The sequence below is a fragment of the Halobacillus seohaensis genome (assembly GCF_042663045.1).
GTDB classification, from domain to species: Bacteria; Bacillota; Bacilli; order Bacillales; family Halobacillaceae; genus Halobacillus_A; species Halobacillus_A seohaensis.
The window spans coordinates 1-45,523 of sequence record NZ_JBHSZV010000029.1 but is presented as its reverse complement, the minus strand read 5'-3'; the positions used below and the strand labels follow the sequence as shown (position 1 = coordinate 45,523).

Genomic DNA, 45,523 nt, shown 5'->3' with positions numbered 1-45,523 from the left:
GGGCATCTGGATCAGTCGACTGTGGAAGGAATTCTTGATGATCATCAACCGTCTCTTTGAGTAAATTGAATGGTTCTTTCACCTTGGGGTAGGCTTGTAAGGTCGGCTTTTGTTCGATGATATCCACGAGTTGTTTCGTGTATTCTATTTCTTCTTCGATCGTATCGTTCTTCGGTTTTTCCGGGAATTCCTCTTTTACGGATTCGTCAATGGAATAGATGACTTTTCGAACATTTTTAGACCGTTGTCGCAAGATCTCTTGAGGCGTCCATTGGTTGTACCTCGCTTTCGAGTGGGTGGCGTCCAAAATAATCGAAGAGGATTGGATAATATTTTTTTCGATGGCAATCTTTATGGTTTTCTCAATTAAAAGATCTAAAAATGTCTCACTTTCTAACCGCTTTCGGCGAAAGTGAGTTAATAAACTGGGATCAATAACGTCGTCTTCAGGAGCCATTTCGAGAAAATATTTGAAGGACATATCAACTCTTGTCCGTTCTACCAAGTCCACATCCGATAGGGTATAAATCGTTTTGAGAAGAAGATATTTGAACATCCGAATGGGATGAATCGCGTTCCGACCATTGTCATGACAGTATTTATCCTTCAGTTCGTCATAGATAAAAGAGAAATCGATAAGGTCGTTGATTTCTCTCAATAAATGATCTTTCGGTATAACTGCATCATACAAACCCGTGTACGCACTTAAATTCATCGATAGCTGACGTTCAATCATCCAATCCCTCACCTTTTATGTAGTCCCTCTATTATACAAGAAACCCCCGTCTTTTTAAAAAAATAAAAAAGACGGGGGTTTCTTGATGAGATTGGACTTTTTCAGTGGCCTCGGCGCAAGCCTGAGGAGGCTCAGCGCACGCCCACGGAAAGCGACTCCTTCCCCGCCGTCCCCTTTCTCCACACAATCATCCTGGAATCGAGTCTTCAACTTTCCCCAATCCGTGCAATTATCAACATTAACGTTGAACATAGCCTTTATAAAAAAATATCACCCCCGGCTTATTCCTATTAGGATTCCGGAAGTGATACTATCAATTAATTGCTTTCGCGGACGCTAAAATAATCTCCAAGCACAAAATATCCTGCTCAAATAATATCTTCCACCATCTTCTCAACAAGCGCCTCTTGATACCCTGCCTTTTGCGTGATCATCAATTGTTTACCTACTTCTACTAAAGTTGGATCTTTTAATGCAGTTACTTTTTTTAACCGATCCTCTGTTAGTTTAACATTCGGACTAGTTTCCATATAATCTTCAGGGGTCATTCGCCATAGTTTCACGTGACCTGGGTGGCGATCAATTAATCGTTGCGCCATGCCTAGACCTTCAGGATCAAAGTCACCTGCATAGTGAATCGTGACATCTTCCGCGACTAACAGATCAATCAATAATAAGGTGGCTAACTTCACTTGACCATGTGTACAAACAAGCGAGGCTTGTGGAACAAGATCCATCAAGCTTGAACAAACCCCGGAATTCTCTACTAACCAGACGTCATGACCTTGTTTCGGGTAGGCTCTTGTCAGGGTAAGCATTTCACGTAAAGTAACATTTCGCACCATATGAATTTTTTCCGCTTCGCTCCATATCTTTTGCTGACCTTCCTTGTCCTCAGCTAATAAGTTAACACTTGTAGCAAAGTTCAAGAGATCATCTCGTAAAATGTTATATTTTTGTAGTAAATCTGTGATCATTTCTTGAGTATCAGGGCTTCGATCTTCCCCATTATAGACACTCAACAAATGAACCCATAACCGACCAAGCTCTGTAGTTAAGTCAAAAGCATGAGGGTTCTTTGCGATTCGTTGACTAAACATCGGTAATCGTTCATATTCTTGTGGCAATCCACGAAACGCCTCATCGAGCAACCCAACTTGAACTCTAAAATGATTTGAAAATTGTGGGTATATCCAATAGGCTCCCGGCTTTTTCTCCAATAAATAGTCAAACCAGAATGCTAATGCTGGATACTCATTTTTTAATGTTTCAAGAAACTCTTTTTCCTGAAGATCTTTCTGTTGTTTGACTTCCTTATTCGAAACAAGGGATTCATCAAAATACTCTTCTAGCAACTCTTTCAAACCTATATCATCAAAACGTGTATGGGCAAGCTGTCGCTCAAATTGTAAAAGAGTAAGCGTTTTTTTCTGTAAAAGTTCCTCAGTACTCATTCCCATAAATAAAGCAATTGCATCTAATTCTTTGCTAGTTAACTTGTCCACCTTAATCGATCCACCGACGCGGCCCAGCGACTTATACTTTTTTCGAAACAGCAGAAAAAGGCGATGAAAAGCCCTTTCTGCTGCAAAGTATTGTAAAGCTTCATCCAAATTCGTCATGTTAGATCATCCTTCTACCGGCTCGTTTTCCAATTCTGCTTCATCCTCAGGTAAGGTTAAGTCTAATTTCTCGCCGTCCCAACGATAGTTAATCACCGTAACAAAGTCAGCATTTTGTGGTCGGACTAATTCACTGATCGATAATTCTGAGATTGTATCATAATCGCCCCACAAGACTTGAGAGTTCATCATATAATCAAACCCGAGTTTCTCGACGATTTCAAACATTTCCCGAATGTTATTTTCATCGACACCGGCGAAAGCTTCATCAAGCGTAATAATGTAAGGTGCGTGGGCTTCTGCTTCTTGGTACCTCGAATAGCAGGCGGTAAATAAGGGAATGTACATTGCCATTGCTTTTTCTCCCCCACTAAACTTATAAAATGCATGGTTAGTAAGTTCTCTCTTCGGTTCATTCGTACGTCTATAGGATAAGACAAACGAGAACCATTTACGGTAATCGAGTACTTCTTTTAACACTTGAAGTAGTGTATGACCTTCCCCTTTGTCATCAATGAGCTCTTTTGCTTTGTCTATTTTCGAACGGAAATGATGGATGATCTGATCCAAGTCTTCCGTTTTCAACGTTCGCGCATCCCGTTTTAATAGGCTAACGAGATCTTTCGTATCTAACTCTTCCTCACTATCAGCAGTTCGTGGTTTCCACTTAATCGAAAAGGTAAGTCCTGAAGACGAATTACGTGACTCCATCAGTTTGTTCATTTTTTCCGTCCATTTTTCTGCACGTTGAATCCGGCTGCGCAACTTATTACCCACAGATTTGAACAAGATTTCTTCGTAAAGCTCGCGATCTTTTTGGTCAAGCATCCCCTCTTGCCGAACTTGTTCACTCTCAAGCTCAATCTGCACATAAGCTGGGTTCACTTGCTTTCCGAAATAATCTAACTCGACAAAACGTCTTCTTGCCTTTAGCTTCCAATGTTGCAAATGAGGAAGATCATCATCAGCTTCTACTTCGTTCATCCACTCAGGTGTATTTGCTGTTCTCTCATAATCTTTCATCCGGTACTCCATAAGATCGGTTTGTACGAAGTAAAACATTCTTGTGAGCTGTTCAGCTACCTGGCTTGCATCCTTCTCTTTTAAAAGATAACCGTATTCTTTATGGACTTTTTTGGCAAGCTGAAGAATATCAACTTCACTCTGATTGGATAATTCAACAAATCCGTGGTTCCATTCTTGTGAAAAAGTCGCTTCCCATGTTGATCGCAACTGTTGCCAAAGGTCTTTCTTCGCTTGTTGTTGTAATCGTCTGTCTTCGTTATTGTCATACTGATTCCGTTTGGCTGGAAGCAGTTCATTAATTTGAACGAGTTCGCTTCGAATACGGACTAATTCTTTTTGCACGTCTTCAACTTGTTTACGGATATCTTCTGCACCTTGTTGTTCAAGTTGGGCGACGATTTCTTGTAAGTTCATTTCTTTTCGCTTCACATGATCCTCATATTCGTTTACTTCTCCACGTAGCTCATCAACTTCTTGAGCTAGTTCCTCTAAACGATTTTCAAGTCTTACGATGTGATCTTGGTGATGCAAATAAGTTGTATGCATTCCTTCTAGCTCGATCAAATCCTTTTCATAGTGATTCATGACAGTAATTGCTTGCTGGTATGCCTGACGAGTTGTTTCTATATTATAATGACGTGTTTGATTTTCAATAGTCCCTTTAATCGAGCGGAATCCGTCATAAATAGTACGCAGTTCAGCATTAAGTCGCTCTAGTTGCTCATCAAACTGTTTAATTTCAAATCGTTTTTCTTGGATTCTCCGAAAACTCTCCCGTAAGTCTATATCTTTTGGAAAGTTTTCGATCGTTTGCTGTGATTGCTTGATGTTATCATTTATACTCGTAATTGCTGTTTGAATAACCTGTCTTTGATGGTAATATTTTGTCAGTTCTTCTTCTAAACTAGTGATTTTCCGCTCCCGATAACGCTGTCTTGCAGCTCGGCCAATGAATCGTGTATGATCTACAGGAACAGCATGACCTCGCAAGATTCCGAGATGGTAACTTCCGTCTTCTCCAATTGAACTTGTAGCATCGGCATCATCAATCACAATGCTTTGTAAAACTTCTTCAACTAGGTTAACAGGAATATTCCTCCTCGTTTCCTCATCTGGCACCAAATAATCAGCAAGTGTATGTTCCATTAAATGAGGACTAGGTTCAATCACACGATCATGGTCCACGGAAGAATTATCATTCATAATTAAAGCATCAAGCAACCCAGCATCAAGAAGAGCCGCTTCGATTCGAGGCCTAACTTCATCAGGGATGTCAGGACGGAATTCCACAGCTTCATAAAGTGGAAGAAATGCTCGGCCATCCGCCACTAACTGTTCTCGAGATAACTTCGTCTGTTCATGGCGATCAGGTTCAGGATCCTTTTTATCTTTCCATTCTTTAACTTCTGCTTCTTTATCGGCAATATCTTGTGTGACACCATCTAAATCATGCTCGTATTTCGAAAGTTGTTTTCGTTGTTCTTGCTCAAAACGAAATTGAGACTGGCGATACGGCTGTTGTATTTCTGTATATTCTGTAGGTTCATATAAGTTTAAGATGGAACGAGCCGTTTGCTGCAATTGTTCACCATCAATTACAAAGTGCGAGTTGGCTTCGACCCAGGCATGGATCTCATTCAACTTCGCTTGCTTGTCCTCTTCAAACAAATTTGACCAATCTTGTTCTTCATGCTTGGCTTTATCTCTGTTTCTTTGTAAATCAGCAATGTCATTGTTTTTGGATTCGTATTGTTGTTTTAAGTACTCATAGCGTTCTAAGCTTTTTTCAATTTCTCCTAGCTTATCAAAATGTTGATTGGCTTGCTTTTTCCACATATCAAATTGAAAAGCACCCGATCGGTGACGTTGGTAGTCCTGCTCATTTAAATCATGATCAATAAACGAACTTTCTTCCGCGTCATTACGTAGGTTCAGGATATGATCATCAATTAACTCCAACTGTTCTCGAACAGTTTCTTCCGCTTCGTCTTGCTCCTGTTTAATATTTAGTTCGCGCTGACGTCGATGAGAAAGCTTATCGTCTCTTTCCTTCCATGTCTGCCGCATTCCTTTTAGTGCTTGTTCTACTTCTTGGCGTTCCTGTTCCAAATTCCAAACTTTATGGGAACGCAACCGCTCTTCCTTCTGCTCAAAGGTGTCCTGTTGCTGATCAAGTCCTTGCTTTTGTTTCTCTAGTGACTTAATTTCATATGCTAGCTTTTGCTGATCTTGTACTTGTTCTTCGTACGCCGATTGTTCTCTTTTCGCTTTACGATCAGCTTTAACAAACTCCTCTGCTTGATCAGCAAGTTGCCGCTCATTATACGTTTGATACGCTTGGTTTAATTTTTTTAAAGCTTCTAGCTCACGGTTTAATTGTTCAATTTGTTGCTTCGTTTGATCCATATGCTCAATCGTGTCCGATAAATGACGAAGGTCTTCATCAGACAAAGGAGGCAAGGCAGCTTCTAAAATTTCATAAATCACCGTCGGCTTGAAGTCCTTTGACAATTTAGGACTCCTCAACTGAATCAATAATTTAATGAGGTCCTCATAAGCTTCTGTTGTTTCAAAACCGAAGACGTATTTATTAACGAGATTCATATATTCCTTTTGACTTTGAACAACTGAACCACCGTCCGCGATTCTGTTCTCAAGTTCAATTCTGGAAAAAGGGATCTTCTGTTTCTCCCCAGCGTTCCATTCTTCCTTATACAGTGAAAAATCCTCGCCAATTCTGCGATTATCCGTGATGACAAATCCCCAAAACTTCATTGCTTTATGACGTTTCGCCTGCAAGCCAATCCCTGTCGTTAAATACTGATTCGTATCTTCTCGCTTGTATTCAATAAAAAGGTAGCCGGTCCGCTCATCTCGATCAGCAATTTCTTTTTCACCTAACAAGTAGTCCTCCATCCGTCTAGCTTTAGAACCAAATGGATCAAGTCGATCAGGAGATTTCCGTCCATCAAGTAATACAGGTAGAAAGCTTTGCATAGTCACTGATTTACCTGACCCATTACTTCCTCGTAATAACAGTTTTCCATTGGAGAAGTCGAAAGTCTCCTCATCGTAATACCAAAAATTCAGTAACCCCGCTCGATTCATCTTCCATTTATTTGTTTTCTGCATCCTTGTGCCTCCTCTCTAAGTTATATTCTTGAGGGAAATCCCCCGTCATTCGACCAAGTGCTGATTGAAGGACGATCATTTCCGTTTCATCTTCAATGTAACCAAATTCCCACTCTTTAAATAGTTGCAATAACTCTTTACTAATTGTTGCTATTGTGCCTTCACGGTAAGCCTTACTCCATCCGTGTCCATACGCGGCTTTTACATCTTCGACCATACGCTGGAACTCTACACTCGTTAACTTTAACTCCCCTTGTGAGTTAAGTTCGAACTCGTGCATTCGTTCTCTTAGAAAAGAAGAAAAATGTAGCACAACATCCGAAATAGCCTTTTGATCGGGAAATAATGTGTGAAGCTGTTTTTTCTCGTCCATCACTAGCATCGCAGCATTTTTGAACAATTCTAAACGATATGGCGTATGCTCCTCCAAGTCGTCCCTTAACCGATTACGAAACTTTCTAATATAAGCGAAATCAGGATCATCATCTCCTTGACGATAGACAACAGGCGAGAATAAAAGCTTGCGGTACACCCGTTTTCTTCGCTGATCAACCTCTTGTTGCTTCCATTCACTAGCTAAAATCTCTTCTGCTGAATTATATTGAAATAAATCATCAGGATAGGAACGCATAAAATAACGCGCATAAACGGTCACCTCATAGAGCACTTCATATCCTTCATTCGTAGCAAAAAGGTCAATCTCACCATCAACTGTTTTCAAAATTCCGGTACGCACTAGCTTTCTCATAGCACGAACAAGTGACTTACGATGGTTGTAATTCGTCCAATCGAGAGGGAATTCGCCTGGATACATATCTTGGATGTCTTCACATATATCAGATAATAGGAATTGATCATCGACTGATCGATTCTCAGTAAAAGCTAACCCACAGCAAAAAATACCATAGTCCATCGGCTCGAGGAATTCTTGAATGCCCATCCAAGCCTTCGGTTCAACCGAAATTTTTTCCAACTTAATAAAGTGTTGATGGATAATTAAATCAAATCCGAACTTCTCCATCACGTAACGCTTCAACTGATGCTCCCGTTCACGTATCCTGCGATAATAACCAGGCTCCTCTGAACGAAGAATCCAAAATTGTTCAAACAAGACACTTAACGCCTCTTGTGCTTTTTCATCAAACACTTTGACTTCCATTCAAGTCCCTTCCTTCAAATTTAATGTGAAACCGCATCCTTTTGGTCAGTTATTAAGGCATAAACCGATACACAACCTTTGGCATTTCTAGCGACCCATCCTCAGCATGAAGAGTGATCCGCTCATCATCTACCAGGTCAACCTTAACTTTGCGGCCAATTTCAGTTTTGATCGTTCGGTCCTTCCGTGCCATTGCTTTTCCAAGCCACGTTAATAAGACTTTGCGAATATGCGTCTCAACCACGGGTAAATCAGCTGTACGTATTTCTGATTCATCAATGTATTTTTCTATGAGCAGATGCTCCATTTGACGCTGTTTCAAATGTTCATTTCGTAACTTTTCCTTTTTCTTATCATTGCTCTTCATAGCGCCTGCTTTTGTTTTTTCTGTATATCCTCTTATTCTCGGTTTCGTTTGGTGTTTCATTGGAGCTTCTTCCCAAATATCTGTATAAATATCATCCGTCGGTACATGGTCAATATGAAAATGACGAGTATGGAATACACCAAAAACGATCGACGACAACTTGTGTGCTTCATCAAGCGATCCTATCCCATCAAACCACTCAGCTAAATACAGGTAATCCTTTTTCCGACTGTGGAAATGTTGGTGACGCTCACCAAGTCGCTGAACTACTCGTGTAATTCGGCGAATCGATTCATTTGTTCTAGCCTCCAACATCTCATATTCACTCTCACCTTGATTATGACCTAGAAACCACACCTCTAGACTTCGCCATTTTTCGAGTTGATCAATAACTTTGTCCTCAAAAGACTGCTTCTCAAAGCGGAACGTCTGCTCCTGGTGATGAACGACTTTATTTACGAAACCTGTCAACTTTTCATCATTAATACGTCCTAGCAATTCTTGAATTTGAACAGCTGTTTGTTGTAAGGCGATGATAAAATCGCGTAAATAAGTTGTAAACTGATCTTTATAAACTAGAAAAGCCTCAGTTTGCATCTATTCCTCTACTTCTTCACTATTTAAATAGGCTAGATAATCCGACGTGTTCTGCGTAATGGTTCGAAAATATGTGAATACATCATCCCACTTCTGCGCACACTCTTCAGCCTTCTCATCTTCTTGTGCTTCAAGTGTTTTTTCAATAGTAAGGAGCGTTTGGTACAATCTTTCAAACTGTGTTTTCTCTAGGGAACCACCGAAAGTCTCCCCCATTCCTTCAAGCTGTTGTAACATACGTTCAAACTCTACCGTATATGGCGTACATTGATAGCGAAAACGCTTTTTCTTGAACTCCTCAACCGTCCGAACTTTGCCAACTTCTTGCCGTGCCATAAGATTATTCCATTTAACTAAAGCACCTAGATCAATGTGTAACTGTTCCTCAGAAAAATCTCTGAACTCATCAAACTCCCTTAAGTAAGCGAGAATTTCCTCAGGAAACAGGAACTCACGCATTCGTTCGTGCTGTATATAAAAATAGCGCAAAATGGCTCGATAACTCCACGCGCGATCTGCTGTTAAATAGGAAGCTTCGGTCACTTTTTTAAAAGGGGCCATGTCTACACTCCTCGTTACTCTGTTCTATTAATATTGTATAGTTTTATAGGGAAAGGTGTCTATTAAAAGAAGATATGAAAGAAAGATAACGACCCTATTATAAAAAATAACACTTTAAACAAAAACCTACTTTATAACAATCTTTAGATTAAATGAAAAAATATAAACTTTAAGGTAAGCGTGATCGCGGTTATATTCATTTTCTTGCGGACATATACACACTTTAAATGAAGTTGTTTTTTCTTCTCTTCACCCAAAGCACTAAAGGGTGATCGGACTGAACATGTGATGAACTTCACTTATTAAGTGTTAATTTTTATATACAATATGTATATAAAAATTTGGAGGAATGAATATGAATAGTAGAGATTTCCATGAGAATCCCTTTATCGTCATTTGGGAATTAACAAGAGCGTGCGAACTACACTGTCTACATTGTCGAGCTGAGGCCCAATATCACCGCCATCCTCTTGAACTAGACTTTGAGGAAGGCAAACAATTAATCGACTCCATTTGCGAAATGGATCATCCTATGCTTGTTTTTACAGGCGGAGATCCACTAATGAGACCTGACGTTTATGACATCGCCTCCTATGCGATTCAAAAGGGATTGCGTGTATCTATGACTCCTAGTGCTACTCCTAACGTTACAAAAGAAGAGATTCAAAAAGCGAAGGATATAGGATTGGCTCGATGGGCCTTCAGCCTGGATGGCCCTACCGCAGCTATTCATGATCACTTTCGAGGAACTACTGGGTCGTTTGATTTAACTATGAATGCGATTGACCATCTTCACGACTTAGAATTACCTTTACAAATTAATACTGTCGTCTCAAGATATAACTATAATGTACTAGAAGAGATGGCTGAGCTTGTGGAATCTTTAAATTGTGTATTGTGGAGTGTTTTCTTTTTAGTTCCGACAGGACGAGGAAAAGCTTCTGCTATGATTTCCCCTGCTGAACACGAAAGGGTTTTTCGCTGGTTAAACCAATTAAGTCATCAGGTTCCTTTTGATGTTAAAACAACGGCAGCCCAACATTACCGACGTGTAGTGATTGCTGACAAAATGCGAAATAATAAAGAAAAAACACAACACATCCAATATCAAGATGCATTGAATGCAGGTAAAACCGCTGCGTTCGACGGGCTTGGCCGAGCACCTAAAGGGGTAAATGACGGCAATGGGTTCGTTTTTATTTCTCACCTTGGCGATGTTTATCCGAGTGGACTGCTGCCGATAAAGGCAGGAAATATAAGAACAGAATCTCTTGCCGATATCTATCGTCATTCATCCATTTTCAAAGAGTTACGGAATCCTGACCTTTTTAAAGGAAAATGTGGAGTTTGTGAATTCAGACACGTTTGCGGTGGTTCACGATCTAGAGCCTACGCCCTTACAGGTGACTACCTAGAGAGTGAACCCGCATGTGTTTATATACCAAAAAGTATGAGAAAGAAAGCGAAGTGAATACTTTGAAAAAAACCCCTATCATTCAGGAAAATTTAAAAAAAGTGCCCTTGTTCAAAGAACTTTCTGATGATGAGATCGATCATATTGCTAACATTTCATCCGCAAGAGTTTACAATGCCCGTTCTTTTGTCTTCATGCAAGATGAACCATTGGACAGAGTCTTTTTCATTGAATCTGGTAAAGTGAAAATATATAAAACAGATATCCATGGCAAAGAACAGATTGTTTCCGTGCTAGAATCCGGAGAAATGTTTCCACATGCGGGGTTCTTTCGTGGCGGCCTAAATCCAGCAAATGCCGAGATCATGCAGAAATCCCGTTTGATTTGTGTTCCTATCCACTCATTTGAACAAATTCTAGTTAATCAGCCTGAGTTATGCGTAAAGCTATTTAGAGTATTAGGAAGTAAGATCATCGACCTCCAAGACCGATTAGAGGAACAAATTTTACACAATACCTTCGAACAAGTGATTATGTTGTTAATTAGGTTAACTCGTACCAATGGTCAGCCCTATGGAAATGATGATTTTAAGTTGACTAGCACATTTACTAACCAGGAACTAGCCAATATGATCGGCACTTCAAGAGAAACCGTTAGCCGCACATTGACTCAATTGAGAAAAAAAGATGTGCTTAAAGTATCAGAAGAAGGCTGTTTCATTATCAATCAAGAGAAGCTGGAAGAGGAAATGATTCTATAAAGTTAATTATTTCATAGTAAAGCTGTGCATTATATCACTAATTGAAGAACATATTCCTGCTATTATAAAGACACACCAACACATGGAGGGATATTGCATGGTACAAACATTTAATGAACAGTCTATTGTCAGTGATATTGTCACACAATTTCCTAAGTCTAGTGACCTTTTCAAGTCCTATCGGATCGATTTTTGCTGTGGCGGTAATCGCCCGCTCAGTGAAGCTATAGAAAAAAGGGATCTCTCTAAAAAGGAAGTTTTACAACGTTTAAATGATTTATACGAAGAAAATGAATCACTAAACCAAATGCAAATCAATTGGGACACAGCTTCTTCTTCTGAATTGATTGATCACATTGTTCAGAAACATCATCGTTATTTACAGGAAGAACTACCGAATCTTAGCCCTTATGTAACAAAAGTCATGAAAGTCCACGGTGGCAACCAACCTCATCTGAAGGACATTCATAAGCTCTTTAATGAACTTAAAATGGATCTAGAACAACACACTTTGAAAGAAGAAAATGAGAACTTCCCATTGATTATGCAATATGAGGAAAAGCCAAGTGAAGAGCAGCTTCAAACCATTGCAACTGCATTAACTAATCTCGAGGATGAGCATAGTCATGCAGGAGAGATTTTAAGAAAACTCCGCGAGATTACTAACGACTATTCCCCACCCGAAGGCGCGTGCGGCACATACCGTCTCGTGTACAATCGATTAGAAGAACTTGAAGCGGAAACGTTCCAACACATTCATTTGGAAAACAATATTCTTTTCCCAAGATATTTGGCTTAATCAAAACCCCCAGCCTTCCTCTATCATAGGAAAGCTGGGGGTTTTGATAATACTCAAGAAGAAGACATAATCATGCATGGCATCTTCCACAAGAGCTGGGGAACCCTATGCTCAAAAAACTTCAATTTTAAAAAACAACGATTATCATTGTAGCAAACAGGATCATCAGATAATTTATGGAATATAAAAACATCCAATGTGCCCACTTTAAATCATCATTAACAAAAAATCCCTTTATGGCAAGCATTAGCCAACCAATAGAAAGTAAAGTTGCAATGGTGAAGAATTCCCAACCTAATGAAGGGATTAATAACGGTAATGGAATTAAACAAACAATATAAACAAGCATTTGTCTTTTGGTATATTCAAATCCACAGATCACAGGAACCATAGCAACTTTTGCTGCTTTATATTCATCATGTTTTTTTATAGCTATTGCATACGTATGGGGAATTTGCCAAATAAACAAAATAACAAACAAAACAATCGGTACAATATGGAATGCTGATTGGATCGATGCCCAGCCAATTAAAGGGGTGACTGCACCCGAAACACTACCGATCATCGTGTTAACGGTATATCTTCTTTTGGACCACATCGTATAAAGCACGACATATGTGAACCATCCAACTGCTGCATAAATAGCTGCTTCGACTGTTGTAAATAGGAGAATAATTAAACCGAGAATACTTAGAGCAATGCCCATCATAAATACAAGTCTAAGTGAGATATTACCAGTAACTGTCGGTCGAAGCTTTGTTCGTTCCATAACGGCATCTATATCGCTATCATACCAATTATTAAGTAGTAAGGCACCAGCCATAATTAAAGTACTACCTATGATCGTTAATACAAAAACACCCCAATATTCTTTGAAAGAAGCTTCCATATAGAAAAGGGATAGCCAGAAACCAGTAAATACAGGTAAAACATTAGAAACTAACACAATCACTTTAAAAAGAGACTTAAAATCAGAGAATGTATTAGGACTACTATCTGCATTTGTATTTACTTGTAAACTCTTCTCCAATTAAATCACCTCAATCATTGTTGGATAGATGCTAAAATGCATTATGTCTTCTTATATTTTAGCATAACTGAACGGCTCGGTAGTGGGTGTCTTAAAAAGGAAGAAGGATATGTACGTCAAGGAAAAGATTAAGTGGATGTGATGCGGATGGAGAAAATCAAAGTAAACTTGCTAAATGGAAATCACTATCTAGAGGAATATAGATGTCATGTCTTTTTCGTTTTACGCAACGTAAAAATTCAATCCCCCTCCCTCACCGATGCACCTGACAATAAATCTGGGTCACATGACACCGGTGATTTCGGTTGGCCTATACATATGTTCAAGTTGAAATACTACCTTAAATGCTGCTATTCAACCGTCAAAGTTGACACCATATCTGCATGACCAGTACCACAAACTACACTGCACTTGATAGTGTATTCACCAGGTTCAAGTGTTGCTGTAGCTGAACCTTCGTTATTAATACTTACATCAGCCCCTTCAATTTCAATTCCGTGCATTCCTTCTTCGTTTGTAAGATTAAACGTTATTTCGCCGGCAGGAGCCGTAAAGTTTTCCTCATTAAATTCCCAGTTGCTTGCAACAATATCAACCGTTGCCCCTGTTGCTTCTTGTGTATCTCCCCCGTCTACTTCTTCGTCTCCGCCTCCGCATGCTGCTAAAACAAGAATAAGAGCAGTGAACATTAAAGCAAAAATTCCTTTTTTCATTAAAATAACCCCCTATTTGGTTTCTTCTTACACTTTTAATTGTAAAGCATCCCACAACTATTTTCTGTGAAAAAAATCACTACCCGAAAATATTTATTCAAATTCGGACTGATCAACATAATATAACTGAAAAAGGTAGATCACCATACATATCGAAAGAGCCAATGATCCAAAGCCAACTGTTTTCTGTTCTACCATAAGATAGTTATTACATAGTTGTTCATCTGCTCCAATATATAACCATGTCATCATAATAAATACAAGAGTAATAAATACATAGACAATATTTTTTCCAATGGAACTTAGTTTGCTCCAACTGTCACGTAGAGGTACTCCAGCTAAAAAAGGTAGACTGATAAACTTAAACACCTCTACCGCCTGTACTGTTAATGTTTCATCCATAACTCTTGGGATCATCCAATAACTCCAGATAATAGCGAATAGAAGAAGGCCAGGAACACCATTACCATTCCATTTCTTAAAAAATTCAGGAAACCGTATTTGAAAAAAACGAGTCATGAGGAAACCCGATATAACCAACAAAGGCATTTGCATGTGCATATGAACAATCATTATGGATTCTAATAAACTAGCAACAGGAGGGAGAATCAAGAAAATATATAACACTAAACCATAGACTGATTGTTTCATGATTCGCCACCCTCATTTTCAAGAATCGTAATAATTGTTTTGGCAGCTTCCTCGATCTTAGTAAAATCCATTACTTCTAACAGATGACCTTTTCCTATCAAATAAAAGGCTGTGTTATGTTGGAAATTCCCATCCCCATCTCGAATCACGACAACACCAAGTTCTTTTAATAATACATCTAATTCCTTTTGATCCTTAACTCGTGCCATTCTCCACGTTTCACCATCACTGCCAAAATATGTCCGGTACTTTGCTAACGTATCGGAATCGTCTCTCGTTGGATCAAAACTTATACTAAGAAAAACAATATCTTCACCCAAATATTTACTTGGTATTAAATCATAGACTTTAGCCATATTCAGTTCTAATTGCGGACATACCGTTTTGCAGTTGGTATACATAAACGTTAGAAAAACATATTTATCTTCAGCAAATTCACTGAAAGTATAGGTTCGTTCCTTACTGTCTTGCAGTGTTACTGGAGGAACCTCAGGCTTGTTTTTCATTAGTTGATACGTTCTCGCCCCCTCCGAGGTAAATGCTCGGAATCCGTCAGTACTTATATAGAACAGCACAGTTCCAAACAACACAACAAGAATCATAGCAAAAGTAGTACGACGATTTTGGATCATAATGATCACTTCCTTAAAGAAATCAGAGGTAATCGAATTTAATAGATTACCTCTTCACATAAATTACCATGTCCTAATAGGTGGTGATCCTGGAGGTGCATTAAAAACAAAGTCCATAATTGGCACGACATAGGCCATGGAAACAACCATGAGTAGTAACACAATCCAAAGACCCCAACGCTCGGTCCACATCGGTGCTAGTTCCGCATCATCCTCCGGTTCAGCAACTGGATATTCCGTTTCTCCTTTTGGCGCAAAGAACATCATGTTAAACACGGCATAAACCTGAATAATCACACCGATTAGCAGCAACGTTGCCCCTGCCCCCATGACATACTCATAAGGAATCCAGCTTAAAGCTGTTGGATGGTCCCCATATGTCGTAAACGAAGTTCTTCTTGGATCACCTAGTAACCCTACCAAATGCTGCGAACCCGCCATCAGTATCATCCCAACGGTCCAAATAATCGTTTGAATTACACCTATTTTATTCATTCGTGGTGTGAGCTGGCGCTTTGATAAATACGGAATTAACCAATAACAAATACCGAAAAACGTCATAACAACCGACATACCTACCGTCACATGAAAATGACCAACTACCCACATCGTGTTATGAACTACTTGATTCAACTGATTACTCGTATTAACAATGCCCCCTGCTCCCCCAGGAATAAAAGCAATCATTGCAATCATAGGAGCTAAAAACCGAACATCACCCCACGGAAGTTTCTTAAACCAGCCTAGTAAACCTTTGCCCCCCAGTTTTCTCCCTGCACGTTCGAAAACAGCAAACATAGCAAAAGCAGTCATTAACGAAGGGACAGCTATTGCTAGACTCATAAATACATGTAAAAATTTAACTGACAGTGAGATTCCCGGATCTACAATTTGGTGGTGAAACCCACCAGGAATATTTAAAATAACCAGCAATATAACCACAAGCTTAATTAATTTTTCATTAAAATGTCTTCCCCCGATAATTTTTGGTACGATGACATACCATGCAGAAATAGCTACAAGATACCAAATATTCACTAACGCATGACCAAACCACCAAAATAACGTACGCCCCACCATAACGTTTGTCGTTTCCACTAAGCCCATAGACCAAGGAATCAGTGTTAAAACTTCTATAGTTACTCCGACACTTGCAAAAAACCATAATACGAACACACCCATCGCGAAAAATGCTAATAACGGTGTTGGTTGACCTGGATGTAATTTTCTCCAGTGACGGTAATTAATAAAAACCCCAAAACTACAAGCCCAAATTCCTAAAACAAGAAAGACTAATCCAACATAAAATAACGGATGCGCTGCTAAAGGTGGATAAAATGTGTATAACACGGATGCTTCGTTCAATACGATCATTGTGGCAACCATTATGGTCCCGAATACCATAAGACCAAAACCAATCCAAGACAGTTTTCGAACTTTCGGCAGCAGCCCTCCAAATGAATGAGAAAGGTTGGCATATTGATAGCCGATTGTAAAAGTAGTTGAAAAAACGAGTAGTAATAAAATTCCGTGAGCCGTTAACACTTGATAATAATTAAACCAAGTCGGTAGTTCTAAAAGTCCTGAACGCTCTAATCCTTGCAACAAACCTAAAACTCCACCAATAAGAAGCGCCACAAACGCTACTGATAAATAAGATAACGAAACCTTAGCGTCTTCTTTATTTACACCTAGTGCACTTGACTGTTGACGAATCGTTTCTCTTACTGCATCCATTAATGCTCCCCCCTTACTTCACAGTAATTGTTGTAGACATCATCTGATGACCTATCCCACAATATTCATTACATAACACTAGAAACTCACCTGGCTCATTGAACGTGTGTGTGATTTTCTGAATATGTCCAGGCATGACCATAGCATTTATATTTGTCCCAGCAATTTGAAATCCATGAGATACATCTGGTGATGCCATTGTAAAAGTTACTTCTGCTCCTACAGGTAGCTCAATATCACTTGGCGTAAATTGAAACGCCTGCAATATCATGACCACTTCATATTTGTTATCGCCCATTTCCTTAACACCAGGTTCATCAAAGGGAGCAGTTTCTTTTACCTTTTGAGGATCAATGGTTTCCTTATGACTTGGCGGTCCCATACCCATGGCAAACGTCTGATATCCAATAATTAACATAAATGCAATTAAAAGTCCGACGCTCAACGTCATCCAAATCTCTTCCAACCGATGCATATTTCTCCTCTCCCCTACACTCTTGACATATAGAGCCAAAATACGGATACCCACATAATTACGATTACTGCTCCTACAACCCCTACCGAAATCAACGTTCCCCTAAGTGAGTTCTCATCCTCGATTTTCTTTTGTTTGACGGTCTGCGTTTTACTTGATAATTGCCGCTCAGCCATCATCATCGCTCCTTTCGCGATCAATTTATCCTACAACTTCATTTTATATAGAAGGAATGGAAAGCGAAGTGAGGAGTATCACTAATGTACGTTTTTACATTTATCTTTTTACATAAGAAACCGGCATCTTCCTATAAAGAAGATACCGGTTTCTTGGGGAAAAGTTTCTCTTTTAAGTTAGATCTGAAGTCATGGATGCGATGATCTTGATATTGGGATCAGTTCTCTCCTACTCATCATTCTTTTACTGCTCTATACGGCAGAAGGCGCTGACCCCAACTTTTGGCCAGATCACTATATAAAGATGACTCTCTTTGCATTATTGCATTTTTATCGGTTATAACCCGTTTTATAAATAATTGTTCCCGTTCTATTGTGGATTGTTCCATAACAAAGATAGATTGTTCCCGTTCTCGTGCGAATTGTTCCTTATCGCAAAAAAATTGTTCCCTAACGTTAAATTTGATGAGAATTCCCTCCTCTCAAGTTTCGCCAGCGATTCATCCTACAATGTCATTTTATAATAGAGTTTTGATGTATTTGGCATTTAATCCATGTATGAAATGACAGTATGTTTTTTGTATATGAAGCTTGTTAAAGTAAGCCCCAGATTGCGGAATAAAGGAATGGCGGTTCCGTTGCTTTTCACCGGAGAATGGGGGATGGGAAACCACTCGCTTTCCGCGGGGAAGACGGCAAGCCTCCTCGAGCTCTGCGGGGTCTCGCCAGTCTATCCTTTCCCGCTGGAGTCTCGCAGTTTCCCATCACCCATGACTATGAAGAGTGGAACGGAACCCCTTATGAAGATTAGTGGTGCTGTGAGAATATTGCCATTGAAATGATCCACTCAGGACATCAAATTGACCTGTAATGTAAATTTGGAAACGATCTTTACAAGGAGAGGTGGTGAGGGTTAGGCATACACGTCAGGTGAGCCTCCTAGCTACTGTTTATGGACTGAAATTATTACCAGTTTTTATTAACTTATCTTAGTGGCTCAATTGATATAACAGATACCTCATACTTTAACAGTAACAGTAGAACGGTTTCGATTTCGATCGCAACATACGGCAAGGGGCGTTGGGGAAGGGGGAGACTCCTGTGGGATACGCGGGTTAGATGAGACCCCGCAAGGCGCCAGCCTGAGGAGGCTCAGCGCACGCCCACGGAAAGCGACTCCTTCCCCACGCCCCTTTCTCCACACCATGATCTTGGAATCGAGTCCTCAACAATACTGCCCTTATATGAAAAAAAGCTAAAAAAGATCCGACTATTTTCAAAAAATAGCGGATCTGACTTATCAGAGAAGGATAAGGGTGGCGATTGACCACAGTCCTTTTTATCCTCTATATTTTATAGTTAATCCTTTTAAGAAATTCCTCGCGTACCGATCACCGCACTCCTTATAATTCTTGTGCCCTTCTTTTCTTAATAACGCACTTAATTCTCCTTTTGTTATCGTGACACCTGCTTCTTCTAAAATATCTATTATATCCTCACTCGTTAATGTTAGTGCTATCTTCACTTTTTTCAGCAAAACGTTATTAACACTTGAATGATTCTTTATAGACCTGTCTGGTTTATTCGGTTGTCCAGGTTTAGGGTCTTGTTGTCCTCTTTTAAAAATAATCATGCCATTTAAAAATGAGTCTAACATACTATTCGTACACTTTATATTATCTTCATTTTCAGCTACATCAAAATCATAGTCATCTTCATCATCGTAACTGTTCTCTGATTTTGTGAGCACCTTTAATACTTCTTCTTTAGTTAGGTCAACGCCTCCAAGTTTAAATATCTCTATCATATCGCTATCTTTAATATCCAGTGCATATCTTAGTCTAATTAATATATCATTATTATCCATTTATAAACCTCCAGTAATATTTCCTAATAGTAACACAGCATCAGTTAACCTACCAATGCTTCTTAACAAAGGCCATCAGCGCCTTTCATTCGTGAAGATAATCGTATATCTTCTGATCAATATTTTGTTCAATCATCATATTCATACGAACAACAGGGAGCTCTTTCGTTTTATCCTTCATAGTCGTCTCTTCTACAGTGTTTTTGTCTGGAAGAGCTTTCCCTAAATAATAAAAGTCACTACCTTCTCCATCATCTTTTTTGACGAACAAATGAATGTCGTTCTGACGTTCTCTTGCTTCAATAATCTCTTGCACTTCATTAGAATTAATCGTTCTGTTACTTCTCGTATACCATTTCAAAATTTCTGGATTTATGAATTGATCTTCATAATTAATACTAGACTCGACATCATCTTTTTTATGATAAGTAATGAAAATAGGACACGTTTGATGTTTCGGCTTGTATCCATATACCGTCGACCCTTCATCGTTATCCCAATTCAACAGCTTGCAAGCATCTTTTCTAGAGTATTTCTGATATGGTGTTAGCGGCAGGTCACTTGAGTATTGTTCGTTCTTTATGTAGGACACGTGTATTATATCCCTTACTAGTGTTCTGAACCAGCCATTATCCGATAATTTCTTTTTCAATCTTGGATTCCATTCAAATTCTCTGTATTCATTCAACTCTATAATAGGTGAACTTCCATACTTCTTAGTGTCATTCGATGTAAAAAAGCTTAATTTAAAAATCCGTTCTACCGAGCGAAGGGTATGTTCATCTGTGCGACAATTTTTTTGTTGAAGTTTTTCCTTAAATGATTCGTATGAAACTTTTTCATTTTCCATTAATAAATCCAAAAGCACAACTTCATGCTCCCGCTTTCCATTTAGTATTTCCAGAGAAAACATGGTTAACACCTGCTGTTCGTATTTACTTAAGGGCTCTATTTCTTCCTTCATGGCTATCAAAAACTCATGGTAATTGTCCTTTTTATCTACTAGGACACGCGGATCAATCGAGTGATTCTTATGGAAATCAGCTAAAAGAGGAACACGTCCAATCCTGTTTTTCAACTCTTTATACGCATCTCTCAACACCTTCATATGTGTTAGCTTCGCTGTTTTTATGGCATCATAAATTCTTTGTTTGGCTACCTCTTCGAAATTGACAGTGGATGTTCCTTGGATATAACTTGTATCAATCATTCGTCTGCGGATATTATCTTTATTTTGCGTGTAATCCCCTGACAATGCTATCGGAATCAAATAGTTATTTTCATAATTTCCAATAAAATCGATGACTGTTACGTAATTCTTCGTATCATGCTTCCTCAATCCTCTTCCAAGTTGCTGAATAAACACGATACTCGACTTTGTTTGTCTCAACATAACTACTTGATTAATACAAGGAATATCAATACCTTCATTAAATATATCGACCGTTAGTATGTAATCTAATGCTCCATTTTCTAGGCGAAGTACTTGCTCACGACGTATTTCCTGAGAATCCTCACCTGTTAAGGCCACTGTGCTAAAACCTCTTTCATTCATTTGTTGCGAAAGTTTCCTCGCTTCTTGTTTGGAACTACAAAAAATCAAACCAGAGACTCGTTCTCCTGAATACCCATAGTAATCGATTTTTTCAATCACTCGATCGACTCGCTCTCCAGCCGTTAAATGTGTAAATAGATCTGTACGCTCCAACTCTTCACCTTCGACAATCAAATCTGTAACACCAACGTAGTGAAACGGGGTTAGCATATCTTCCTCCAAAGCTTCCTGCAAACGAATTTCATAGGCAACGTTATAATCAAACAGCTCGAATAAATTGAAACCATCTGTACGTTCGGGAGTGGCTGTCATCCCTAGTAAGAATTCAGGCTTAAAGTATTCAATTATCTGTAAATAAGACATTGATCCTGCTTTATGAACCTCATCAATCAATATGTAATCAAACTCTTCTGGATCAAAGGACTGCATCACTTCGGGTTTAGACATCATCTGAACCGTTGCAAATAAATACTTTGAATCCGTTTCTTTTACGGATCCAGATAAAATTCCAAAATCCGATTCTTCCCCACCTAACACTCTATGAAAATCTTGCTTAGCTTTTTGTAAAATTTGTTCCCGGTGAACGACGAAAAGCATCCGTTTTGGTCGGACACTACGAACACCAAAAGCCGATAAGTAAGTCTTTCCCGTACCCGTAGCAGAAACAATCAATGCTCTATTTTCCTCAGCCTGACGGACACTTTCAATTCCTTTTAATGCAGCTTTCTGCATTTTGTTAGGATAGATAGCCAGAGAATCCTTTAACCTGTTACCTTTGTACTCTCCAGGAAATTCAGCCACTTGGGAAAAATGTGGGTGCACATACTCTTCTTCATAAAGATCAATCCAATGTTCAGTCAGCGGTTGGGCGTTCCCCCACATTTCCTCGAACTGATCGTGAAAGTGATGAATGATCTCCCCATTTTCATGAGAAGTCAATTTCAGATTCCACTCATAGTTCACTTTCAAAGCATTGGCCGTCAAATTTGAACTTCCAACGATCAGTGAATAAAATGTATCATGATGAAAAATGTACCCTTTTGAATGGAAGCCTTCAACATCTGCAATACGGACATCTACGTTTTTTATTTTGAGAAGCTCTCGAAAAACTTTTGGTTTATTGAACATTTGAAAAGTTGAAGTAAGGATTTTGCCACGTATTCCTCGCTCATACAAATCTAACAGATGAGATTTCAAGGTAGCTAAGCCACTTTCTGTAATGAAAGCCACTGAAAACATGAAAGACTGGCAGGATTTCAGCTCATCGACCAACGTCGTCAGCACATCCTGACGCTTGCTTGCCTGATTAACTAGAAGTTCTGGTCGAAAGCGACTCGACTGGCTATGGTTGCGATCAATAAAGCCCTTTTGGAATGAATGCTGCATTTGCTCGATGATATTTTCCATGAATAGCCTGCCCTTCTTAAGATTAATACTTCATCCAATAATGTGTGCAGTAAAATCAATATACATAAGTGCACCTTCCCAATTCCTGTCTTTTTCTAAACTCACCCATCGGAAAGCACTCTATTAGAATCAGTCCAAATCACATATAATCAATCCCATTTTCTTCACACCATTCTTTTGCTATTCGCTTGTACTCGCTGTCACGAAAGTCATACCATTCCTCATCCATTCCCCACTGTTCAAGAAGGGTACGAAAACGTCGAAAAGCACCACGACCACTAATGGCACGTAACATCTCTTGCCGCTTCTCGCCATCTTTGATTGATAGTGAAAATCCTTCTATCATGGCATATTCTTCAACCTTATCTTTTTTCGGCACACGAACAAACCGCAGTTCATCGCCTATTACCTTATCAGCCCAACTCCGTTCTACCTGCTGCCAATCTGGCAAGTGATCGTAAGGTTCCCCCTCTTCCGCGTCTTGATAAGCTTCTTCGCTGAATTCTATAAAGTCATAAGTTTTTTTATCTAAAAAAGTCATCCATTCTTCTGGCTGGATATCGATTTGTTCTGCGATTTCCTCTAAGTCTATTTTCATAATAAATCCTTCCTTTACCGATTATGTATATAATGAAAACTGATGAGCTAAGGTCAATGATTCACGTCCTTGACTCCTTTACTATCGCATAAATGGTACTAAAATTAAAATCAGATGGATCACCATCTGATTACATCCCGATTAAGAGACTTACTCTATTAGGACGTGTAAAAGAGCCTTATGTTAAAATAAAAAATAGGATCATATCCGACCAGCTTAGGAGTGAACGATCGATGGACAAAAAAGATATTGCCAGTATTCGTAGACAATTTAAAGTGGACAATGACTTACTGAAAATCACTGACATTTTCAACGTATATATCATGAAGGAAACGACGGACATTTATCATCACCAGAGCCAGCCGTTTGAAATGCTTGAGAGAGACCAGCAAGAGCTTTTTATAAATAATTTCAAAAAATTACTAACAGGCCAACTGGATGAAAAATTATTTGAACTAAAATTTAAACAAGACGCAGAAAACCACACAAACCTCATTCTTCATAAAGGATTGCTAAGCAGCGAAGTCGAGGAATGGAAGGAACAAATGCTACAGATAACAGAAAAAATGATCAAAGACCATCCGTATGAAAAGGATGTGGTCATCACTTTCATTCGCGCAGACTATCTGAAGCCAATGAAACCCCGTAATGAAGAAGCGGAGCAAAGTGAACGGGACACCGTTTACTCCAACCCCTTTATTCTTTGCAGCATCAACCAGACACAAGAGCCTAAAAAGGAAATACAGTTCGACTATGTTGAGAAAGAATTCAAGTACAATATTCAGGTCGATCCCGTCATTGATCTCAAGAACCCGATGACAGGATTTCTCTTTCCCTCCATCACAGATGGCGCATCAGACGTGAACCGCGTTCTCTACGCAGCGGGCAAAGCCAATGAGCCTGACTACCGGTTTATTGAAGACGTTTTAAACGGAGAAGAGTTCATGACAGCAAAAGAGGACAAATCAGTTTTTGAGGAAGTAATCAAGGACGTCCTAGGAGACCAGCTCAATCCTTCAACTCTAGCGAGTGTCTATGGAGAAATCAACCGTGTTGTCGAGGAAAATGAAGAGGAAGAAACACCAAAGCTAGACTACAAGGACGTGGAACGTGTTTTAAATTACAGCGGTGAAAAAACTGATTCCGAAAAAGTTAAAACCGCTTTTCAAAAAGTTACCGATGACGAAACATACGAGATGAAAGCAAGCAACATCGTTCCCAAATACAAATCAAAATCCATTAAAATCAGCACGAAAATAGCCAACATCTCGATCAGCCCACAGGACCTGCAATACGTAAAGCAAGTTAACTATAAGGGCAAACGTTGTATTATGATTGAAGTGGAAGAGGATGCTGAGATTGACGGTTTTAAGATGCTTCCAGAAGCTTTTGGTGAGTAAAACTTCGTTGACCTTTTTTTCTATTAGTATAGATACGCATAAAAAAGGCTGATGGAGGATTCCTCCATCAGCCTTTTTCACCCCACGAATAAGCAGTGGGACGGTTCTGGCGCTTCCTAGATGAATCATTAAACCCGTCCAGCGCAACTTAAAAAGAGCATCACACTTGATAAGTGTGATGCTCTTTTTAAAATATTACTATTGTTGAACTTACACGTCGCGGCGTTCTTTAATGCTGTAGTTTGTATGAGCAACAACAGTTTTTTCGAATTCTAAATTGCGCTCGTTGAAATCACCCATAATGGTCATGTCGCAAACAACGGAGTTTTGTAATTTAGAAGAAGTTACGACGGCTTCAAACTGTTGGCCGTTATTTTCGAAAGTAATGATATCGCCTTCGGTTGCTTTGTCTTCTTCTTTTACTTTCTGTTCCTCTTCTGTGCTTTTCTTTTGAAACGCGGCATCAACTAAACTTTTACGTATATTTTCATCAGACATGAGAAATTCCCCTCCCTAGTGAATGTAATGTAGTTTGCTTTCGTTTGTGTCAGGATTCAGGCCAAGGCTTTCCTTAACTATACCCTTAAACAAGGGTCCTCATTCTCCTTAGAGCATTACCCATAGCAAGAAGATTAAACTGAATAACTCAATCAACTAAAAACCTCATAATCCCAATACCCAGATACCCATCTAAAGCTTTCCGAATCCTTTCCTCTCTATCTTTTAACAACGAATCATCAAAAGGTTCTTTTCCATCCTTATTTCCACAGTTCTTACATTTGCCATCCAACATCACACCCGTAAAATGATCAAGGATGACAAAGTCTGTGATGGTGACCATGTCTGTACAGTTGGAGCTAAAGACGTTTCCGATCAATTTTTTCCTGAAATCTTCAGGTATCGATAACCACTTTTTGTTCGCTTCCAATCACAGACCCTCCCTTAAAAAAATAGGGGCTTACTTCTCTTTCTTCTCCAGCCACGTGACACACTCAACATGATTCGTCTGCGGAAACATATCAACAGGCTGAACCACTTTCGTTTCATATCCACCATCCTCAAGTACACGCAAATCACGCGCCAAAGTTGAAGGATTACATGAAACATACACAATGCGCTCAAGTTCCATATCGATCATGGCTTTTAGCAATTCCTCATCGCAGCCTTTTCTCGGTGGATCCACGACGATGACGTCCGGGCGCAAGCCTTGGTTGTGCCACCATGGCATCAGTTCTTCTGCTTGTCCGACGTAAAATTCAGCGTTGTCCATGTCGTTTAAGCGGGCATTTTTCTTCGCATCTGTTACGGCTTCAGGTACAATCTCTACACCATAGACCATTTTGGCCTTTTGTGCTAAAAATAGGGAGATTGTGCCGATGCCACAGTAGGCGTCGATAACGGTTTCGCCTCCGCGCAGGTCGGCGTACTCTAGGGCCTGGTCGTAGAGTGTTTTCGTTTGGGTTGGGTTTACTTGGTAAAAGGACTTGGGTGAGATCATGAATTTGACGTCACCGATCGTATCGTAAATGTATTCGTCGCCCCAGAGAACTTTTGTTTCTTTTCCGAGGATGACGTTAGTTCGTTCAGAATTTACGTTGTGCACGATCGATTTCACATTTGGAAAAGCGTCACGGATTTCGTCGATGAGCTTATCTTTTTGTGGAAGTTTTTTCGTTCGTGTCACTAATACGATCATGATATCTTTCGTTGTCTGGCCTGTCCTGACCATAATGTGACGCAAAACACCACGGTGATTTTCTTCGTCGTAGGCATCGATGCCAAGTCCACTCGCGATGCGACGGACTGATTCGACCATGCGATCGTTCATTTCGTCCTGGATCAGACAGGTGTCCATGTCGATGATGTTGTGACTGCGTTTTTGGTAAAATCCTGTCATCAATTGGCCGTCTTCTTTTTGTCCGACTGGGATTTGCACTTTATTACGGTAGCGCCACGGGTCGTCCATACCGATCGTATCGTGTACGGGAACATGGTCAAGGTGGGCGACTTTTTTCATCGCATTTTTAACTTGATTATGCTTCATTTCCAGCTGCATGCTGTAGCTCATGTGCTGCAATTGACAGCCTCCGCACTGATAGTAAACATCGCAAGGCGGCTCTACTCGTTCATCGCTGGCTTTATAAACTTCAATCAGCTTACCGAAACCGAAGTTCTTCTTCACTTTAATCACTTTAACTTGAGCTTGTTCTCCTGGAAGGCCATAGGGTACAAATAAAGGATAACCGTCAACTTTACCAACGCCATCCCCTTCGTGGGTAAGATCTTCAAAAGTTAACTCGATTGTTTGATTTTTTTGTACGGGTGGCTTAGTTTTCGCCATTTTTCATCCGTCCTTTTCATTTCTTAGCTTTTCAAAGTTTATCGTATTTATAACAAAAACGCCACCATTCTAGAAATAACGGGTTGGTTTCCATTACAAAGGATGGCGTTTGAAAGCCCGGGAAATCACTCATTTTCCGGACCTTCTTGCTTTATTTTTCACAAACGGACCCGAATAGTGGACCTTACAGATGCTAATTTAAGAATACACAAAAATCAACGCATAATAATGTGCATTTTTGACACTCGGCTTTATTACAACTTTACTTGGAGTGACGAGCATTATAGCCTTGCTTGGCTAACAGGCCCTTATACAGCAGGCTTTTTGGTGTTATAATCACGCCCTTAGAGGCTTCATGCCGTACTCCCACGGAAAGCACACAAAAAAAGAAGAACGGTAGCATCGTGTTAAGTGAGGCTTTGTTTTATTCTATAGCATAGGTGAAACGCATTCTCCTATGCCGGGGTTCGTTCATTTCCATGTCGAATGGGGTGGCTTTGAAACGACGAGACTCCCGCGGGAGAAGGAGTTAGGCAAGACCCCACAGGGAGTGACAACGACCGAGGAGGCTTGCCAGTCCCCCGCAGGAAAGCGAGTTGTTTCAAAGCCACCCCTATCCCTTTTACGGTAACGAAGCCCACGGATCCTTACCTTACTCCCACGGAAAGAAAGTTATTTCCCCGACCACCTTCTCCTCTATCGATGACGAAACAGCCACATAAAAAAGGAGAACGGTAGCATCGTGTTAGGTGAGGATTTGTTTTATTCTATAGCATAAGTTAGACGCATTCTCCTATGCCACAGGTTCGTTCACTTCCATGTCGAATGGGGGGCTTTGAAACGACGAGACTCCCGCAGGAGAAGGAGTTAGGCAAGACCCCACAGGGAGTGACAACGACCGAGGAGGCTTGCCAGATCCCCCGCAGGAAAGCGAGTTGTTTCAAAGCCACCCCTATCCCTTTTACGGTAACGAACCCCCATCATCTCGGAATGGAGTTTTCCAGATAACTTTCCGTTAACACAACAAGTGATAGAAAAAAGCGACTCCTTCCCCACCGCCTCTTTCTCCACACAATCTCAGAATCGAGGTTTGCGCTTTATTCATCTATAAACCTTGTTCAATCAACAAAAATAAGCAGTCCAATTGATATGCTAATTGGACTGCAAAAAAATTGTTATATAGTCTCTTAACCGAACCCGTGATTCTAGAAACAGCAACGTTTCGCTATTATCACTCATCTTTAGATTCTGTTGAGAATTTATCCTCAGGAACGAAAAACTCAATATGTCGATAAAGATTGACGAACTCTCCTGGCAGTAGACCACCGAATTCGCCATCAATGTTCAGCTGCATTTTTTCTTCCGTATGAACCTTCACGCGACTTGCCGTCGTATGAATGAACTTAGGATGATTAAGGTGATTACCTTGAATCGCCAGCGTCGCTAAACGAACAAACTCGGCAATGTTCATTTTTTCAATGATCATCAAGTCAAAAACGCCGTCATCCATTTTCGCGTTAGGCGCCAACTTCTCTAGGCCGCCGACTGAATTCGTATTTGCAATGAGAAACAGCATAATTTCGCCTTTAAATAGCCTACCATCATACTCTAACTCAACATAAGTAGGTCTTAAAGAAGGCAACATCTCAATCCCTTTTAAGTAGTAAGCGAGTTGACCAATCATCGTTTTTAGCTTACTTGGGACTTCATAGGAAATCTCAGTAATCTTTCCTCCACCTGAGATGTTCATGAAGTATTGATCATTAACTCGTCCAATATCAAGGGGAGTTGTGTAATTAGCTAAAATAACATCTACAGCCTTATGAATATTCCGCGGCACACAAAGAGCTCGGGCAAAATCGTTGGTAGTTCCGACTGGGATGATGCCCAGTTTCGGTCTGTATTCCTGCTCAGCAATACCATTAATGACTTCATTAATCGTGCCATCACCACCTGCTGCAACGACAACATCAAACTTTCGCGCAACAGCAATTTTTGCCGCTTCGGTAGCATCCCCTTCACTCGTGGTTGCGTGGGCGGATGTCTCGTAACCAGATTGCTCGAAGCGCTGCAATATGTCAGGAAGAACTTTCTTAATAACTTCTCTTCCAGAGGTCGGATTATAAATAATTCGAGCACGTTGCATAGTATGACCCCCTCATCCATCATGCTCCAAATCATATCATAGCTCTTTTTCCATCATTTGAAAACAATTTAACTTAGAAAAGCGGTAGCGTCCTTCAGTTAGCAAGTCTAAGTTTGAGCAGGTCGACACGTCTTCCCTGCTTATTATCCATATAAAAGGCACGCACGTGAAAGTGCGTGCCTTTTTAAAATGAATGTATCTGTTAATTCTATCGTTTATCCATCTCTTCTAAGATAATCTTATTAACCATTGGTGGGTTTGCTTGACCTTTGGTTTCTTTCATCACTTGTCCAACAAGGAAACCAAGTGCTTTATCTTTACCATTTTTATAGTCTTCAATCGACTGCAGATTGTTATCAACGATACCTACTACTATGTCACGAAGCTGTCCTTCATCAGAAATTTGTACAAGACCTTTGTCTTTCACGATCTTCTCTGGATCGCCACCTTTTTCTACAAGGTCACTAAACACTTTTTTAGCAATTTTAGATGAAATTGTGCCATCTTCAATTAACTTAGTAAGCTTCGCGAGTCCTTCTGGTGTTAAAGCAAGATCGCTAAGCTCTTTATAATGCTTGTTCATGTGGGCTGACACCTCACCCATCAGCCAGTTCGATGCCTGCTTAATGTCCGCGCCACTTGCTATAGTTTCTTCGAAGAAATCGGACATTTCCTTATTATTCGTTAAAACCATCGCATCATACGCTGGAAGCTTAAGTTCTTCAATATAGCGCTTCTTACGAGCATCGGGAAGCTCAGGAATCTGATTGAAGATACGGTCTTTCCAAGCTTCATCAATATGAAGAGGAACTAGGTCCGGCTCAGGGAAGTAACGATAGTCGTCAGATCCTTCTTTGATACGCATGAGAACCGTTTCCTTCGTCTGCTCATCATAACGACGTGTTTCCTGAGGGATCACTCCACCAGAAAGCAGCACTTTTTCCTGACGAATTTCTTCAAACTCTAGTCCTTTTTGTACATAAGAGAAAGAGTTTAAGTTCTTCAGTTCCGTTTTTGTACCGAATTCCTCTTGACCAATCGGACGAAGAGAAAGGTTGGCGTCACAACGCAAGGAACCTTCTTCCATCTTACAATCAGATACACCAGTATATTGGATGATGTTTTTTAGTGCCTCTAAGTAAGCATATGCTTCTTTTGGTGTACGAATGTCTGGCTCTGAGACAATCTCAACTAGCGGCGTACCTTGACGATTATAGTCAACAAGTGAATAGCCATCATCACTGTGAGTCAGCTTCCCAGCATCCTCCTCCATATGCAGACGAGTAATACCAATACGTTTCTTCACACCATCGACTTCAATATCAATATAACCATTTTCACCAATCGGCTGATCAAACTGAGAAATTTGGTAAGCTTTCGGATTATCCGGGTAAAAATAGTTTTTACGGTCGAACTTTGTATTTGTCGCAATATCACAATTCAACGCCATGGACGCCTTCATTGCGAAATTAACAGCTTCCTCGTTCAAGACAGGAAGAACCCCTGGATAACCGAGGTCAATCGGATTTACATTCGTATTCGGCTCATCCCCAAACATGTTCGGAGAAGGACTGAAAATTTTCGATTCGGTTTTTAATTCTACGTGGACCTCAAGTCCAATTACTGTTTCAAAATTCATGTGCGCGCACCTCCAAGGGACGGGCGTTGTTTGTGGAAGTCTGTCGCCTGTTCAAAGGCATGGGCTGTACGATAAACGCTATTCTCATCGAAGTGTCGACCGATAATTTGCAGGCCGATTGGCAATCCATCGGAGGAGAAGCCACATGGTACAGAGATTCCCGGTACACCAGCAAGGTTCACTGGAATCGTTAAAATATCATTAGCATACATTGTTAATGGATCATCAATTTGATCACCGACTTTAAACGCTGGTGTCGGAGTTGTTGGTCCAACGATAACGTCATAATCTTCAAATACTTTTTCAAAGTCGTTTTTAATTAATGTGCGTACTTGCTGGGCCTTTTTATAATAGGCATCGTAATAACCAGAGCTTAGTGCAAAGGTTCCTAGCATAATACGACGCTTCACTTCTTCACCGAAGCCTTCGGAACGTGAGCGTTTATACATATCGAGCATCGTTTCAGGGTTCTCCGCACGTTTTCCGTATCGTACGCCGTCAAAACGGGCCAGGTTGGCAGAAGCCTCAGATGATGAGATTAGATAGTATGTTGACACAGCATACTTGGAGTGTGGCAAGGATACTTCGTCCCAAGTCGCTCCTAGTTCTTCATACTGTTTCAGTGCGGCCTGAACGGCCTCTTTCACTTCTGGTGCTACACCTTCGCCGAGATACTCTTTTGGTACGGCAATTTTCAACCCTTTTACATCACCTGTAAGGGCCTCAGTATAGCTTGGTACGTCAACATTGGCTGATGTTGAGTCCATGTTGTCGTAACCTGCGATTGTTTCTAGTAGATACGCATTGTCTTCAACGGATCGGGTAATGGGTCCGATTTGATCTAGTGAAGAGGCAAATGCGATTAATCCGAAACGAGATACGCGTCCGTAAGTAGGTTTCAAACCAACGACGCCACAGAAGGCGGCTGGTTGACGAATAGAACCACCTGTGTCAGAACCTAAGGAGAATGGAACTTCGCCAGCTGCAACAGACGCAGCTGATCCTCCGCTGGATCCTCCTGGTACGTAATCGGTATTCCATGGATTACGAGTTGCATAGTAGCTTGAGTTCTCGTTTGAAGATCCCATCGCAAATTCATCCATGTTTAGCTTGCCTATTGTCACAGATTTCGCTTCATTCAACTTATTGACAACAGTCGCATCATAGAGAGGATCCTCAAAGTTATCAAGGAACTGACTGCCTGCCGTTGTACGCAAGCCTTTTGTTACGATGTTATCTTTAACGCCTATTGGTAAGCCAAATAGTTTGGCTGCATCGTCGCCACGTGTTTCATCTAATTCAGCCGCTTGTTTTAAGGCTGCTTCTTTATTTAACGTAAGGAAGGCTTTGACTTGGTCGTCCACTTCTTCAATACGATTATAGGATTCGTTAACAAGATCAGTTACGGTAATTTCTTTACTATGTAGCTTGTCTTTCAGCTCTTGTAAAGAATGTTCAAACAAAGACATATGGGTCCCTCCCTATTCTAGAACAGATGGCACTTTGAATTGTCCATCCTGTTGATCTGGTGCGTTTTTTAATGCGTCTTCTTTTTCAATCCATTTCTTTGGTTCATCTTTACGCATCACATTTTGCAAATCAAGAACGTGCGTAGTCGGCTCAACGCCTTCAGTATCCAGTTCATTCAATTGCTCGGCATAGGTAATAATATCATCGAGCTGTTTCGTGAACAGGTTAGCCTCTTCTTCTTTAATAGAAAGACGGGCCAAGTTTGCCACGTGCTTTACTTCATCCTTACTAATACGGGACATATGGTTACCTCCATTCAATCTCACATAATATATAATCATACCAAATTTCTATTTTGATTCGCAACGTACAGCTTTACACCCTATCTATCATAACATAAAGGGAAAATTCATTCAGGGATCTTTTTTCCCTTTATGTTAGTTGATCTTATCAGGTGTTTACATGCCGTTGTCCTCGTCTCCTGACATTGCGTCCCTCTATATAGAGAGTGGATTTACAAAATACCCATCTGTGCTAAAAGGCAGGCGGCAAATCCCTTTTACAATCAAAAAATAACCCCCGACTAGAGTCGGAGGTTATTCCTCTTTTACCAAATTGATTAGCGACGAGCCGCTTCTTCGAATTCAGCAACAATTTCATCAGACGGTGGAGTACCCATCTTACTTACAACAACCGCAACAATTAGGTTAAATAAGAAACCTGGTACGATTTCGTAAAGATCGAAAATTCCACCTTGTAACATATCAGCCCATACAACTACCGTTACCGCACCAACGATCATACCTGCGAGTGCACCGTTACGGGTAATATTCTTCCAGAACAAGGAAAGAATAATTGTTGGTCCGAATGCAGCACCGAACCCTGCCCATGCATAAGATACAAGGCCAAGTACTGTACTGTCTGGATTTCCAGCAAGCAATAAGGCAATTAAGGCAATTAGGGCAACAGCAAAACGACCGATCCAAACTAGTTCTCGCTCAGAAGCATTTTTACGGAAGATCGCTTTATAGAAATCTTCAGCCAATGCAGAAGAAGATACTAGTAACTGGGAGTCGATTGTACTCATAATCGCAGAAAGAATTGCTGCTAGTAAGATACCAGCAATCACTGGGTGGAATAGAATTTGAGAGAATACGATGAAGATCTTCTCACCATCAGCTAATGCCTGAAAACCGCCTTCACTAGTTAGCTGAGCACCAACAGCGCTTAAGCCATCTACGTCCTGAGTAGCGATGAATGCTAAACCAAATAAACCTGTGAAAATAGCTCCGTATAAACCGATGATCATCCAACCCATTCCGATTAGACGAGCTTTCGGTACATCTTTTGGAGATCTTAGTGCCATAAAACGCACGAGAATGTGCGGCTGACCAAAGTAACCAAGACCCCATGCAAGAGAAGATATGATAGAGATTGCTCCAACACCTTGTACCATGCTTAAGTGATCTGGACTAATTGCGCCAACTGCGTCAATAGCAGAACTCCAACCGCCTAGCTCAGAAATCGCAACAATTGGTACAGCGATTAAAGCTAGGAACATTAAAATACCTTGGATGAAGTCCGTCCAACTTACAGCAAGGAACCCACCTATAAAAGTATAAGAAATGGTTACGATGGCACCAATCCATAAAGCTTGGTTATAGCCTAAGTCAAATGAAGATTCAAATAACTTCGCACCGCCAACCAAACCTGATGAAGTATAAAATGTGAAGAATATCAAAATGACTAATGCAGAAACGACACGTAAGATATGTGAACTATCCCGGAAACGATTCTCTAAGTAGTCAGGAAGAGTAATGGAATCATTAGCGACTTCTGTAAATATACGCAAACGACGAGCCACAAACTGCCAGTTTAAGTAAGCACCAATGGCAAGACCTACAGCAAGCCATGCACTTCCTAAACCTGACACATAAATAGCCCCAGGTAAACCTAGTAGCAACCAACTACTCATGTCCGATGCACCAGCACTAAGTGCGGCTACTCCTGGCCCTAATCGACGGCCACCTAAAACATAATCTGATAAATTACTTGTTAAACGGTATGAGATGAACCCAATGGCCAGCATACCAATTAAATAAACTATAAATGTTATTAAAGTTGCAGTACCCATTTTTTCTTATTCGCTCCTTCCGGTAAATAGTGTAATTATTGATAGTATGAGTAATATAGGCATAGGTACGAAAAGCCAGAACCATGCGCCCCCTGAAAGTGAAAATTGTCCTGCAGCAGTTGCTAATTCAAACACGTTGTCACCTCCAATAACATTTGTTATACACTTCTATGCATTTTTTATATAATTCAGAATACCTGTTCCAACCACATAGAAGTTAAAAAACCTAAACACAGGAATAACTATATCATAATATAATATTCCGAACATTGCAAAAACTATAATAATAACTACTTAATGCATAACTATTCATTATAACATCATATATTCCTCCAAAATCGCTTTATAGACTATATCTATTCATAAAAGTTCATAAAAAAAAGTTTGTCTTTTTTTCACAAGTAGATCATTTAGACTATACAATATATCCTATCCCCCTAATAAAAATCCTCTCCCTACCCTAGCAGAAAGAGGATTTCTGAGACAATGATTTTTAAAGCATTTCTGAAGTCGTTTTTCCTTGCATGTGATGGATCAAATAGTCAGGACCACCTGCTTTGGAATCTGTTCCTGACATATTAAAGCCCCCAAATGGGTGATAGCCTACAATCGCAGCAGTACATCCACGGTTGAAGTAAAGATTTCCTACGTGGAAATCTTCTCGTGCTTGTTCAAGGTGGGATCTATTCTTAGTAAAAACAGCCCCAGTTAAACCGTAATCCGTGTTATTGGCAATATCAATCGCTTCTTCAAATGATGTTGCTTTTGTAAAACCAACTACTGGACCAAAAATTTCCTCTTGCATAAGACGGGCGTCAGGAGCCAAATCTGCGAATACTGTTGGCTCTATAAACCAACCTTTACTATCATCTCCTTTTCCTCCTGCTACTAATTTACCTTCTTCTTTCCCGATATCTATATAACTTAAAATTTTATCATAAGCAGCCTGATCTATCACAGGTCCCATGTACGTATCATGAGCGGATGGATCACCGTACGAAACAGATTCTTTAGTTTTGGTCGCAACTTTAGTTAAGAGTTCATCATAAATATCCTCATGAGCAACGACTCGTGAACAGGCAGAGCACTTTTGCCCAGAAAAACCGAATGCAGAATATGTAATAGCATCTGCAGCTAATTCAAGGTCGGAATCCTTATCAACAACGATCGTATCCTTCCCGCCCATTTCAATAATTGTGCGTTTTAGCCATTTTTGACCTGTATGAACCTTCGCTGCCCGTTCAAAAATTCGTGTTCCAACTTCCCGTGATCCTGTGAAGCTGACAAAACGAGTGCGTGGATGGTCAACTAGATAATCGCCTACTTCTTTACCGCTACCTGGGATGTAGTTAATTACACCAGCTGGCATACCTGCTTCTTCAAGTACTTCCATCAATTTATGAGCAATGATAGGAGTTGAACTTGCAGGTTTGAGTAGAACCGTATTTCCTGAAACCATAGAAGCTACCGCTGTGCCTGCCATAATTGCAAATAAAAAGTTCCAAGGTGAGATAACAACCCCAACACCAAGAGGGATATAATGGAAGCGATTATTTTCGATGGGACGGGAGTTAATTTCTACCCCTTTATCAATCTCAAGGATCTGACGCCCATAGAATTCCATAAAGTCAATTGCCTCAGCTGTATCAGCATCTGCCTCTTTCCAGGGCTTGCCGCCCTCCTTAACGAGGTGTGCAGTGAATTCATGTTTGCGGCGGCGAACAATGGCTGCAGCACGAAACAAAATATCGGCACGAAATGAAGCTTTTGTTTTCCTCCACCAGCTGAAGGTTTCATCAGCAATTTGATGGGCTTTTTCTGCCAAGTCTTGATTTGCTTTTGATACATAACCAATGACTTCCTTTTTATTAGCAGGATTAACGACCTTAATTTTGTCGTCCGTCATAATTCTTTCTCCACCTATAATAAGTGGATAGTCTTTGCCTAGATCTGCTTCTACTAGCTTAATAGAGTCTTCTAGTGCTTTACGGTTTTCTGCTAAACTAAAGTCAGTAAATGGTTCATGTTGATAAGGGACTACCATGATCAACCGCCTCCTATTAATTTGGATCAGACGCCATTTTTTGAAAATTAAAACATTAATCGTTTCCATAGAACATTCTATCCTATGTTTATACTTTGTTCAAATTATTACGGTTCTTTCTTTAAAGATTGTGTTAAATGTATCTGTTGATATTAGTCATGGTGCTATGATTTGGTGGAAATCATCTGTATACCATTCAATTCCTACGTCCTTAACTGTTTATCTTAAAATGCTTAGTTGTCACACGAATTTTCCGTTGGGGTGAATCGTTCCACTGAGCCCACGCTTTATTTCTAACAACGGCACCAGACTTTACTACCTCGTAGGTGACCATAAAAAAAGAGCCTCTGAGGGTTAGTTACTAACTCTCAGAGGCCTACTATCATTCATAAATATGCACATAAGGTTCTTCTTGACCTGGCTCTTTTACTATTAAACTCTCCTGTTGATCCATACTATTAATTTTCACTTCAATCGAGTAGTGATCTTCAAACATTTCCATCACTAAACTGTAAATATATTGAGTGAAGCCAATAACTTCAGTTTGCGAATTGAACTGAATCGGAATGTCTATCTTCACTTCTCGCAATTCATCATCCACATAAAAACCATTAGCAATCATACCAACAAAGTTCGGAAAGTAATCTGATACTTCTGCTCGAAAGTCGGAAAATACTTCAGCGTCGTCAAAATGCTCATCTTCTGCTTCATTAGACGGAAATAAAACATAATCTTCGTTCAGTTCTTCCCAGTCTCCTACAGAATTATCTGAACCGTCAACATATGCTTTTGACAGGAAGTTTCCAGGAGATTCAGCGTTGCTATCTTCCTCTTCGTATATTGCAAATACGATAGGGATGTTCTGGAGTTTTTCCCTTTCTCGGAGTCTCTCCAGAATCGTATTAGCATTTTCCTTCCCTCTTGTTAACAATTCACTTGTTGAGATATCTTCTGAGAAGTCTCGACCTTCTGCTGTAAAGTTATAGGCCGAACGCATAGAAATTCCTATGGTTAATCCTGCCACTTCCACAACATCATCCTCTTTTCGTACAAGATAGTCTTGTTCAACAATGTTTGAAATGTATCGTGGATTCTCACGGAATTCTTCTTTAGAAGCATCTTCTTCATTCAAAGCTGGATTTAGTCCTTCTGGATTTCCCTCTTCACTATATCGAGATAGCCAGCTTAATAATGTATCATACTCGAGAAACTGACCAGGCTGGAAGTAGTAATCACTAGTACTATAGTGATCTTTCGAAAGACGTTGTAATCCACTCTCAAACTCAGCTATATCCAGGCGGTTCCCCATTTGATTCGTTGTCACCCCTTGAGCAGCGGATATTTTTGGACTGCTCTCGGTTAAAATCATTCGATAGTGATTATCTGATATATCATAGTTTGGGATAATCGCTTTTTGGTCTCCCTTTTCATCCGTCGTCTCTCGGACAACTTCGTCGGTATTATCATAGACGGGTGTACACGCGCTGACAATAAGGATCATTGCTAGTAAAAGTGCGTGTAACTTTTTCATGTATTCCACTCCCTACTAGGTTAAAGCTTTCGCAAATTCTTCTTCATTCCAAATTTCTATGCCGATCTTTTCAGCCTTTGTATATTTCGAACCAGCATCCTCACCGGCAATTAATAAGTCGGTATTTTTGCTGACACTTCCCGTGACGTTACCACCGAGTTCTTGCACGATGTTTTTCAATTGTGAGCGGGAATAGTTCTCCATTTTTCCAGTTATAACAATCGTTTTTCCTTTAAAAGCGGAATACACAGGACCAGCATTTTTCCTCGTTCCTGTGTATTCCATAGGAAGCCCTAGCTGCTTTAGATCAGCAATTAACTCCGCAACCTGCGGTTTAGCAAAGTAACGTGCAATTGAGTCAGCCATTTTTTCACCGATTTCTGTTACTTCGGTTAATCGAACAGCATCAGCTTTACTAAGCTCATCTATCGTTTCAAACTCCTGAGCTAATGTATTGGCAGCTTTTGTCCCAACATAACGAATACCAAGACCAAACAGGAGTTTTTCTAAAGAATTTTCTTTGGAAACTTCAATCGCCTTTAGCAGGTTATCCACTGATTTTTCACCCATTCGATCTAACTGCAAGAGCTCGTCACGGTCAAGTTTATATAAATCCGCAATGTTATCGATTAATTTTTCTTGGAAAAGTTGAGCAATTACCTTTTCACCAAGACCATCGATATCCATTGCATTTCTAGACACAAAGTGGATTAACCCTTCCCTTAACTGTGCGTTACAGTTTGGATTGATACACCGAAGTGCAACTTCCTCTTCAAGGCGAACGAGCTTGCTATCACAAGCTGGACAACGTTCTGGCATATAATAAGCTTTTTCTTCACCGCTTCGTTCCTCGGTAACGACACGTACGACTTCCGGAATAATGTCTCCAGCTTTTTTAATCACAACTGTATCGCCAATGCGGATATCTCTCTCACGAATTAAGTCTTCATTGTGTAAAGAAGCACGCTGAACGGTTGTTCCAGCAACTTTCACTGGATCTAACACTGCTGTTGGAGTAACAACACCTGTACGACCTACACTTAACTCAATATCGTTAAGCTTCGTTACTGCCTCTTCAGCAGGAAACTTGTAAGCTGTAGCCCAACGCGGATTTTTAGCGGTAAACCCTAAGGCCTCCTGTTGATCAAGACGATCGACCTTAATAACGATACCGTCAATTTCATAATCTAAATTTGGACGACGTTCGACCCAGCTATGAACATAGTCGATCACATCCTCGATATCGTTACACTTTTTCCATTCAGGATTTGTTTTTAATCCTAATTCCTTCATACGATCCAAACGCTCGCTATGAGCGTTTGATGCCTCGCCCTGCCATTCTCCAACCCCATAAAGAAAGATATCTAAATTACGTTTAGCGGCAATCTTCGGGTCGAGTTGTCGCAAAGATCCAGCTGCAGCATTTCGTGGGTTTGCAAACGGTTCCTCGTCATTTTCTTCACGTACTTCATTCATTTTCAAGAAGGATTTTTTTGGCATAAAAGCTTCGCCGCGAACTTCAATGGTTTCAGGAGAATCCAGACGAAGAGGAATGCTTCTGATGGTCCGCAAGTTTGTTGTTATATCTTCTCCAACCGTGCCATCCCCCCTCGTGGCACCACGCACGAGAACACCATCTTCATAAGTGAGAGATACAGCAAGCCCATCGATCTTCAACTCACACACATACGTAACTTCTTCACCTGTTCCTTCTCGAACACGACGGTCAAAATCGCGTAATTCCTGGTCATCAAAAGCATTTCCGAGACTCAATAAGGGCACATTATGACGTACTTTTTGAAAAGAACTAAGTGGATCCCCTCCGACACGCTGCGAAGGAGAATCAACCGTAACTAGTTCTGGAAACTCTTCTTCAATATCAAGCAATTCTCGCATTTTTTTATCATATTCATAATCGGAGACACTCGGTTGGTCTAACGTATGGTATTCATAATTATATCGATTAACTTCTTCTCTAAGCGATTGCAAACGCTTTTGTGCTTCTTTTTCACTCATTATCCAAACACGTCCTTACACTTTCGTTATCGGGGCAAACCTGGCAAGCAGGCGCTTAATTCCAGTCGGTGCTGGGAAGGCAATATCCAGTTCCATTCCATCCTCTTCTCCTTGCACTTTAACAACCGTACCTTCTCCCCATTTTTTATGTTGAGCTTTATCCCCAGGCTGCCAGGAAATTTTTTCGCCACCTGAAGATGGCTTTTCCGTTTTTTTCGCTGCACGTTTTTTTGGTGCTTGATTAGACTGAGGAATAGCGGCTGATTGGTTCTTTTGATTGGAAAATGGGAGCGGTTCTTTCTCCTGTTTTCCTTCTACGAGCTCTTGTGGAATTTCATGTATGAAGCGACTGATTGGATTCATATTTGTTCGTCCGTACAGTGTGCGCATTTTGGCATGTGATATAAATAATTGACGTTCTGCCCGTGTAATCCCGACGTAAGCTAAGCGACGTTCTTCTTCCATCTCGGTCTCATCGATCAGAGAGCGAGAATGCGGGAACACGTTTTCTTCCATCCCAATTAAAAAGACGACGGGAAATTCAAGTCCTTTGGCTGAATGCAACGTCATTAATGTAACCGTATCATCATTCGCCGGATCATCATTCATCGAATCAATGTCCGCAATTAAAGCCAAATCCGTTAAAAATGATACGAGCGTTTTATCTTCAGCGGTTTCTTCAAAATTCTTCGTAACGGACTTAAATTCTTCGATGTTTTCTAGACGGCTTTGAGCTTCAAGACTTTTCTCATTTTTCAACATATCTTCATAACCTGTCTTCTCAATGACTTCACTTACCATGTCCGTCGCTGATAAAAATTCCTGTTGCTGGGTCCAATTTTTAATCATTTGGTAAAACTGCATAATCGATTTGGCAGCCTTGGCACTGACACCGACAAAGTCAATTTCTGCTGAAGCCTCATAAAGAGAAATATCATGAGTTGTTGCATATGCTTGTAGTTTATCCACGCTTGTTTTTCCTACGCCACGCTTCGGTTCGTTGACCACTCGCTGATAACTTAAATCATCATTCGGGTTCGCAATCAATCGCAAGTAGGCAAGCAAGTCCTTAATTTCTTTTCGATCATAGAACTTGGTGCCACCAATCATTTGATAAGGCACGCCTGCTTTGACAAACGTTTCCTCAATCGTTCGTGACTGGGCATTCGTACGATATAAAATCGCCGCATCTTTATAATGATAACGACCACTGCGAATTAAGTCCTCTATTTGATCTGTGACAAATAAGGCCTCTTCTCGTTCAGTACCTGCCTCTTTGTATTGAATCTTCTCACCGCCATTATTGTCTGTCCAAAGATTCTTCGCCTTTCGACCGGCATTGTTATCAATTACCTTATTTGCCGCGTTCAAAATCAGTTCCGTGGAACGATAATTTTGCTCAAGTAGAATAGTACGAGCACTAGGGTAATCTTTTTCAAACGATAAAATATTGGTAATGTCTGCTCCACGCCAGCCATAAATCGACTGATCCGAGTCACCAACGACACATAGGTTTTGATAGCGACTAGCTAAGTGGTTGACGAGCTGGTACTGAGCATGGTTTGTATCTTGATATTCATCAACATGAATATACTGAAAACGACGCTGATAGTATTCAAGCACCTCCGGAAGGCGTTCAAATAACGTCAGAGTTTGCATAATTAAGTCATCAAAATCAAGCGACTGATTTTTGCGTAACTTTTTCTGGTAGCCTTTATAAATTTGCGCAATTTGTTCCTCATGAAAGTTCGCCGCATCTCGCACATGATCTTCTGGTGTAATTAGTTCATTTTTAGCATTACTGATCGCCCCAATCATGGCACGAGGATCCCATTTTTTCGGATCAAGGTTCAGATCTTTTAATACTTGTTTAATAACGGATAACTGATCACTTGAATCGAGTATGGAAAAATTGCGATCATACCCAATGCGGTCAATATCACGTCGTAATATACGTACACACATCGAGTGGAACGTTGACATCCAAATTTTATCCGCTTCCTGTCCAACTAAAGACTGTACACGTTCTTTCATTTCACGAGCCGCTTTATTCGTAAAAGTAATTGCTAATACGTTTCGAGGAGATACTTCTTTTTCGCGAAGTAAATAGGCAATACGGTGGGTAAGCACACGTGTCTTACCACTCCCAGCACCTGCCATAATAAGTAGTGGTCCTTCGGTTTGCGTAACCGCATTTCGCTGCTGTTCATTAAGTCCTTTAACTAAAGGGTGCATTGCTTGTGTCATAGGGACACCTTCCTTTTAAAAATAGTTACATGCAAGCTTCTACCGTGCGTAACGCAGCTTGTAAGTCTTTATATATGATATTACCGACGACAATAACGTCCGCGTACTTTTTCATTAAATTGGCTTGTTCAATCGACTCAATCCCTCCACCATAAAAGAGCGTCGTCTGGTCGAGCTGTTTTGCGACTTCACGCACTAATTCAGGCTCTCCCCACGTCCCACTATATTCAAGGTAGAAGATCGGCAAATGAAACATATGCTCTGCCATTTTAGCATAGGCCACAACATCTTCCTTTGAAGGCAATTGGCACTGTGCTGCTTCAAAGACTTTGGCCTGCTCATTCAGCACACAATATCCTTCAACAACCATTTGATCCCAATTAATCCAATCCCCATATTCCTTGACGGCTTGATGCTGAATGTCTACTATATATCGTTTATTCATGCTGTTGAAAACAATCGGGATAAAATAACTATCAAACCCCGGCATAATCGCTTCCATTGTAGACACTTCAAGTATACAGGGAATATTGAAAGCTTGTACCCTTTCTAATAAGTCAAATACATTGTCAAACGTAACTCCATCTGTACCACCGATGATAAGGGCATCCGTACCTGATTCACAAAGGGCTGTTAAACATTCTTCTTGTAATGGTTTGTTTGGATCCAGTTTAAAAACATGGTTCCAGTTTTTCACGTTTAACACGGATTGTATTCCTCCATAAACCTTTAGTCCATTCATATATTATAGCAAACTTTCCATGCCCACATGAATTGAAAAAAGAGATTTTCGTAAAGAAATGCGATGGGGGATGATGGTTTGCGAGTGGTTTTCAGTGATTTGGGAGCAAACAGACAGAAATGCGAGCGGAATTTTAATAATTGAGACCGTTACGTCACTAATATGAGAGGAAGGTGGTCAGGGAAACAGCTCGCTGCATTCCTGGGAGACGGTGAGCCTACTCTGGCTTCTACCCCTTACCGCATGTTTCTATCGGAATCGTGTCGTTCTACGTCCCTGTGAAAGTATTAAATATCTGTTATCACTCCAATTGAAGCCTGATCCAACCAAAATGAACATTGCCATCTTTTTGAGCCACTCAGATAAGTTGATAAAAATCGGGTATGATAGTCTATTTATATGAAGTGGCCTATTATGAGACCTTTTTAAAAAACCTCTGTGGTATTATTTTTAAACCATAAACGGAATCTAGAAGCTTATCTGGCTTGTAAGCTTACCACCATCCGAATTAATTTTACAGATCCATAGTACTGGATCTATTAATGGCAGAAGTGGATTATTTCAACGGGAATATTCACACAGCACCCCGATTTTCATAAAAAGGGTTCCGTGCCACTTTTCATAGAGAGAGATTGTGGACGATTACAATTAAACTAACGAAACCGTATTGTTGAAGACTTGAATTCGATATGTTTGTGTGAATATTTGGGGCTGCGGGAAACGGCTCGCTTTCCATGGGGCGGGCGCTGAGCCTCCTCGGACTTCGTCCTGTGGGGTCTCAGCTGTCCCGCTACATCCCATAGCCATTCATGTATCGCAAAAAACAGCTCTACACCACAGTGAATGAAAATGGTTATCGTATGCCTATACTGATTCTACGGCTGGATGAGGAAGGTCGAGACTCCTTGGTGCGTGAGAGCCCTCCCCATAGTCTGACTCCTTCGACCACGGTGCATCACAGACTGTTGCTCCTTTATAGGAAGCACTCATGGTAGATTAACCCTATTCTGGTTGTTGCGCCAGCCTCTACTATTACTTGCCGCAGAAAGGATGTTTTCAATGGATGTAGTCATTGAGAATGCTTGTGGGATGTCCACAAAGATACCATTACTGCTTGTGCCATTACACCGGAAGGAAAGGAGATTAAGACATTTTCAACGAAAACCATCTATCTCATTGAGTTGGTGGACTGGGTTAAGAAACGGAATTGTACCCATGTGGCCATGGAAAGTACAAGTGTCTACTGGAAACCTATTGTTAATCTACTAGAAGCCGAAGACATTGAATTTCTAGTTGTGAACGCTCAACATATTAAAGCTGTTCCTGGCCGTAAAACCGATGTGAAAGATGCCGAATGGATTGCCAAACTTCTTCGACATGGATTGCTTAAAGCGAGTTACATTCCTGATCGAAATCAGCGCGAATTACGTGAACTTGTTCGTTATCGTCGGAGTATTATTGAAGAACGTGCCAGACAACACAATCGAATGCAGAAAGTGTTAGAAGGAGCTAATATCAAGCTTGGGTCTGTTGTTTCTGACGTTTTGGGAGTTTCTGCTCGTGATATGCTTCGTTGCATAGCTGAAGGAAATGATGACCTTGAAGAGTTATCAAACTTAGCGAGAGGCGTTATGAAAAAGAAAAAAGAGGAATTGAAACTCGCGCTTCAAGGATGCATTAAAGACCACCAACGATTCATGATAAAGACCATCCTGGATCATATTGATTTACTTACGGATCAAATTGATAAATTAGACAAAGAGATATCAAAAAGAATGGAAGAATCTCAAGAGGATATCGAACGTTTAGATTCCATTCCTGGCATTGGGAGAAAAGTAGCGGAACAAATGATTGCCGAACTTGGCACAAATATTAAGGAGCAATTTCCTACGGCACCTCAAATGTGTTCTTGGGCAGGGTTAGTCCCCGGAAATAATCAAAGTGCCGGGAAACGGAAGTCTTCAAAAACGTTGAATGGAAACAAATACCTTAAATCATCACTGGTTGAAGCAGCTCATTCTGTTCGAGGATCCAAAAACTACCTTGGCGCTCTTTACCGGCGAACGGCTTCACGTAAAGGTAAAAAGCGCGCAGGAATCGTTGTAGCTCATGCGATGTTACGAATCTCCTACTACCTCTTAACACGAAAGGAAATGTATGTAGATTTAGGAGAAGATTACTTTGATAAACAAAAACAACAATCCATTGTAAAGCACTCATTGCGTAGGTTAGAGGGTTTAGGTTACAACGTGACGATTGAGGAACCAAAGGTATCTTAAAGCCACCCTCCAACTCACTAGCCATTTGTATGAGACGCTCTCATCGAAAAAAAAAGAATGAGCTGCGTCTACTTTAGTATTGCCATTTTTCCATATTATAGAACTTTATTTTCATGGTAGGAGTCTCACCGTTTCCCTCCGCCCTTAACCATATAAGTGTCTCGATACCACTTCAAGAAAAGGCAGCCATTCCTAAGTTTGCATGTAGATAGTCCTTCTGGGAAAGGAACACATCGAATGGTGGGGGGCTTGGGAATCTCACCGTTTCCTAGCCACCCCTTCTTTGCTTTTAATGAACGGCCCTACTGCCATAAGTCGTCTTCTGTGTTCGCTACACCATATGGAACAAGTGTGCCAGTTGCAAACTCCCATCTATGAATAGCCTACAATTTGAAGAACCAATTACTGAGGTTTCCGTCTGCCTCACAATGGCAAGAAGGGCCGGGAAATCGCAAGACTCCACCTTTAAAAGCGGAGGCGCCTTGGTCAGCGGCGTATGGACTGGACTGAGCTGTCGGA

32 protein-coding genes and 1 pseudogene are annotated in these 45,523 nt (G+C 40.4%); 5 read left to right on the top strand and 28 right to left on the bottom strand.

The genetic code is table 11. The features are described 5' to 3' along the window. The 5 genes and pseudogenes from ACFQIC_RS11880 to ACFQIC_RS11860 all read right to left on the bottom strand — a co-directional run. A partial coding sequence (locus tag ACFQIC_RS11880; RefSeq protein ID WP_390217114.1) for a transposase occupies window positions 1-736 on the bottom strand: 736 nt, incomplete at its 3' end. A gap of 368 nt (window positions 737-1,104) precedes the next feature. Continuing rightward, entirely contained in the window at window positions 1,105-2,358 is a 1,254-nt protein-coding gene (locus ACFQIC_RS11875) for a TIGR02679 family protein (protein WP_204710382.1), read from the bottom strand. A gap of 6 nt (window positions 2,359-2,364) precedes the next feature. Beyond that, entirely contained in the window at window positions 2,365-6,516 is a 4,152-nt protein-coding gene (locus ACFQIC_RS11870; RefSeq protein ID WP_204710384.1) for a TIGR02680 family protein, read from the bottom strand. After that, window positions 6,500-7,675: a TIGR02678 family protein gene (locus ACFQIC_RS11865; protein WP_204710386.1), complete on the bottom strand. Its 1,176-nt coding sequence runs from the start codon at window positions 7,673-7,675 to the stop codon at window positions 6,500-6,502. The genes ACFQIC_RS11870 and ACFQIC_RS11865 overlap by 17 nt, the downstream gene beginning before the upstream one ends. A 52-nt stretch (window positions 7,676-7,727) precedes the next feature. Beyond that, window positions 7,728-9,200: pseudogene (locus ACFQIC_RS11860) on the bottom strand (TIGR02677 family protein). 355 nt (window positions 9,201-9,555) lie between these two features. Between ACFQIC_RS11860 and ACFQIC_RS11855 the strand changes: the two are divergent. The 3 genes from ACFQIC_RS11855 to ric all read left to right on the top strand — a co-directional run bounded on the left by ACFQIC_RS11855 (window position 9,556) and on the right by ric (window position 12,174). Then, window positions 9,556-10,671 (top strand): TIGR04053 family radical SAM/SPASM domain-containing protein, encoded by a 1,116-nt coding sequence (locus ACFQIC_RS11855; protein WP_204710388.1) that lies wholly within the window; start codon window positions 9,556-9,558, stop codon window positions 10,669-10,671. Further along, window positions 10,668-11,375, top strand: coding sequence for a Crp/Fnr family transcriptional regulator (locus ACFQIC_RS11850; protein WP_390217113.1), 708 nt, complete (start codon window positions 10,668-10,670; stop codon window positions 11,373-11,375). Before ACFQIC_RS11855 ends, ACFQIC_RS11850 begins: the two co-directional genes overlap by 4 nt. Before the next feature lie 97 nt (window positions 11,376-11,472). Then, entirely contained in the window at window positions 11,473-12,174 is a 702-nt protein-coding gene (gene ric / locus ACFQIC_RS11845) for an iron-sulfur cluster repair di-iron protein (protein ID WP_204710392.1), read from the top strand. Window positions 12,175-12,301: 127 nt separating this feature from the next. On the opposite strand, the gene cyoE is transcribed toward ric, so the two are convergent. The 10 genes from cyoE to ACFQIC_RS11795 all read right to left on the bottom strand — a co-directional run bounded on the left by cyoE (window position 12,302) and on the right by ACFQIC_RS11795 (window position 23,015). Beyond that, entirely contained in the window at window positions 12,302-13,204 is a 903-nt protein-coding gene (gene cyoE / locus ACFQIC_RS11840; RefSeq protein WP_204710394.1) for a heme o synthase, read from the bottom strand. Window positions 13,205-13,554: 350 nt separating this feature from the next. Then, window positions 13,555-13,917, bottom strand: coding sequence for a cupredoxin domain-containing protein (locus ACFQIC_RS11835; RefSeq protein WP_204710396.1), 363 nt, complete (start codon window positions 13,915-13,917; stop codon window positions 13,555-13,557). A 93-nt stretch (window positions 13,918-14,010) separates the two neighbouring features. Then, window positions 14,011-14,568: a hypothetical protein gene (locus ACFQIC_RS11830; protein WP_204710398.1), complete on the bottom strand. Its 558-nt coding sequence runs from the start codon at window positions 14,566-14,568 to the stop codon at window positions 14,011-14,013. Then, window positions 14,565-15,200, bottom strand: a complete 636-nt coding sequence (locus ACFQIC_RS11825; RefSeq protein ID WP_204710400.1) for an SCO family protein — start codon at window positions 15,198-15,200, stop codon at window positions 14,565-14,567. The genes ACFQIC_RS11830 and ACFQIC_RS11825 overlap by 4 nt, the downstream gene beginning before the upstream one ends. 63 nt (window positions 15,201-15,263) lie before the next feature. After that, window positions 15,264-16,937 (bottom strand): cbb3-type cytochrome c oxidase subunit I, encoded by a 1,674-nt coding sequence (locus ACFQIC_RS11820; RefSeq protein WP_204710402.1) that lies wholly within the window; start codon window positions 16,935-16,937, stop codon window positions 15,264-15,266. Between the two features lie 13 nt (window positions 16,938-16,950). Continuing rightward, window positions 16,951-17,412: a cytochrome c oxidase subunit II gene (locus tag ACFQIC_RS11815; RefSeq protein ID WP_204710404.1), complete on the bottom strand. Its 462-nt coding sequence runs from the start codon at window positions 17,410-17,412 to the stop codon at window positions 16,951-16,953. 14 nt (window positions 17,413-17,426) lie between these two features. Further along, window positions 17,427-17,588: a cytochrome c oxidase subunit 2A gene (locus tag ACFQIC_RS11810; RefSeq protein ID WP_204710406.1), complete on the bottom strand. Its 162-nt coding sequence runs from the start codon at window positions 17,586-17,588 to the stop codon at window positions 17,427-17,429. A 1,339-nt stretch (window positions 17,589-18,927) separates the two neighbouring features. Further along, window positions 18,928-19,455: a YehS family protein gene (locus ACFQIC_RS11805; RefSeq protein ID WP_204710408.1), complete on the bottom strand. Its 528-nt coding sequence runs from the start codon at window positions 19,453-19,455 to the stop codon at window positions 18,928-18,930. 85 nt (window positions 19,456-19,540) lie between these two features. Beyond that, window positions 19,541-22,417, bottom strand: a complete 2,877-nt coding sequence (locus ACFQIC_RS11800) for a DEAD/DEAH box helicase (RefSeq protein ID WP_204710410.1) — start codon at window positions 22,415-22,417, stop codon at window positions 19,541-19,543. Between the two features lie 139 nt (window positions 22,418-22,556). Next, on the bottom strand, window positions 22,557-23,015 hold the full coding sequence (locus ACFQIC_RS11795; RefSeq protein WP_204710412.1) for a UPF0158 family protein: 459 nt from the start codon (window positions 23,013-23,015) through the stop codon (window positions 22,557-22,559). A 233-nt stretch (window positions 23,016-23,248) separates the two neighbouring features. Between ACFQIC_RS11795 and ACFQIC_RS11790 the strand changes: the two genes are divergently transcribed. Further along, window positions 23,249-24,415 (top strand): DUF4317 domain-containing protein, encoded by a 1,167-nt coding sequence (locus tag ACFQIC_RS11790; RefSeq protein ID WP_204710414.1) that lies wholly within the window; start codon window positions 23,249-23,251, stop codon window positions 24,413-24,415. A gap of 210 nt (window positions 24,416-24,625) precedes the next feature. Here ACFQIC_RS11790 and ACFQIC_RS11785 read toward each other — a convergent pair whose 3' ends face one another. From ACFQIC_RS11785 to pcrB, 13 genes are all read right to left on the bottom strand, one after another. After that, complete coding sequence (locus tag ACFQIC_RS11785) at window positions 24,626-24,913, bottom strand: YkvS family protein (RefSeq protein WP_204710416.1); 288 nt, start codon at window positions 24,911-24,913, stop codon at window positions 24,626-24,628. A gap of 148 nt (window positions 24,914-25,061) precedes the next feature. Next, window positions 25,062-25,343 (bottom strand): hypothetical protein, encoded by a 282-nt coding sequence (locus ACFQIC_RS11780; protein WP_204710418.1) that lies wholly within the window; start codon window positions 25,341-25,343, stop codon window positions 25,062-25,064. Window positions 25,344-25,373: 30 nt separating this feature from the next. After that, window positions 25,374-26,756: a 23S rRNA (uracil(1939)-C(5))-methyltransferase RlmD gene (gene rlmD / locus ACFQIC_RS11775; protein ID WP_204710420.1), complete on the bottom strand. Its 1,383-nt coding sequence runs from the start codon at window positions 26,754-26,756 to the stop codon at window positions 25,374-25,376. 1,231 nt (window positions 26,757-27,987) lie between these two features. Further along, the gene (locus ACFQIC_RS11770) at window positions 27,988-28,902 is read right to left on the bottom strand and encodes a diacylglycerol kinase (RefSeq protein WP_204710422.1); all 915 of its coding nucleotides are present in this window, start codon (window positions 28,900-28,902) and stop codon (window positions 27,988-27,990) included. Window positions 28,903-29,110: 208 nt separating this feature from the next. Beyond that, the gene (gatB, locus tag ACFQIC_RS11765; RefSeq protein ID WP_204710424.1) at window positions 29,111-30,541 is read right to left on the bottom strand and encodes an Asp-tRNA(Asn)/Glu-tRNA(Gln) amidotransferase subunit GatB; all 1,431 of its coding nucleotides are present in this window, start codon (window positions 30,539-30,541) and stop codon (window positions 29,111-29,113) included. Continuing rightward, window positions 30,538-32,010: an Asp-tRNA(Asn)/Glu-tRNA(Gln) amidotransferase subunit GatA gene (gene gatA, locus ACFQIC_RS11760; protein ID WP_204710426.1), complete on the bottom strand. Its 1,473-nt coding sequence runs from the start codon at window positions 32,008-32,010 to the stop codon at window positions 30,538-30,540. The genes gatB and gatA overlap by 4 nt, the downstream gene beginning before the upstream one ends. A gap of 12 nt (window positions 32,011-32,022) precedes the next feature. Further along, a complete protein-coding gene (gene gatC / locus ACFQIC_RS11755; protein ID WP_204710428.1) occupies window positions 32,023-32,313 on the bottom strand; it encodes an Asp-tRNA(Asn)/Glu-tRNA(Gln) amidotransferase subunit GatC in 291 nt (96 codons plus the stop codon). A gap of 317 nt (window positions 32,314-32,630) precedes the next feature. Next, window positions 32,631-34,145, bottom strand: coding sequence for a sodium/proline symporter PutP (gene putP / locus ACFQIC_RS11750; protein ID WP_204710430.1), 1,515 nt, complete (start codon window positions 34,143-34,145; stop codon window positions 32,631-32,633). A gap of 493 nt (window positions 34,146-34,638) precedes the next feature. After that, window positions 34,639-36,189 carry an L-glutamate gamma-semialdehyde dehydrogenase gene (pruA, locus tag ACFQIC_RS11745; protein WP_204710432.1) on the bottom strand — a complete coding sequence of 517 codons (1,551 nt, stop codon included), beginning with the start codon at window positions 36,187-36,189 and terminating at the stop codon, window positions 34,639-34,641. A 382-nt stretch (window positions 36,190-36,571) separates the two neighbouring features. After that, window positions 36,572-37,720, bottom strand: coding sequence for a CamS family sex pheromone protein (locus tag ACFQIC_RS11740; RefSeq protein ID WP_204710434.1), 1,149 nt, complete (start codon window positions 37,718-37,720; stop codon window positions 36,572-36,574). A gap of 15 nt (window positions 37,721-37,735) precedes the next feature. After that, window positions 37,736-39,736, bottom strand: a complete 2,001-nt coding sequence (gene ligA, locus ACFQIC_RS11735) for an NAD-dependent DNA ligase LigA (protein ID WP_204710436.1) — start codon at window positions 39,734-39,736, stop codon at window positions 37,736-37,738. A gap of 15 nt (window positions 39,737-39,751) precedes the next feature. Next, complete coding sequence (gene pcrA / locus ACFQIC_RS11730) at window positions 39,752-41,983, bottom strand: DNA helicase PcrA (RefSeq protein ID WP_204710438.1); 2,232 nt, start codon at window positions 41,981-41,983, stop codon at window positions 39,752-39,754. Between the two features lie 25 nt (window positions 41,984-42,008). After that, entirely contained in the window at window positions 42,009-42,689 is a 681-nt protein-coding gene (pcrB, locus tag ACFQIC_RS11725) for a heptaprenylglyceryl phosphate synthase (protein ID WP_204710440.1), read from the bottom strand. A 1,118-nt stretch (window positions 42,690-43,807) separates the two neighbouring features. Between pcrB and ACFQIC_RS11720 the strand changes: the two genes are divergently transcribed. Next, the gene (locus ACFQIC_RS11720) at window positions 43,808-45,004 is read left to right on the top strand and encodes an IS110 family RNA-guided transposase (protein WP_390217112.1); all 1,197 of its coding nucleotides are present in this window, start codon (window positions 43,808-43,810) and stop codon (window positions 45,002-45,004) included. The last annotated feature ends 519 nt before the right edge of the window (window positions 45,005-45,523 follow it).

Coding starts and splice junctions, on each gene's coding strand:
- ACFQIC_RS11875 (WP_204710382.1), bottom strand. CDS start 2,358: ATGACGAATTTGGATGAAGCTTTACAATACTTTGCAGCAGAAAGGGCT.
- ACFQIC_RS11870 (WP_204710384.1), bottom strand. CDS start 6,516: ATGCAGAAAACAAATAAATGGAAGATGAATCGAGCGGGGTTACTGAAT.
- ACFQIC_RS11865 (WP_204710386.1), bottom strand. CDS start 7,675: ATGGAAGTCAAAGTGTTTGATGAAAAAGCACAAGAGGCGTTAAGTGTC.
- ACFQIC_RS11855 (WP_204710388.1), top strand. CDS start 9,556: ATGAATAGTAGAGATTTCCATGAGAATCCCTTTATCGTCATTTGGGAA.
- ric (WP_204710392.1), top strand. CDS start 11,473: ATGGTACAAACATTTAATGAACAGTCTATTGTCAGTGATATTGTCACA.
- ACFQIC_RS11835 (WP_204710396.1), bottom strand. CDS start 13,917: ATGAAAAAAGGAATTTTTGCTTTAATGTTCACTGCTCTTATTCTTGTT.
- ACFQIC_RS11830 (WP_204710398.1), bottom strand. CDS start 14,568: ATGAAACAATCAGTCTATGGTTTAGTGTTATATATTTTCTTGATTCTC.
- ACFQIC_RS11825 (WP_204710400.1), bottom strand. CDS start 15,200: ATGATCCAAAATCGTCGTACTACTTTTGCTATGATTCTTGTTGTGTTG.
- ACFQIC_RS11820 (WP_204710402.1), bottom strand. CDS start 16,937: ATGGATGCAGTAAGAGAAACGATTCGTCAACAGTCAAGTGCACTAGGT.
- ACFQIC_RS11815 (WP_204710404.1), bottom strand. CDS start 17,412: ATGCATCGGTTGGAAGAGATTTGGATGACGTTGAGCGTCGGACTTTTA.
- ACFQIC_RS11810 (WP_204710406.1), bottom strand. CDS start 17,588: ATGGCTGAGCGGCAATTATCAAGTAAAACGCAGACCGTCAAACAAAAG.
- ACFQIC_RS11805 (WP_204710408.1), bottom strand. CDS start 19,455: ATGGATAATAATGATATATTAATTAGACTAAGATATGCACTGGATATT.
- ACFQIC_RS11800 (WP_204710410.1), bottom strand. CDS start 22,417: ATGGAAAATATCATCGAGCAAATGCAGCATTCATTCCAAAAGGGCTTT.
- ACFQIC_RS11795 (WP_204710412.1), bottom strand. CDS start 23,015: ATGAAAATAGACTTAGAGGAAATCGCAGAACAAATCGATATCCAGCCA.
- ACFQIC_RS11790 (WP_204710414.1), top strand. CDS start 23,249: ATGGACAAAAAAGATATTGCCAGTATTCGTAGACAATTTAAAGTGGAC.
- ACFQIC_RS11785 (WP_204710416.1), bottom strand. CDS start 24,913: ATGTCTGATGAAAATATACGTAAAAGTTTAGTTGATGCCGCGTTTCAA.
- rlmD (WP_204710420.1), bottom strand. CDS start 26,756: ATGGCGAAAACTAAGCCACCCGTACAAAAAAATCAAACAATCGAGTTA.
- ACFQIC_RS11770 (WP_204710422.1), bottom strand. CDS start 28,902: ATGCAACGTGCTCGAATTATTTATAATCCGACCTCTGGAAGAGAAGTT.
- gatB (WP_204710424.1), bottom strand. CDS start 30,541: ATGAATTTTGAAACAGTAATTGGACTTGAGGTCCACGTAGAATTAAAA.
- gatA (WP_204710426.1), bottom strand. CDS start 32,010: ATGTCTTTGTTTGAACATTCTTTACAAGAGCTGAAAGACAAGCTACAT.
- gatC (WP_204710428.1), bottom strand. CDS start 32,313: ATGTCCCGTATTAGTAAGGATGAAGTAAAGCACGTGGCAAACTTGGCC.
- putP (WP_204710430.1), bottom strand. CDS start 34,145: ATGGGTACTGCAACTTTAATAACATTTATAGTTTATTTAATTGGTATG.
- pruA (WP_204710432.1), bottom strand. CDS start 36,189: ATGGTAGTCCCTTATCAACATGAACCATTTACTGACTTTAGTTTAGCA.
- ACFQIC_RS11740 (WP_204710434.1), bottom strand. CDS start 37,720: ATGAAAAAGTTACACGCACTTTTACTAGCAATGATCCTTATTGTCAGC.
- ligA (WP_204710436.1), bottom strand. CDS start 39,736: ATGAGTGAAAAAGAAGCACAAAAGCGTTTGCAATCGCTTAGAGAAGAA.
- pcrA (WP_204710438.1), bottom strand. CDS start 41,983: ATGACACAAGCAATGCACCCTTTAGTTAAAGGACTTAATGAACAGCAG.